At 67.9% G+C, this 57,671-nt stretch carries 49 protein-coding genes and 1 pseudogene (1 of these 50 only partly in view); 27 read left to right on the forward strand and 23 right to left on the reverse strand.

Annotated features, from left to right (window positions below; genetic code table 11):
• Window positions 1–5, reverse strand: partial view of a hypothetical protein gene (locus tag KIF24_RS24330; protein ID WP_221086011.1) — the 5' end (the start) only. It extends 184 nt beyond the left edge of the window; only the first 5 of its 189 coding nucleotides appear in the window; its start codon is at window positions 3–5; the stop codon falls past the left edge of the window.
• A gap of 119 nt (window positions 6–124) precedes the next feature.
• On the opposite strand from KIF24_RS24330, the gene KIF24_RS24335 reads away from it, so the two are divergent.
• Window positions 125–982 carry an ADP-ribosylglycohydrolase family protein gene (locus tag KIF24_RS24335; protein ID WP_221086012.1) on the forward strand — a complete coding sequence of 286 codons (858 nt, stop codon included), beginning with the start codon at window positions 125–127 and terminating at the stop codon, window positions 980–982.
• Between the two features lie 81 nt (window positions 983–1,063).
• Here KIF24_RS24335 and KIF24_RS34170 read toward each other — a convergent pair whose 3' ends face one another.
• Window positions 1,064–1,444 carry an MFS transporter gene (locus KIF24_RS34170; protein ID WP_221086013.1) on the reverse strand — a complete coding sequence of 127 codons (381 nt, stop codon included), beginning with the start codon at window positions 1,442–1,444 and terminating at the stop codon, window positions 1,064–1,066.
• 123 nt (window positions 1,445–1,567) lie between these two features.
• On the opposite strand from KIF24_RS34170, the gene KIF24_RS24345 reads away from it, so the two are divergent.
• A complete protein-coding gene (locus KIF24_RS24345; protein WP_221086014.1) occupies window positions 1,568–2,242 on the forward strand; it encodes a TetR/AcrR family transcriptional regulator in 675 nt (224 codons plus the stop codon).
• 92 nt (window positions 2,243–2,334) lie between these two features.
• On the opposite strand, the gene KIF24_RS24350 is transcribed toward KIF24_RS24345, so the two are convergent.
• The 4 genes from KIF24_RS24350 to KIF24_RS24365 form a co-directional block, all read right to left on the reverse strand.
• Window positions 2,335–3,045 carry a VOC family protein gene (locus KIF24_RS24350; RefSeq protein ID WP_221086015.1) on the reverse strand — a complete coding sequence of 237 codons (711 nt, stop codon included), beginning with the start codon at window positions 3,043–3,045 and terminating at the stop codon, window positions 2,335–2,337.
• A gap of 1,651 nt (window positions 3,046–4,696) precedes the next feature.
• Complete coding sequence (locus KIF24_RS24355) at window positions 4,697–5,734, reverse strand: hypothetical protein (RefSeq protein WP_221086016.1); 1,038 nt, start codon at window positions 5,732–5,734, stop codon at window positions 4,697–4,699.
• A gap of 41 nt (window positions 5,735–5,775) precedes the next feature.
• Window positions 5,776–6,588 carry an SAM-dependent methyltransferase gene (locus KIF24_RS24360; RefSeq protein ID WP_331461267.1) on the reverse strand — a complete coding sequence of 271 codons (813 nt, stop codon included), beginning with the start codon at window positions 6,586–6,588 and terminating at the stop codon, window positions 5,776–5,778.
• A 489-nt stretch (window positions 6,589–7,077) separates the two neighbouring features.
• Entirely contained in the window at window positions 7,078–7,230 is a 153-nt protein-coding gene (locus tag KIF24_RS24365; protein WP_221087681.1) for an endonuclease/exonuclease/phosphatase family protein, read from the reverse strand.
• A gap of 88 nt (window positions 7,231–7,318) precedes the next feature.
• Between KIF24_RS24365 and KIF24_RS24370 the strand changes: the two genes are divergently transcribed.
• Both KIF24_RS24370 and KIF24_RS24375 read left to right on the forward strand, forming a co-directional pair.
• Window positions 7,319–7,612 carry a transposase gene (locus KIF24_RS24370; protein WP_221086017.1) on the forward strand — a complete coding sequence of 98 codons (294 nt, stop codon included), beginning with the start codon at window positions 7,319–7,321 and terminating at the stop codon, window positions 7,610–7,612.
• Window positions 7,609–8,490, forward strand: a complete 882-nt coding sequence (locus KIF24_RS24375) for an IS3 family transposase (protein WP_331461268.1) — start codon at window positions 7,609–7,611, stop codon at window positions 8,488–8,490. Before KIF24_RS24370 ends, KIF24_RS24375 begins: the two co-directional genes overlap by 4 nt.
• 90 nt (window positions 8,491–8,580) lie before the next feature.
• Here KIF24_RS24375 and KIF24_RS35200 read toward each other — a convergent pair.
• From KIF24_RS35200 to KIF24_RS24450, 16 genes and pseudogenes are all read right to left on the reverse strand, one after another.
• Window positions 8,581–8,979: pseudogene (locus tag KIF24_RS35200) on the reverse strand (endonuclease/exonuclease/phosphatase family protein); the annotation flags it as partial.
• 143 nt (window positions 8,980–9,122) lie between these two features.
• On the reverse strand, window positions 9,123–9,311 hold the full coding sequence (locus KIF24_RS24380) for a hypothetical protein (RefSeq protein WP_221086018.1): 189 nt from the start codon (window positions 9,309–9,311) through the stop codon (window positions 9,123–9,125).
• A complete protein-coding gene (locus KIF24_RS24385) occupies window positions 9,304–10,197 on the reverse strand; it encodes a class I SAM-dependent methyltransferase (RefSeq protein WP_221086019.1) in 894 nt (297 codons plus the stop codon). The genes KIF24_RS24380 and KIF24_RS24385 overlap by 8 nt, the downstream gene beginning before the upstream one ends.
• A 12-nt stretch (window positions 10,198–10,209) precedes the next feature.
• Window positions 10,210–10,749, reverse strand: a complete 540-nt coding sequence (locus KIF24_RS24390; protein WP_221086020.1) for a hypothetical protein — start codon at window positions 10,747–10,749, stop codon at window positions 10,210–10,212.
• Between the two features lie 278 nt (window positions 10,750–11,027).
• Window positions 11,028–11,927 (reverse strand): hypothetical protein, encoded by a 900-nt coding sequence (locus tag KIF24_RS24395; protein WP_221086021.1) that lies wholly within the window; start codon window positions 11,925–11,927, stop codon window positions 11,028–11,030.
• Window positions 11,928–12,224: 297 nt separating this feature from the next.
• Window positions 12,225–13,172 (reverse strand): S1 family peptidase, encoded by a 948-nt coding sequence (locus tag KIF24_RS24400; RefSeq protein WP_331461269.1) that lies wholly within the window; start codon window positions 13,170–13,172, stop codon window positions 12,225–12,227.
• A 39-nt stretch (window positions 13,173–13,211) separates the two neighbouring features.
• The gene (locus KIF24_RS24405; protein ID WP_221086023.1) at window positions 13,212–13,664 is read right to left on the reverse strand and encodes a helix-turn-helix domain-containing protein; all 453 of its coding nucleotides are present in this window, start codon (window positions 13,662–13,664) and stop codon (window positions 13,212–13,214) included.
• Window positions 13,661–14,725 carry a tetratricopeptide repeat protein gene (locus tag KIF24_RS24410; RefSeq protein WP_221086024.1) on the reverse strand — a complete coding sequence of 355 codons (1,065 nt, stop codon included), beginning with the start codon at window positions 14,723–14,725 and terminating at the stop codon, window positions 13,661–13,663. The genes KIF24_RS24405 and KIF24_RS24410 overlap by 4 nt, the downstream gene beginning before the upstream one ends.
• A 74-nt stretch (window positions 14,726–14,799) precedes the next feature.
• A complete protein-coding gene (locus tag KIF24_RS24415) occupies window positions 14,800–15,231 on the reverse strand; it encodes a hypothetical protein (RefSeq protein WP_221086025.1) in 432 nt (143 codons plus the stop codon).
• Window positions 15,232–15,464: 233 nt separating this feature from the next.
• Complete coding sequence (locus tag KIF24_RS24420; RefSeq protein ID WP_221086026.1) at window positions 15,465–16,979, reverse strand: ATP-binding cassette domain-containing protein; 1,515 nt, start codon at window positions 16,977–16,979, stop codon at window positions 15,465–15,467.
• A complete protein-coding gene (locus KIF24_RS24425; RefSeq protein WP_221086027.1) occupies window positions 16,976–17,971 on the reverse strand; it encodes a branched-chain amino acid ABC transporter permease in 996 nt (331 codons plus the stop codon). The genes KIF24_RS24420 and KIF24_RS24425 overlap by 4 nt, the downstream gene beginning before the upstream one ends.
• A complete protein-coding gene (locus KIF24_RS24430) occupies window positions 17,968–18,840 on the reverse strand; it encodes a branched-chain amino acid ABC transporter permease (protein ID WP_221086028.1) in 873 nt (290 codons plus the stop codon). The genes KIF24_RS24425 and KIF24_RS24430 overlap by 4 nt, the downstream gene beginning before the upstream one ends.
• 25 nt (window positions 18,841–18,865) lie before the next feature.
• The gene (locus tag KIF24_RS24435; protein WP_221086029.1) at window positions 18,866–19,690 is read right to left on the reverse strand and encodes a class I SAM-dependent methyltransferase; all 825 of its coding nucleotides are present in this window, start codon (window positions 19,688–19,690) and stop codon (window positions 18,866–18,868) included.
• A gap of 9 nt (window positions 19,691–19,699) precedes the next feature.
• Window positions 19,700–21,037, reverse strand: a complete 1,338-nt coding sequence (locus KIF24_RS24440; protein WP_221086030.1) for an ABC transporter substrate-binding protein — start codon at window positions 21,035–21,037, stop codon at window positions 19,700–19,702.
• A 125-nt stretch (window positions 21,038–21,162) separates the two neighbouring features.
• Window positions 21,163–21,573, reverse strand: a complete 411-nt coding sequence (locus tag KIF24_RS24445; protein WP_221086031.1) for a roadblock/LC7 domain-containing protein — start codon at window positions 21,571–21,573, stop codon at window positions 21,163–21,165.
• On the reverse strand, window positions 21,570–24,116 hold the full coding sequence (locus KIF24_RS24450; protein WP_221087529.1) for a sensor histidine kinase: 2,547 nt from the start codon (window positions 24,114–24,116) through the stop codon (window positions 21,570–21,572). Before KIF24_RS24450 ends, KIF24_RS24445 begins: the two co-directional genes overlap by 4 nt.
• Window positions 24,117–24,451: 335 nt before the next feature.
• Between KIF24_RS24450 and KIF24_RS24455 the strand changes: the two genes are divergently transcribed.
• From KIF24_RS24455 to KIF24_RS24500, 10 genes are all read left to right on the forward strand, one after another.
• On the forward strand, window positions 24,452–25,336 hold the full coding sequence (locus tag KIF24_RS24455) for a helix-turn-helix domain-containing protein (RefSeq protein ID WP_221086032.1): 885 nt from the start codon (window positions 24,452–24,454) through the stop codon (window positions 25,334–25,336).
• Complete coding sequence (locus KIF24_RS24460) at window positions 25,333–25,539, forward strand: DUF397 domain-containing protein (protein ID WP_221086033.1); 207 nt, start codon at window positions 25,333–25,335, stop codon at window positions 25,537–25,539. Before KIF24_RS24455 ends, KIF24_RS24460 begins: the two co-directional genes overlap by 4 nt.
• A gap of 186 nt (window positions 25,540–25,725) precedes the next feature.
• On the forward strand, window positions 25,726–26,979 hold the full coding sequence (locus KIF24_RS24465; protein ID WP_221086034.1) for a helix-turn-helix domain-containing protein: 1,254 nt from the start codon (window positions 25,726–25,728) through the stop codon (window positions 26,977–26,979).
• 12 nt (window positions 26,980–26,991) lie between these two features.
• On the forward strand, window positions 26,992–27,705 hold the full coding sequence (locus tag KIF24_RS24470) for a creatininase family protein (protein WP_221086035.1): 714 nt from the start codon (window positions 26,992–26,994) through the stop codon (window positions 27,703–27,705).
• A gap of 30 nt (window positions 27,706–27,735) precedes the next feature.
• Entirely contained in the window at window positions 27,736–28,980 is a 1,245-nt protein-coding gene (locus tag KIF24_RS24475; RefSeq protein WP_221086036.1) for a hypothetical protein, read from the forward strand.
• Window positions 28,980–29,852 (forward strand): bifunctional diaminohydroxyphosphoribosylaminopyrimidine deaminase/5-amino-6-(5-phosphoribosylamino)uracil reductase RibD, encoded by an 873-nt coding sequence (gene ribD / locus KIF24_RS24480; RefSeq protein WP_221086037.1) that lies wholly within the window; start codon window positions 28,980–28,982, stop codon window positions 29,850–29,852. The genes KIF24_RS24475 and ribD overlap by 1 nt, the downstream gene beginning before the upstream one ends.
• Window positions 29,853–29,945: 93 nt before the next feature.
• Window positions 29,946–30,176 carry a hypothetical protein gene (locus KIF24_RS24485; RefSeq protein ID WP_221086038.1) on the forward strand — a complete coding sequence of 77 codons (231 nt, stop codon included), beginning with the start codon at window positions 29,946–29,948 and terminating at the stop codon, window positions 30,174–30,176.
• Between the two features lie 350 nt (window positions 30,177–30,526).
• Window positions 30,527–31,027: a hypothetical protein gene (locus KIF24_RS24490; protein WP_221086039.1), complete on the forward strand. Its 501-nt coding sequence runs from the start codon at window positions 30,527–30,529 to the stop codon at window positions 31,025–31,027.
• A gap of 12 nt (window positions 31,028–31,039) precedes the next feature.
• A complete protein-coding gene (locus tag KIF24_RS24495; RefSeq protein ID WP_221086040.1) occupies window positions 31,040–31,231 on the forward strand; it encodes a creatininase family protein in 192 nt (63 codons plus the stop codon).
• Between the two features lie 129 nt (window positions 31,232–31,360).
• On the forward strand, window positions 31,361–32,695 hold the full coding sequence (locus KIF24_RS24500) for a hypothetical protein (protein WP_221086041.1): 1,335 nt from the start codon (window positions 31,361–31,363) through the stop codon (window positions 32,693–32,695).
• Window positions 32,696–32,699: 4 nt separating this feature from the next.
• On the opposite strand, the gene KIF24_RS24505 is transcribed toward KIF24_RS24500, so the two are convergent.
• Entirely contained in the window at window positions 32,700–33,011 is a 312-nt protein-coding gene (locus KIF24_RS24505; RefSeq protein ID WP_221086042.1) for an MTH1187 family thiamine-binding protein, read from the reverse strand.
• 327 nt (window positions 33,012–33,338) lie between these two features.
• Here KIF24_RS24505 and KIF24_RS24510 point away from each other — a divergent pair, with 327 nt between their 5' ends.
• The 13 genes from KIF24_RS24510 to KIF24_RS24570 all read left to right on the forward strand — a co-directional run bounded on the left by KIF24_RS24510 (window position 33,339) and on the right by KIF24_RS24570 (window position 57,469).
• Window positions 33,339–34,253 carry a phosphotransferase family protein gene (locus KIF24_RS24510; RefSeq protein WP_221086043.1) on the forward strand — a complete coding sequence of 305 codons (915 nt, stop codon included), beginning with the start codon at window positions 33,339–33,341 and terminating at the stop codon, window positions 34,251–34,253.
• 283 nt (window positions 34,254–34,536) lie between these two features.
• On the forward strand, window positions 34,537–35,562 hold the full coding sequence (locus KIF24_RS24515; protein ID WP_331461270.1) for a TauD/TfdA dioxygenase family protein: 1,026 nt from the start codon (window positions 34,537–34,539) through the stop codon (window positions 35,560–35,562).
• A gap of 182 nt (window positions 35,563–35,744) precedes the next feature.
• A complete protein-coding gene (locus tag KIF24_RS24520; RefSeq protein ID WP_221086044.1) occupies window positions 35,745–36,479 on the forward strand; it encodes a DUF6875 domain-containing protein in 735 nt (244 codons plus the stop codon).
• Window positions 36,473–43,507 (forward strand): non-ribosomal peptide synthetase, encoded by a 7,035-nt coding sequence (locus tag KIF24_RS24525; RefSeq protein ID WP_221086045.1) that lies wholly within the window; start codon window positions 36,473–36,475, stop codon window positions 43,505–43,507. The genes KIF24_RS24520 and KIF24_RS24525 overlap by 7 nt, the downstream gene beginning before the upstream one ends.
• 2 nt (window positions 43,508–43,509) lie before the next feature.
• A complete protein-coding gene (gene asnB / locus KIF24_RS24530) occupies window positions 43,510–45,423 on the forward strand; it encodes an asparagine synthase (glutamine-hydrolyzing) (RefSeq protein WP_221086046.1) in 1,914 nt (637 codons plus the stop codon).
• Window positions 45,420–46,388 carry a TauD/TfdA dioxygenase family protein gene (locus KIF24_RS24535; RefSeq protein WP_331461271.1) on the forward strand — a complete coding sequence of 323 codons (969 nt, stop codon included), beginning with the start codon at window positions 45,420–45,422 and terminating at the stop codon, window positions 46,386–46,388. Before asnB ends, KIF24_RS24535 begins: the two co-directional genes overlap by 4 nt.
• A 255-nt stretch (window positions 46,389–46,643) precedes the next feature.
• Window positions 46,644–48,146 carry an IMP dehydrogenase gene (locus KIF24_RS24540; protein WP_221086047.1) on the forward strand — a complete coding sequence of 501 codons (1,503 nt, stop codon included), beginning with the start codon at window positions 46,644–46,646 and terminating at the stop codon, window positions 48,144–48,146.
• A 118-nt stretch (window positions 48,147–48,264) separates the two neighbouring features.
• On the forward strand, window positions 48,265–49,203 hold the full coding sequence (locus tag KIF24_RS24545; RefSeq protein WP_221086048.1) for an ATP-grasp domain-containing protein: 939 nt from the start codon (window positions 48,265–48,267) through the stop codon (window positions 49,201–49,203).
• 428 nt (window positions 49,204–49,631) lie between these two features.
• Window positions 49,632–49,766, forward strand: a complete 135-nt coding sequence (locus KIF24_RS24550; RefSeq protein WP_221086049.1) for an FxLD family lanthipeptide — start codon at window positions 49,632–49,634, stop codon at window positions 49,764–49,766.
• A 108-nt stretch (window positions 49,767–49,874) separates the two neighbouring features.
• Window positions 49,875–52,892: a lantibiotic dehydratase gene (locus KIF24_RS24555; RefSeq protein ID WP_221086050.1), complete on the forward strand. Its 3,018-nt coding sequence runs from the start codon at window positions 49,875–49,877 to the stop codon at window positions 52,890–52,892.
• A complete protein-coding gene (locus KIF24_RS24560) occupies window positions 52,889–54,151 on the forward strand; it encodes a lanthionine synthetase C family protein (protein ID WP_221086051.1) in 1,263 nt (420 codons plus the stop codon). The genes KIF24_RS24555 and KIF24_RS24560 overlap by 4 nt, the downstream gene beginning before the upstream one ends.
• A 14-nt stretch (window positions 54,152–54,165) precedes the next feature.
• Window positions 54,166–56,247 carry a methyltransferase, FxLD system gene (gene fxlM / locus KIF24_RS24565; protein WP_221086052.1) on the forward strand — a complete coding sequence of 694 codons (2,082 nt, stop codon included), beginning with the start codon at window positions 54,166–54,168 and terminating at the stop codon, window positions 56,245–56,247.
• A 130-nt stretch (window positions 56,248–56,377) separates the two neighbouring features.
• Window positions 56,378–57,469: a hypothetical protein gene (locus KIF24_RS24570; protein WP_230415869.1), complete on the forward strand. Its 1,092-nt coding sequence runs from the start codon at window positions 56,378–56,380 to the stop codon at window positions 57,467–57,469.
• The last annotated feature ends 202 nt before the right edge of the window (window positions 57,470–57,671 follow it).

The raw sequence follows: 57,671 nt of genomic DNA on the forward strand, positions 1-57,671 counted from the left end.
GTCATGACGCCTCCCCTGCTCTGCGGGCACCCACCCACCCGACAAATCTACCCTGACGTAAGGGTTCGCCGATAGTACGGCACCTCAGGCCAGCAACCCTCACGTCAAGGTAGAGTGTCGACCGATGACATCCACTGGCCTGCCGATGGCACAGCTGCGCGACCGCAGCCGCGGCTGCCTGATCGCGGCCGTCCACCGCCCGCCCACAACACCCACTGCCCGCCTGCCCGCCACCTGGCCCACGGGGCCGCTCGACCAGCCTGCCGCCCGCGTCGTCGCCCATGCACGGCACCTCGCCGCCTATCCCGACACCTGCGACGAGCCGCCGAGCTATGTCGAGGGGCTGATGGCCGCACTGACCGTGGCGTGGGGGTGGAACGACGCGGCGGCGCGGGGCATCATCAGGGACGGCGTCCACCTGCTGTGCGCCGTGCCGGCCGGGCTGCTGCCCGGACCACTCGGAGACCTCGGCCGACGCGCTCGGCTGGCCTGCGCCGTGCTAGGTGGGGATGCCACGGCCCAGCAAGCCAGCATGGTCGTCGCCTACGCCGTGGCGATGGCCTACCGCGCCGCGAGCACCCGCAAGGTGGACCGCTTCGACTTCTGCTACCGCCTGGCACACCTGGCCGCCGACGACCGCCTGGCCGAACGCCTCGCCCGCGTCGCCGCCCTCGGCGACCGCGACCCCGACCAGGCTGCCGCCCACCTACTGGCTGACGGCAGCGACCGCGACCGCGTCAGCATCGGCGTGGCCGCGTTCCTGAGACACCCGGCGGCGCCTGACGCAGCGGCCCCGTTCGCCGCCACCGTCGCCGACCCGCCCAGCGCTGGCATCGCCGCCGCACTGGCCGGCGCGTACGCCGGAACAGCCGCGCTCCCCCACACCTGGCTGCGCGACACCACCCGCACCGCAGCGATCAGCGACGCCTCGGACGCACTGGTCGCGCTCGCCTCTCGCCGGCAAACGCTGCGCTCCTGCTGACCGAGCCCGCCGCCGTGTGTCTCGCCTACGCCGCCAGCGAGGTGCTGAAGGTGCTGGTATCCGCCGAACGTCCCTGTCGGGTCACCAATGATAGACAGCCGACGCCACCCCCTGCACCGCACGGGCAACGAGGAGCACCCAGAACGCCGGCGCGAGCGCCGCCAGCACGCTGGCCAGCCCCAGCGCCACCAAGGTGAAGACGAAGACGCGGCGCAGGTCGGCGGCGTCGATCCACCGGCCGGCAGGCAACGCCAGCGCGGCCAGCGGCAGAGCGTACGCCAGCACGACCCAGGTCGTCGCCGACGCGGAGACGTCCATCTCGGCGGCCACCGACGGCAGCACGAACGCTGCCATGCTCGACTCGGACGCCACGACAAGGGTGGCCGTCCCGAACGTCACCACCGCCGCCCAACGGGTCCGGTCGGTCCGGACGGGTGCGGTGATGCCGCCGGTGCCGGTCACTGCCGCGACCGGCAGGTCGGGCCCAGCCAGCAGGCGACAGGAGCAGCAGGACTGAGGATGGTCACGACCCGCATGACCGCTAAAGTACAACGGTCGTGGCAGATTGGATAGGGAGGGCCTACCGTGCGGTCCGAAGCAACAGACACGACCAAGCCGCAGATGCGCCGAGGCCGGCCCGGCAAGCGCGCGGCGATCCTCGCCGCCGCAGGACGAGTCTTCGGCCGCGACGGATACGCCCGGGCCGGTATCGACGCGATCGCCGCCGAGGCCGGAGTGTCGACCCGGACCATCTACCACCACTTCGACGGCAAGGACGACCTGTTCTCCGTCGTGGTCACCGCCAGCACGACCCGGGTCGCCGACACCCTCACCGAACTCATCGCCGCTCACCTCAACGACCCGGCCGCACCACCACATCGGGGCCTCGTCGCGCTGGCCCACGACTGGGTCGCCGCGCAGGCCGAGTTCGCCGACCACTTCGCCATGGTCCGACAGATCAACATCGAAGCGAACCACGTACCCGCAGCGACCCTCCACACATGGCACGAAACAGGGCCGGCCCGAGTGGTGGCAGCGCTCACCGAGCGCCTCGCCGCCATGGCACGACAGGGCACGCTGAGGGTCTCCGACTCCGAGCGAGCGGCGAGCCACTATCTGCTGCTCACCGTCGCCGCCATCGACACCGCCTCCTACCACGGGGCTGTCCCGCTACCCCCAGCCGAGACCACGGTCATCATCACCACCGGCGTGACCGCCTTCCTCGACGGCTACCGGCCACGAGCCCAGGACACGGCATGACCTCACGGCAGCAGCCCATGTCACCTCCGCCGCAACTGCGGCGCAGACACACCACCAGCCACCTCGACACGACCTCCGGGTCGGGAAAATGGTCAGGCCCTTCTAGCGAGTGCCGCTGCGGCTCGACTCGCGGGCGGGGGGGCCACGTAGACACTGAGGCCCTCATCGGTCGACACCCGCAGTGCCCCCAGCTGCGGATCCATCGATAGTTCCCGAGCGTTGTCGCTGAACCGAGCGAACCGATCCGCGATGGCGGCGAGGTCGGGGACAGGTATGACGAGTTGCCACTGTCCAGGAGAGGTAGCGCCGTCAGGCATCGGGACGAAGTCGGCGTGTTGCAGGTCGGCGCCAAGCGACGCCCGATAGAAGCGACGGACCAACCCCGGACGCGGACAACTGAGCACCATCCGGTGCGGGGCCATCGGCAGGGCCACCGGATGCCGCCATCCAACGGCCGGAGTCGGACGCCAGATGGAAACGGCCGCACCGAAAGGGTCGATCAAGGTGGCGAGACGTCCCTGCCCCGGCACATCGAAGGGAGCGACAACAACGTCCGCGCCACCGGCCTCCGCTGCCGCCACTCGTTCATCGACATCATCAACGTGAAGGTAGAAGGCCAGGTGAGCCGGGGTCCCCGGTGGGTAGATCGGCGCCGCCAGGTCACTGACCGTACCGATCGGGAATTCGCCAACCGTGATGACCGTGGCACGACGCCAGTCGGACTCATCCACGGCGAAACGCCAACCGAGCAACGCCGAGAAGAACGTCGCCGTGCCGGGAGTGTCCCTGGTCTTCACATCCATCCAGCAGAACTCACCGCCAGCACCAATAGAGACCACCTTGGCCGCCGAGCGCCGAGTCCTCACAGGTCCACCCTGTCTCCGGTGGCGAACAGGTGCGACCTTATTCCCGTAAGCCCATGACCATCGGCTGCGGGCCAGAGCTCAGCCGACGAAGCTCGGGTACGCCAGCGCCCGGCCAGGCCGCATCTGACGGTACGGGCCGGCACCCGGGTACCACACAATTCTGCGTGCCACATTTCGCCCCAACAAGGGTCCGGGCAGCCAAACAGTAGTAGATCCCTGCTCAGAGGCGGTTTCTGACGAAGTCTCAACACGAGTCGTCGAAGTGCAGTGTGGGGCGCTATGTGACCAGGGCTGTGACCACGAGATCACAAACAATCGGCATTGGTCGATAACCAATGCCGATTGACCTGCGTAAACAAGGGTGGAGCCGAGGGGACTCGAACCCCTGACCCCCACACTGCCAGTAAGGTAACGATTCTGTCACGCCCTACCAGCCCGTACCGCCATGTACGCTGAGCAGCCAAAACTCTTCGCACCGAGTGCCGTCCCATGCCGCCACATACCGACTGGTCAGGGTCATTTGATCTTGGTGTGTGAGCGCACGCGTGAGCACAAAAAATGTGGGAACCTTCATGCCAGGCTGTCCACCGCTCCCAATGGCGCGAGTTAAGCACCGCTCGGGCAGGTCCTTCAGGCAGCAATTGTCGCGACGAGTCATCAACGAATGCTGGTCGTCGGCATCTTTGGGCACCGGACGGCGCCCGCTACCCTGCAAGCAGGCCGGTGGGCACCCCTGGTCGATCCGTTTACTCGATGTAGTCGTTGTAGTCGTATGGATCTTCGGCATCGTTCCTCCTGCTGACGTCGCACCCACACAAGCTTCCTAACCCGGAAGCGGAAGCAGATGCCGATGGGGTCGCAGCAGTCGGCAACGGGGGCGGAAACGGAAGCGGAACCTTGCCAAACTGTACGGCGGTCCGGCTTCCGCCGTTGAGTCGCCAACCATCCTAGAAAGGAGCGGCATCCTCGGAGAAGAAAGCGATTCCGCTTGCGCTCGGCGACGAACCGATAGTTGTTATTCGTAGACGGGTGCAGGACCTATCCCCGGACACGATCACACCGCACTGGGCGCGAGGTCCGGACTCAACCAGGAACTACGTCGTGACGCCGCGCTCGCACCCGCTCTCCGTCGGTTAGGACCACCTCGACCCGCCCACTCTCATCCACTAACGCGCCGACCGAGTGGACCCGCTTGCCGGCGTGCTCTGCGGCAGCGTCGTGGCGATCAGGGCGGAAGACCCAGGCAAGGTCCACAGGTTCAGGGTTGCGCATTGATGACCCCCAGATGGCACACGCGTTCGAAGCTGAAAGTCTACTCATTCCACCGGCTCCGGCCGGGCAGACACGGAACCCGAGCACAGATTTGCGGACAGCCCGGCGGAACTGTCGGCGTACGCACAAGTACAGGCAGCTACGCCTCGAAGGCAGGTCCCGAACAGAGTCGGCCCACCTCCAGCGATCGACCACCTGACGAGTGCGGAGTCAGGAGGCACGCCGCCTAGCGACGGTTCGCAGCGGAGGTCTTCGGTGCGGCGGGCGGTGAGCGCCGGGAAGGGGGCAGATCCGGTTCACGCGGCCGGGAGGCTGCTCAGGACTTCTCCTGCTCCGGGACGGTCCCGGCCACGATCGGTGGGAACTGCCGGTCCCGTTTCATCGCCTCCCAGTACGCCTTTCCGGCCATCTCACGGGCACGGTCGTGTGCGCGCGTGGTCCCGCCCTGCCGCAGTCGTTCGGCCAGCGGCGTTCCGGTGTCGCTTAGGTCCACCTGCGCGGGTAGTCCACCTGGCAGGGACATGCCGGTGATCAGCGTGGGCACCACGATGTCGGCGACGTGCCGCGAGAGGCAGTCCAGTTCGTAGCCGGGGCCGACCCATACGCCGCCGTCCGGACGCTGCACGTGTAGCGCGGGCGAGGTATCTACGGGCGTGACCACGCCCTTTTGGACGACCTCAAGCACGGTGCCGACCTCGATGTGCCGCATCCCGAGCTGGCGGGTCCGTGGCACGTCGTCCAGCCGCTGGACCAGCGACCGGCCGGCGGCGAGGCGGATGGTGCGGTGCTTGTCGTCGTTGGAGTAGTCGCGGAGCAGTACCAGCGGATGCTCATTGGCCACGTCGGGGCCGGCGCCCATCAGCATCGACAAGGCTGGCGAGATCGCCGGGACGGATGTTTTGTCGGCGAAGGGCTGGAGTGCTGCGGTGCGCTTACCCAAGGTGGCGGTGGTCGCGAACTCAGTGAGACCCTGCTTTACGAGGCCCTTCACCTTGTCCTCGAACTTCTTCGGGTCCTCGTAGATCAGCATGCTTACGGCCCGAGCCTGCGAGTCGGTCAGCGGCGCATCGCGATTCCTCTCCACCAGGTAAAACACCACGTTATCGATCGCCGACCGGAGATGGTGAACAACCTCGCTGAACAACATGGCGGCGATGGGTGGCACGGGCCTGATCGTGGATACCTCGACGTCCAGATAGCCGGGCGTCCGCTCCACCTGCCTCAGCGTCAGCGGTCCCCGGTCATCAGATCCTCGCGACCATGCCAGCGCGATCTCGGCCAGTTCGAAGGCGAGTTGGTCGGCGCGCGCCAAGCGCATCGCTACCGGGTGCAGTGCCTCGGGCAGCCAGTCCACCGCTCTCACAGATTGCCCACCCCCGCGAGTCCGAGCGCGCTCTACGGCTTGCGTCCGAGGGCGCAGTACTGGTCGATAATTCCTGACGGGGTGGACGGGTCCGGCTTCCACTCGTTGACCGACACCACGCCGGGCTTGACCAGTTCTAGGCCCTGGAACAGGCTGGCTATCCGTTCCGGGCTACGCAGGTGGTACTGCGGGTTCGCGGAGATGTTCCAGATTCGTGCGGCTTCGTTGACTGCCTCGCTGGTGTCGCTACCGTCGTACATCGCGAGGTAGCTGCCGGAGGGCAGGGCGTCCATGATTCTGTTGATGATGGACTTGGCTTCTTCGTCACTCTCGATGTGACCGAGGATCCCCATCAGGAACAGCGCCACCGGCTGACCCAGGTCGAGTGTCCTGGCCGCCTCGTGCAGGATGGTCTCGGTGTCCCGCAGGTCGGCGTCGATGTAGTCGGTGGCACCTTCCGGGCTGCTGGTGAGCAGAGCCCGCGCGTGCGCCAGCACAAGGGGATCGTTGTCGACGTAGACGATGCGGGCGTCTGGCGCTATCGACTGGGCGACCTGGTGTGTGTTGTCGGCGGTGGGCAGGCCGGTTCCGATGTCGAGGAACTGGCCTATGCCGGCCTCGCCGACGAGGTAACGTACCGCGCGCGTCAGGTAGGCCCGGGAGAGACGCGCGTTCTCAGCGAGTTGTGGGAGAGACTGGATGATCTGATTGCCAACCGCGCGGTCGGAGGCGAAGTTGTCCTTGCCACCTAACAGATAGTTCCAGATCCGGGCCGTCTGCGGCACAGTGGTGTCCACCTTGACGATCTCCTGCTCGTTGCCGGCGGTGGCCGAACTCTCTGTCACGTGCGCATCCTTCGATCAGGCGGGAAACGACGCTGTTGGATCGGCGCCAGCATAGCCGGGGACCGTCCGCGGCGGTCAGCCTGGCGAGCGCTACCGGCCTCACCGAGTGAGCGAGTCGACCGAACTGGCGTACCTCACCCAGGAGCGCCCGTGACAACGCCTGGCGATAACGCGGACCTGCCTCACGGCCTGCCAGCACCGACACGTCGCACTCTGGCCGCGGCCGGCCACGAGACGTTGGCTGGACTCGCCGCCGTCACCGACCAGGAACTCCTGCGACACGGCATGGGACCCAGCAGCGTGCGCTCATGTACCCGGAGCGGCTGCGGGGTCCGCAGCGCTGCTACGCGGGGTAAGGTTTGTCGACCGTCTGATGGCGGGTACGGTCACGACGTCGTTAGCTAGAGGGCACGGCGCCGACGCTGCTGACGACCTGCTCGGCGGGCAGCGGCGTCGCTGCGGACAGCTTGCGCACCACCCGCCCGCAGATCATGGAGCGACACCATCCGAACCGGTTCCGAGCGCCGTGGGGTCAAGGTTGATCCGGATGGGAAGGTGGTCGGACAGCAGGCGTGCCGCCGGCGTGTCGATGACCTGATAGCCGCGCAGCGCCTGTGGCCGGGTGGTCCAGAACGCATCCAACCGCCGGGACAGGTCGGCACCTGAGGTGCCCCGAGGACTCCGGACACGTCCCCAAGTAGGGTGACGGGGAGTCCGGAAGGAACGGTACGTGGCAAAGAAACCAGCAAGATACTCGCCGGAACTGCGGGCCGAAGCGGTCAAAGCAGTGATCGAGGGCAAGCGTAGTTACGCGGATGTCGCACGTGACTTCGGCTTGGTCGCCGAGACCGTTCGTAACTGGGTCATCGCGGAGAAGAAAAAGAGTCCCGGCACGAGCGGCGACGCTCGGGACGCGATTGACCGGGCCCGCACGGCCGAACTGGAACGACGAATTCGTGAACTCGAGCAAGAAAACCTGTTCTTAAAAAAAGCGGCAGCCTACTTCGCGAAAGAACAACGGTGAGCGAACGGTACGCGTTCATCGCTGCGAAGAAGGCCGACTTCGAAGTTGCCATGATGTGCCGATTGCTGGAGGTCTCCCGATCCGGTTTTTACGACTGGTTGGATCGGCCTGTCTCGAGGCAGGCGGCGCGTCGCGCGGAACTGACCGGGCAGATCCGGACTGTCTTCGTGGCATCCAGTCGCACCTATGGATACCGGCCGGTCCACGCCGAGCTCGTGCGCGCTGGCGTGGACATCGACGATGAGCTCGTGCGCCGGCTCATGGGAGCGACCGGGCTGGTGCCGGTGCAGGTCAAACGTCGCCGGGGGCTCACCGTGGCCGATCGGGCCGCGGGGCCGATCCCGGACCTGGTCGGCCGGGACTTCACGGCGGAGGAGCCGGGGGCGAAGATGGTCGGTGACATCACCCAGATTGATACCGGCGAAGGTCCGTTGTTCTTAGCTTCGGTGATCGACTGCTTTTCGAAAAGCGTGATCGGTTGGGCAGTCGATACTCGCTATCCGGCGTCGCTCGTCTGCGCCGCGTTGGAGATGGCGGCACAGCGTTTTCCGTTGCCCGACGGGGCGATATTTCATTCCGACCGCGGCAGCCAGTACACGTCCCATGATTTCGCGCTCGCGCTGGGCGGGCATGAGGTTCGGCAATCGGTCGGGCGGACCGGGATCTGTTTCGATAATGCGATGGCCGAATCGTTCTTCGGGAAGCTGAAGACGGAGTGGGTGCATCACCGAACATTCGATACCCGCGCCGAGGCGCGACGAGAGATCATCAGATTTATCGAAGGCTTCTACAATCGGCGTCGCCTGCATTCCGGGCTCGGCTATCGGCCGCCGTCGGAAGTCCTCGAAGAATGGTTTGCCAATCGCACGGCAGCTTGATAGGGTGCATTTAGTTCGAGTCCGGATTTTTCGGGGCACGTCACTCAGCAACCCGGTGATGGTGCGGACATCTGCGAGCCGTTGTTCGGGATCCCAGGGAGCCAGATGGGTGACCGCTACGCGCAGCGGGACGGCGGCGCCGATGTCGAGTTGGACCACGCCCAGGCCATGCCAGAGGGTCAGGCCGTGGCTGCGCTGGGACAGTGCCGCGAACTCAGGACGCCACAGGATCGCCATATGGCAGTGCGACCGCCGTGCGGGTACCGCCATCGCACGCATCCCGACGGCCTCGGCGATCGTGGCCATGTGCCGCCGGAGGGTGGACAGGTCGTCGTTGTCGTCCCAGACCTCCTGCAAGCACAGCACATCCGGGCGTTCGAAACGCAGCAACTCGTGCTGCTGCCGACGCGTGGCCACCGCGGACTTGCCATAGTCCTTCAGGTTGTAGCTGACGACGCTCACGACTTCCGCGGTCACTTCGCCTCCCACATCGCGCGAGTCCGGCAATCCGGCGCCGCCGAAGGCAGGCGCCGTACCTCGAAGTTGAATATGGGCACGGATAAACGCCTCATTCCAGCAATCTCCTCTGCGAGGGGTTCAGCGGTTGGCTGTGGGTTCTGGAAGACGGTTGGCTATGGTTGGTCGATTTCGTCTGCCAGGTGGATCAAGAGTGCGGAAACGAAAAGCAGGACTAGGCAGGCCGTGAGCACACGCGTGAGGCGAAGCCGGAACAGCAACCACGTGATGGTCGAGGTTCCGCCCTTGACTAATGCTGCGATCAGCAGTAGCGAGCCAACGGCTACGGCGATCAGCTCACCCATGGCCGTACCTTCTCGTTCCGAGATATGCGGTGAGGTAGACGACGGGATTGGTGAAGGTGATGCCACCACGGTCGACGGCTTTGTCGAGCGCGCGGTACCACGCGGTGACGTATCGAGCGGTGGTATCGGCGCCCAGATGTCGGGTGATGAGGTCGACCGGGCTGGCGGCGCCCGGGTGGGGCCGCCGGCTCAGGTGGGCGTCGACGTGGGCGCGGGTGCTGAGCCGCTCGGTCACGGTGGTCTCGCCCACGGTGGGGGTGCTGAAGCCGGCATGTAGGGCGGCATCGACGAACGGCGCCACGTCGAACGCCATCATCGGTCCGGCGCTGGGACTACTGAGGCGGCGGAGCCGGTCAATCGCCTCAATCTCGTCGGGGGTGACGCCGTCCAGGTTGGCGTCATGACGACGGCCGGCGTTGACCGGCTCGAACGCCGACAGCAGTCCTTCCGGTCGGAGAACGCGGGCGACCTCGCGCAGCGCGGCGCGTAGGTCGGGCAGGTAGATCAGGACGCTACGAGCGACGACGCGGTCGAAGGTGGCGTCAGCGATCGGGAGGTGACAGGCATCGCCGACCACGGGGCGGATCCGCGCCTCGTTCGTCCGGATCTCCGCTAGAGCGGCAGCGGACCGGTCGACCGCGATAACCGATCCAGCCGGCGCGACCACCCGCGCGGCGGCGTGGGTGAGCAGGCCCGTGCCGGCACCGAGATCGAGAACATCGTGGCCGGGCCGCAGCCGAGCCGCGTTCAGCACCCGATCGCGGATGTCCGCGAGCAGCCCGGTGAGGACCGCGCGGTCAGCGCTGTCTCGACCGGCGTCGCGGTCTCGGGCTAGCCATCGCCCCGCCGAGTCGGCGGATGTCACGTTTTCGGCCTGCTCACCCACGATGGGCCTCCGTTACGCCGTCGCGGTCGTGAACTGGAACTGTGGCGCGACCGCGCTGTTCAGTGATGGAAGAAGCTCGGCGAGCCGGGCGTCCTTCTCCGCGTGGTAGATCTGGTCGATGCGCGCGATCTGCGCGTCGGTGAGGATTTCGTGGCCGTGGGCCCCGTAGCTGAAGAACAGATCTTCCTCGGCGCGGAACAGTTCGGCGTGGCGGTCGAGTAGTTCCTTGCGGGCGACCAGGGCGTCGTTGTCCAGACGTCCCCGCTTGTGTTCCAGTTGCTCCGTGACCTGGGCGAACTGCACCCGAATAGCGATCAGCGACGCCTGGTACTCGGCGTTGAGGTCGATGAGTCGGGTGATCTGCTCGGGCGTGAGGCCGATCTCGGCATGGTGAGACAGCATTCTGGTGAACAAGACTTTCGCCGCGATGCTCTCGCAGGTGATGTCGATGAGGTATCCGGGTCGGGGAAAGAGGTTGTGGTTCACGCCGCACATGTCAGGTAGATCCTCCAAAGTCGTCTGCTGGAATCCGGTCCGGGGGGCTTCGGTCATGCGCCCGGGTGGCGCTCGTGCACCACCGGCCCTCACCGTCGGTGTCGTCGAAGGCGGCGCCGATGGGAAACGTGGCCCGCTCGCACCGATGGCGCGGGGCGTGAGTACCGGGACATGCCCGTGGGCGGTTACTAGACAGGCTGGTTGGTCCTTAGCCGGGACCTGTGCCAGACACGGCCCCAACGCGGTGACACGTCCTGGCAATTGGAGAGAGCCGCCGGCGGTCGTGTCATTCGAGGCACGCCTTGGCGACTGGCGGGCGGGAATAGGCTGATGGGTCATGGTTTGGCGGCCGGGTGCTTGCAGCCAGCCGCCGGTGTGTGGGTGTCCGGGGTGCGTCGGCTGTCGACGTAGAGCCGGTAGCTGTCTGCCTCGGCGAGGATCGCCTCCCTGGCATCGAGCCCCAGACTCGGATCCTGGGGTGGGATGGGGCCGGCGATGGTGCTGAACGCGGCGAGGAGGACGCCCGTGGTGGCGTCGATCGTGAGGATGTCGCGGCGAGGCACACCGCTCCGGTCGGTGTACGCGACGATGACGTCCATACCTGGCCGTTGAACGCGGTCGGCGACGCCGGTCCGCACGAGCAGGCCAGGCTGCCCCGCAAGCAGGCGCAGGACCGCGGCACGGACCGGGCGGGCGAGCGCCTGGCGCTCGTAGAGCATCGCGACGCCGCCGACTATGTGCTGCTCGGGCCTGTGCTCTCCGGGTCCGGCCGCGCTGAGCAGATGTGCGCGTAGCTCGGCCGGCTTGTTCGGTGGTGGCTGGTCGAACGGGTCACTGGCCCGCCCGGTCCAACTGGCCTCCCCGCCGTCCGGGGTACAGCCGTCGGCGGCGACGTGCACGCTGACCTGTCGGCCCCTGGCGGCATCGTCGGTACGCCATAGCTGGTCGATGCGGACCCGTTCGGGCCATCCGCTGGGTCCGGGCGGACCGATGATGTCGCGGTACCAAGTGCGACGCTCAAGGTACTGGTATGCGCCGCTGGTGGTGTCGGCGGGCGCGTCGGCAAGGGTGTCGACAAGGTGGGTCAGGACCGGGCCGGCCGCGATCGGCGGTGCGCTGTTCGGAGTCGTCTTCGGAACCGACGGATCAGCGTTCACACCGGAGGTGGGTTCGGCGCAGGCGGCCAAAAGGAGCAGCGCGCTGAGCAGCAGCGCACCGGTTCGGGTTCGGGTCACCGCGTGGCCTCCTGCGGGCCGATCGTGGATCCGTGGGAGCGGTGGACGGGGTTGTGCGAACGCAGGTGTGGTGCGGCCTTGCCCATGACGGGCGGGGAGCTGAGGTCGGTGGTTTCGTGGGCGAGGACCGAGCCGTCGATTACGTGTTCTTCATGCTTCATGGAGCGGGGCCTTTGGGTGAGTTGTCGGTCGCAGTGGCTCGATGCACCGCTGGCGAGGGGAAGCCGGCCCGGCCTGTGCGCTGGCGGCACGCCACTGGCATGTGCGTGACCGGGCCGGGTTCCCGCTACTCCGGTGTTACTGGGTGAAGTCGAGCTTGAGGCGGTCCATCAGCTCCCTGGTCGTGGCCGTGAGCGTCCTCGGTGCCCAGACGGGCGGCTGCACCTTCCGCGTGCGGATCGTGTTGTAGGTCCAGATGCGGTGCTGGGGGTACGTCGCGTCGGTGTAGACCGTCGGCCCGCCGCACGGGTCCTCCGCACTGGTCTCCCGGCTGGCGGCACCGACCGATACCCATGCCGGGCGTGCGCCGATCCTGTGCCCGGGGGCCTTGCGCAGGAGCGGGTTGCCGGAGTCACCGAAGCACGGGGCAGCGCTGACGCAGATGTCGCCGACCCCGATGAATCCGCCTTCGCAGGCCGCGTCGGGCAGCCGGGTGAGGTCCCGCTCCTGGAGCAGCGCGGGCGGCGTCACGCCCGGCGGGGGCGGGAACTCGGTGAGACCCCACCCGACCGCCCGAACAGGACCGCCGACGGGTGCCTGCCGCAGCGCGGTCGGCAGCAGGTCCGCCCGTACCGGACGGGTCAGCTCGACGAGGGCGTAGTCGGAGACCGGCTCGACCGGGTAGTTGACACCCCACATCCACTGGTGGTGCAGGTACACCTGCTTGCCGGTGACGACCTGGCCGCCGGTGGTGCGGTCGAGGCTGCCGATACGCGCGGTGACGTTCTCGCCGGGCACGGCGACCGGGGTGGGCGCGACGTCCTGGCGGCTGACGCAGTGCGCCGCCGTACGGATCCACCGTCGGTGGACCAGCTCGCCGCCGCACAGCGCGGTGCCGAGCCCCGGGTGCAGGATCTGGACGGAGACCACGCCGTCGTGCTGCGTGGCGTTCCGTCCGCCGACTATCGCGGCGGCGGGGTGGCTGTGCCGGCGAGGACGCCGGCGAGCGCGACCGCCGCCACGATGGTCGACCGCTTGAGGAGTTTCATCGATACCTTTCGTTGATCGGTGTGCGGGGCCCGGCACGGTGTGCCGGGTTGTCTTGGGATGCGGCGATGGCTTCGCCTACTGGTCAGCAGGACGTTGCGCCCCGGCTTGGGGGCGAAGCCTGCTCAAGGAGCTGCTTCTGCCACCGCGCAATATGGCGGTGAGCGTCTGCCGGCCCTGCTCGGTCAGCTCGACGGTGAGTGCGCGCTGGTGCGGGACTTGCTTCACGATCCGCTCCGCGAGTAGCAGGTTCAGGTGGTCTCGCAGGGTGTGCGCCGTGATGTCGGGAAGGGTCTCGGCGAGTGCTCGTACGGTCCAGTGGCGCTCTGTGGTGGTGAGTAGGGCCTCGTAGATGCGCCGTCGGGTGCGGGTGAGGTGTCGGACGAGTGGCCCGACGGTCTGCCCGCTCGGGGAGCCGGGCTCGCTGGTGAGGGCTGGGCCGCTCGTGCCAGGGGGTGTGCCGGTCCGGGGTTCGCCAGTACCGCTGGCCGGAGGAGCGTTGTGCGGTCGGCGGTTGGGCCTCTCGCTCATCGGCGTGACCGGCATGTGTGGCCGGTGATCGTGGGTACGAGCGCCTGGCGACCGGCGCCGTTGAGGACGTCGTTGGTCTTCTGGTCTTGCGCGGTCCCGGCTTGTCCGCAGGCGTGTTGCATGGCGGTGAGGTGGGCAAGCATCCGTCCGGCTGCGCTGGTCTCGTCCGGGTGCGCCCGCTGGAGGGTCGTGACGGCGTCGACGAGCATGGTGTGGGCACGGGTGCATTGACCTTTGGCGTGGAGGACGAGAGCGAGATTCGCTTGTGCGCGTAGGGTCCGCAGCGCATCGCGGCCGTCGAGAGCCGTCAACTCGGCGGTGAGCCGGCGGTAGAGGCGGTAGGCGTCCTCGACGTTGCCGGCGTGCCGGTGAGCGGTGGCGAGCAGATGAGTGGCGGACAGCGTGACGTCCGCGTCGTCGCCGTGGAGGAACCGGTGGGCACGGCGGGCGTAGTCGGCGAACCGAAGCGCGAGGTTCGGTTGGCCCGTCTGGACGAGGATCTGCGCGAGTAGGCGGGCCGCCTGCGCTCGATCGCTGTCCGGTGCAGTCGTCGAGGTGATGACCGGGGATAGCGCGCCATACAGCACATCCGCAGCGGCTGCCAGCTGGCCGCGATCGATCAGCTGGCGGACTCGTTCGGTCAGGTCGGCCAACGGCAGACCGGCGACGACGTCAGGTACCCGGCCGAGTGACCAGATGAGTCGAATGTCCTCCTCGGTCTCGCCGACATTGACACGTTGGAGGACCTGTTCTACCCGGGCGATCACAGCATCCGGCGATGGCGGGGCGCTGGCGTGTCGGGACAGCCCGTTGGAGGTGTGGCGCAGTACCGCCCGCCCAACGGCGTCGGTGAGGAGGTAGGCGTCGAGCGGTCGACGGCGGCGCCCGGGCCGGCACAGGTACAGGATGCGATCCTGGGAGCCGATTTTGACCGGTTGCCGCGCGCAGCGGCGACAGCTGAGCAAAACGACCGGCAGCAACGCGTGCGAACACGCCTGCGGGACGACGGCGAGAGCGCAGCCGACGGAGGTGGGGTTGTGCGGCACCAAGGCGGGGCGCACGCCGGGCCGTGCTGCCACAGCTGACGCTCGGGTAGCGGCTGCTTGCGCGCGGACGGGTGCCGCGTGTTTCGTCGTCATCGGGGCCTCGGGGGCCGCAGGTTCGTGCGGCAGACCGGGCGACGGTGAGGCGGTGCTGTCTCGTCGCTTGGCTCGGTCGGGACGGGTGACGGTCGTGGGTTGCGCCAGCGCGGGTCAAGGGTCGGGGTTGGGGTTGGCGCGACGGCGATGTGGTGGATAAGGCGGAGGAGGTGGTGGCGCAGGTCGGCCCGGCTGGATTGTTGCCAGGTGCGGTATGTCACCAGGGGCCGGGCGGTGGCGGTGCGGCGGTCGTGGCTGGCGGCGGTGCCGACAGCAAGCGCTTCGAGGAGATCCGCGTCGTAGAGACCGCAGGGACAGTGGTAGAAGCGGCGTGTCCGGCCGGCGGAGTACGGCAGCAGTGGGTGTCCGTGGTGGGCGCAGTGGGCGAGGTCGGCGAGGAGCCACACGCTGGTGTCGAGTCCGATCACGGTGTTGTCCTCCCGGTCTTGTCTCGTTCCTGGAGGGTCTGGGTGGCGGCAGGCTCCGGGGGGTGGAGACTGCCGCCACCCAGGTGCCGCCCGTCTCCCGGTGCTGGTGGGCCTTTCGGGGTGGGCGGCGTTCGTCCCGGGGTGGTTCGGACACCCCGGGACGACTGGCGAGGAGGAGGTTCCTCGCCGGGAGGGAACGTCGTTGGTGCCCGTCGGGCCCTGTCGGATGTCGGTCATGGTGTGTGTCCGGTGGGGATGACGAGCAGGTCGTGCAGGCGGGTGGAGTCGGTGCGGGCTTCGTCGGCGGGCAGGTACACAGCGAAGGCACCGCGGTCGAGTACGGCGATGTCGTCGGCGACCCGCAGTGCCAGGTGGAGGTTCTGCTCGGCCAGCAGCACTCCCGTCCCGGCGGTGGCGAGGGTGCGGATGGTCAGGGCGAGGGTGTCGATGACGGCGGGGGCGAGTCCTTCGGACGGCTCGTCGAGAAGGAGAACGGTGGGCGCGGCGAGCAGCGCGCGGGCGAGTGCGAGCATCTGTTGTTCCCCGCCGGAGAGCTGGTGGGGCCGGTGGCGGCGGCGGTCGGCGAGTCCGGGGAACAGGTCGAGGGCGTCCGCTGGTGTCGGGCCCTGCCGACGGGTGCGATGCGGTCGGGGTAGAGCGAGATGCTCGTCGACGGTGAGGCCGGCGAAGAGGCGTCGGCCCTGGGGTACCAGGCCGATCCCGGCGTGGGCGCGGTGGCGGGCCGACAAGCCGGTGATCTGCTGGTCGTGCAGGAGGATGTCGGTGGGGGCCATGGCCGGGTGTAGGCCGGCAAGTGTGTTGATCAGGGTGGTCTTACCGGCGCCGTTGCGCCCGACGACGGCGGTCACCCGGCCCGGGTGCAAGTCGAGGGTGATGTCGGCGAGCGTGATCGCGCCGTGGTGGCCGGCGTGCAGATGCCGTACGCGCAGCACCGGCTTTGTTGGCGCCGCCGGCCCGGGGTTGAGAGAGGCGGTCGGGTTCGCAGGCTCGCCATCGCCGCCGGGTTCGGACAGGTAGATGCGGCGGACCTCGGGGTCGGCCTGGACGTGGGCGGGGGTTCCGGTGGCAATTTGCGCGCCGTGGTGCAGCACGGTGACGGTGTCGCAGGCGGCGGTAACGAGGTCCAAGTTGTGGTCGACGAGGAGCACCGCCATCGCGGACGGTAGGTCGCGGATCAGCTCGACCAGGTGGTCGACCGCGGGCCGGGTCAGCCCGGCGGACGGTTCGTCGAGCAGGAGCAACGTCGGTCCGGCGGCGATGGCGACGGCGATTTCCAGGTGGCGTTGGTCGCCGTAGGCGAGTTGGCCGGCAGGCGTGTCGGCGTGCGCGGTGAGTCCGACCTGCGCCAACGCCGTGTGCGCGGCTACCACCGCCCGGGGGCGGGGACGGACAGTGGCCGGGTGCTGTCCGGGAACGGCGAGCAGCACGTTCTGTAGGGCGGTAAGCGGATACGCGAGGGCGGGGTGTTGCCAGGTGCGGGCGATGCCGGCGCGGGCCCGCCGGTGCGGAGGCCAGCGGTGAATGTCGTGTCCGGCGTAGTGGATGCGGCCGGAGGTGGGGCGCAGGGTGCCGGCGACGAGGTTGATCAGGGTGGACTTGCCGGCGCCGTTGGGGCCGATCAGCGCATGCCGGGCACCGGGGTGGATGTCGATGCTGACCTGGTCGACCGCGCGGCGGGTGCCGAAGGCGCGGCTGACGGTGTCCAGCCGCAGCAGAGGTTCGGTCATCGTCGCCTCCCGGTCAGCAGGCTGGCCAGGCCGGTCATCCGGTGTCGGGGTAGGTAGGCGACGAGGAGGAAACACAGTCCGAGCAGGGTGGGTCCGTGGCCGCCGAGGAAGCCGCCGGCCCAGTCTCGGGCGGCGACGAGCAGGACGGCGCCGGTGCAGGCGCCGGTCATGCTGCCGGCCCCGATCAGCGCGGCGGCGAGGGCGAGAGCGGAGATGCCCATCGCCGCGTCGGCCGGTGAGATGTAGCGGGTGACGGTGATGGTGAGGGCTCCGGCCGCCCCGGCGATGCCGCCGGCGATGGTGTAGGCGGCCAGCAGCAGCCGGTCGGTGTGGTGCCCGGAGGCTCGCATGCGGGGTTCATGGGAGGCGATTCCCCGCAGCAGCAGGGCGAACCGGGTCCGGACGAGGACCGCGACGGCGGCGGCGATGAGCAGGGTGCAGACCAGCACGTACAGATATGCCCAGCCGTCGAGGACCATCGGTGGCAGGCCGGGCAGCGGCACGACCGCCGGGGTGTGGGTTCCGTCGCTGCCGCCGGGCGCCCACGCGTTCGCCGCCGCGTGCAGCAGCTCCCCGACGGCGAAGGTGATCATCAGGAAGGTCGTGCCGCGGGCCCGGACCGCGAGCAGGCCGGTGATCGCAGCGGCTATCGCCCCGGCGGCGGCTGCGGCGGCGAGCTGGATCGGGCCGAGGCTGGTCAGCGTGGCGAGGCTGGCGGCGGTGTAGGCGCCGACGGTGAGGTAAGCGGCTTGGCCCAGTGGCGGCTGCCCGGTCAGCCCGGCCGGTAGCTGCGCGCTCATCGCCAGCACTGCCATTACCAGTGCGGTGGATGCCAAGGAGACGAGGTAGGCGTTGACCAGCCACGGCAGCGCCACTGCCACGCTGGCAACACCAGCAACGGCGATCACGGTGAAGACGACCGGGACGCGTCGATGGCCGGTGCGGGGCCGGGTGAGGTCGTCGGTGTCGACGGGGGCGAGGGTGGCGGTCATGCCGGCCCCCGCAGGTGCGCGAACTCGTCGCGCTGCCGGACGGCGAGAGCGGCCAGCATCATGGCGGCGAGGACGAAACTCGCGGCGGCGGGGGCGAGCGCGACGCCGAGGGTGAGGGTCTGCCCGACGCCGAGCGCGGTGAGCAGCGCGCCGCGGATGCTGCCCAGCCCGCCGACGACGCAGATGATCAGCGAGTAGACCAGGATCGTGGTGTCCACCCCGGGCGCGGGGCCGATGACCGGGGCGCCGAGCACCCCGCCGACGACCGCGAGTCCACCTCCGCCGGCCAGCACGGCGGTACGGACGGTGCCGGTGCGGATGCCGGTCGCGGCGGCCATCTGCGGGTCCGCGACCACCGCTCGGACTACCGCGCCCGCGCGGGACCGCTCGACCAGCCAGAACAGCACACCGGCGACGACGGCGGCGAGAGCGATGAAGGACAGCCGGTAGATCGGGTAGGCGTGACCGGCCACGGTTATGGAGCCGGCCAACGCGCCGGGCGGGTCCACCGACCGTGGCTCGGCACCGAACACCGCACTGAACTGATCCCCGGCGATGTAGGCGATTCCCAGCGTCGCGAGCACCTGGTCCAGGGGCCGGCCGGCCAAAGGCTGTACGACAGCGGCCAGCGCGGTTCCCCCGACGGTCCCGACCACAGCGCCGACAGCCAGAGCCAGTCCGAACCCGATCCAGCCGCCGTCGACCAGCAGCCAGGCGGTGTAGGCACCGGCGAGATAGAGCGTGCCGTGAGCCATCGAGAACACTCCGGCCACGCCGAAGATCAACGTAAGGCCGGCCGCCACGGTGAACAGCAGCAGCCCGTAGGCGACGCCGTTCAACGCGATGATCGCGTAGCCGGTCAGTCCCACGACACGCCCTTCCCCTTCGAGTTGGTCAGGCCGCTGGGCGGCGGCCGACGGTGGTGTGCATCAGGTAGGCCGACACCATCAGCTCCGGATCCATCAACGCCTCACGGAGCTCGACCAGGTCGTCGAGGCTCATCCCCGCCGCCACCAGCTCGGCCTCCTTCTGGATCGAGTTGGAGTGGTGCAGCAGGCAGATCCCAGTGCCGCCGCGCCACGAGCGGGAGTCGATGTGGCTGGTCACGTCGACCAGGCCGAGCCCGTCCATCACCTCCGGCGCCCGCTTGGCCCAGCCCATGTCGGCCCCACGGCTCTCGCCGAACGCCAGCAGCGTGTCCTGGAAGCGTTCGAACAGCTGGCTGGCCCGCTGGCTGGGGCTGCGGCGGAGCAGGTCCCGCCAGGTGCAGTCCCAGTCCGCTACCACGATCACCCCGCCGGGGACTAGCGCCCGCACGAGACTGGCGAGGACCTGCTCACGATCCGGCAGGTGCATCAGCACCAGTCGGACCACGATCGCGTCCTGGCTGGCTTCCGGCGGGATCAGATTTCTGATGTCACCGGCGCAGACGGTCAGGTTCGGCCCGGACGGGATGTGGCGGGGGTCGAGGTCCACGGCGGTGACCCGACCGGAGGGCGCCACCTGGTCGCAGATCCAGGTGGTGAGGGTGCCCGCGCCCGCGCCGACATCGGTGACGTTCCAGCCGGTGGCCAGGCCCGCTTGGGACAGGACACGCCGGGTGCCGAAGTCCAAGATGGCACCGAGGTACTGCAACTGGTTACGGGCCTCTGTGGTGGCGTTGTCGAACATGTAGCGCCCGGTCGTGCCGCCGGCCGGCTCGACTGTGGTTGTGGTCATCGTGCTCTCCTACGAGCCGAGGGTGGTCAGCGTCTGGAGGGTGCGGTTGACCCACACCTGCCCGTCCTGGGCGACTTCGCGCAGGTAGTACGCCTGCACCGGGGTGTGGTTCACGGGCCCGAACTGCCACTGCCCACGCGGGCTGTCGATCGCACCGACCCGGGCGAGCGCCGCGGTCAGCGTCTGCGACGACAGTCCGTTCCCTGCCGTCGTCACGGCGGCGGTGGGTGTGGGCGTGGTGGTCGGGGACGCGGCGGGCGTCGCGGTGGCAGAGGATGCGGTAGCGGATGGGGTCGGCGGCGGGGCGTCGGGGTGGTTCAGCGCCTCGGCGATCGCCTTGTCCAGCACCAACGCGGCGTCCCAGGCGCAAACGTGGTACAGGTTCGGCAGTTTCCCGTCGTTCGCGGCGCTGAAGCGCCGGACGAAGTCGCGGTTGGCGGCGTTGTCGAGCGTGGAGGAGTAGTTCAGGCTGGTAAGGATGCCCTTGGCCTGCTCTTTCAGCGCGTCGAGCGTGGCGCCCTCGGTGACGAAGCCAGAGGCGTACAACGGCAGGTCGACACCGTACTGCCGGTACTGCTTGACGAACTCCACCGCGCTGGTGCCACCGTAGAAGGCGTAGACCGCGGCGGCATCCGACGCCTTGATCTTCGCCAGGAACGGCGCGAACTCGGTCGTCGGGGTCGGCACCCACGGGGTCCACTGCGGTTCCCCGTCCGGGTTGGCCAACACACCACCAGCGGCCTTGAACGCGGTGACGAACCCGCCGATCTGGTCGTGCCCGCCGATGTAGTCCGGACCGATCACCCACACCGGCCCCTTGACCGCCGTACGCATGTAGCCCGCGATCGCGGCACCGGTCTCCTCGCTCAGCCACGAGGTCGACCACAGATAGGTCGGATCCTCAACCGTGGACGGCCGACCACCGATGCCGATCAACGGCACCCGGGACTCGGTCAACAACGGATACAAGGTCTGTACCGTGTCGGCCGTAGCCCCACCGACCAACGCCAGGACCTTGTCCTGCTCGATAAGTTTGCGTGCCGACGCGAGGGCGGTGGCCTTGCCGTCACCCTCGTCCGCCTCGATCACCTTGACCGGCCGGCCCCCGAGCTTGCCGCCCAGCTTCTCCAGCGCGAGGCGCCAACCGGCGGCCTGATCGTCACCGATCGCCTTGTACGGTCCGGTCTTCGGAACGATCAAACCAATACGGATTTCACCACCGTCAGCGTCGTCGGCCCGGCCGCCGAGGCTCGATCCAGAACAACCGGCCGTGGCGAGTAACGCGGCCAGGGCGAGCGCAGTCAGGACGCGCCGCCGACGCTGGCGGACATGGCGTTGAGGGGTCACAGGATTCCTTCCGTATTCACGCCCATCGGCAAGGAGATGGGATGGACGTACGAGGGATGGGTCGTATCGGTTTCGGGAGTTGGGCAGGCTTCCAGGAACGCCTTCAGCAGCGGCGGTGTACTGGATCAGTCGGCCTGCGGCCGGGGTCCGGGCCCGACCGCGTCGCCAATTCGGACCGCCAGGTTCGCCAGTTCAAAGGCGACGAGCGACGGGTCGCAGTCGGCACGTGCCAGCGCGGCCAGCGACGACCCGTCCGGTACCTGCTGCACGACGAGGACACCGTCCTGCGTCATCAGCAGTTGGAACTGCACGGTGCCGGTCTGGAGTAGTTCGCTGGCGCCGCGGCCCAGGCTGACCAGCCCCGAGACGATCGCGGCGAGTTGATCTCCTCGGTCGACATTCAGGGCCGCCGTGCGGGCCAGTAGCAGCCCATCGGCGGACACGGCGACCACGTGGGCCACGGCGGGCATCCGCTCGGCCAAGCCGTCCAGAACTGCATTGAGTTGAGGGCGGCGGACAGAGGTGGGGGCGGTCATGAGGGTGCTCCTGTCGATGTAGCAGCGTGAGGGGGGTGATGAGCCACGGCGGCTCGCAGGCCACGCATGGTCCCGGCGACCTGCGCCCGGATTGCCGCCGGATCGATACGAGTAACCGCCTCGCCCGATCGGCGCTGCCCGAGAAGTCCGGCGCCGCCGGGAACGACGTGCGCCTGTGGCCGTCGCCGAGGCAGACCCGAGACCGTGTGCCCATCCGTTGCCGGCTCGGCGGCGGTAGCCGCCGCCTGCCATCCCGCGTCCGCCGCGGTGGAGAACGTTCCCGGCTCGCTCGCCTGCGCCGTGGGCGGCCACAGCCACGGTGATGCCTCGGCCATCTGTCGGAACAGCGGCGGTTCCGGCGCTGGGCCACCGGCCGGTACCGCGCGGGACGCGTGGTTGTCCGTGAGGCGGGGTAATTCCAACGTCACGTCCGCGCTGGGCATCCGGGGCAACACCTGCGTGCGGTCCGACGTGCCGGATTCCTGTGCTGATGGCCCAGTCCAGCCGGTGCCGGTGGCAGGAGCTTCACCCACGTAGGGGTGTGCGGGCGGAGCCGGAATATCAGCGGCGAGCCGGCGGGCAGGGCCGGGCACCATGATTTCTCTGACGTGAACGCGGGTGACGTAGTCCGCGGGCACCAGCACTTCGGCGACCACGCCGACCTGCTCGCCCGGCTGAAGGTGGACCCGTACTCCAAACTCGGCCGCGAGACGGGAGATCACCACCAGGCCCATCTGGTCGGTGACGCCCACCTCCGCCGCCGAACTGGCCAGCAGTACATTCGCCCGCTGTAGGTGTTCCGCCCGCATTCCAATGCCTGCGTCGACCACACTGATCCGCAGGTCGCGGCCCTGCCATACCGCCGTGACCAACACCTGCTCGTCGGCCGAGAACCGGGTGGCGTTGTCGAGCAGTTCGGCGGTGATCTGCTTGACCGCGTCGATGGCGCGGGCGTCGACCTCCGCGTCGACCAGCTTGCCGACGTTGATTCGCGCGAAGCCTTCCACCTCCGACAGCGCCGCGTTGACCAGATCCGCGAGTACCACCGGCTCCCGCTGTGACTGACCGGGACCCCCGCCGGCAGCGATAAGCAGGCTGTTCGCGTACCGGCGCAGTCGGGTCGCCTGCTGGTCCACCGCGAACACCCTCGCCAGCCGGTCCGGGTCCTCCTCATCGCGTTCCAGCCGGTCGATACTGCCCAGCAACAGCTCAGTGAGGCCCTGCACACGCCGACCCACCGACATGATCATCGCGCTGACCTGGGTACGTGCTCGCGCTTGACCGACCGTTGCGTCAACCGCTGCCCCCAGCACGGCGTTGAAGGCGTGTGCGACCCGGCCGACTTCGTCGCGGCCCACCACCGGCACCGCGACCCCGCCGGCCCCCTTGGCCATGCTCTGCGCCTTCGCCGGATCCGTGACTGCCCGCAGCCGGGAGACCAGGCTCGGCAGCTCCACGTCCGCTACCCGCCGTGCACCCGACTCCAGCAGGGACAATTGGGTGATCAGTGACCGCGCCACCTGCAACGCGGTCAACATCGCGACCAACAGCATCGCCAGCAGGACAGCGCCCTGTGCAAGCGCCGCGCGCAGCTGATCCGCCCGCACCTCAGCGGCAGCAGCCGCGATATCCGCGTCGACATCGGCCTGCACTTGCGCCAGCAGGTTCGCCCGTGCGGTCATCACGCGGCTCCACTGCTCGGCACCCCCCGGCAGTCGGACCGGCTGGTACACGGGGGTGCTCGCGACGGCCCCATCGAGCCGAGCCACAGCCAACACGTCCGGGCCCGTCAATGTCCGACCGAGCAGTGCCTGCCACTGCGTCCGTGCCAACGCCTGAAACTCCCGCAGCGCCTCTTCCTGCGTGGCCCGCGCGGCGACGACCTCCGCGTGCAGCGCTGGCGTCAACCGCCGCGCCGCCAACGCTTGGACCACCGCCACCTGTTGCAGACCCACTGCCTCGCGGGCCCTCGACAGTGCTGCGGATGCCCGCATCTCATCTGCAAGCTGCGGGTCAACACCGCTCTGTGCCACTGCCACCAGCAGTTCGTCCAGGTCCGCAATCACGATCCGGTACCCGAACGCCACCGCCGACAGGGCCACCTGCCCCTCGCCGCGTACCCGCTGCCGCTGCGACTCGACGTCGGCCAGACCGGCGTCCACGCGATCAAGCACCGCCCGCACGCCAGCGGGCGGGTCAACCAAACCAGGCCGCTGCGCCTCAAAATCCGCGATCGCCGCGTCCGTCGCCTGCGCCGCACGCTCGAAGTCGGCCGCCGTCGCCGTCGAGCTCGGCAGCAACAAGCTGACGGCGGCGCTCCGCTCGACCTGCAACCGCTGCGTCGCCTGCCCAGCCGCCGACGCCACGTCGAACAGAACTCGGCTACGTCCGGCCTCCTGGGCCTCCATGACCGTGGACCACAGTCCGACGCCGGCCGAGACCACAGCGACCAGAAGCGTCGGCACCACGATCAACGCTGCCTTCGCCCGGACCGACACGTCCGCCAAGCGTCGTCGCAGCCCGGGACGAGCACCGTGTGTCATCGAACTCCTCGCCGCCACCGACGTTTGCGCACTCATCGCGCTCGGCCTCCTTGCACGCGCCGGCTCCCTTGTGCTCGGACGTGAGCGATGTTGCGTGACCTACCGGGGCATAGCTCGTTACGAATAAACGATCACTGAATCGCGCACTGCTGGGAATACCCACCTTCGGTCCGACCTTGTCTACCGACCTACGGTCCGACCGCCGCCTGAGCTGCGCGTCCGCGCCGATCCAACAACGACATCAAGATCATTTGTTCGGCTTCCCGGGTTACATTTGAATGCGCCTGGTCGGCCGTGATCGCCGACCGGGCTCGAATTGAGCCTGGAGGCCGCCGTTGACCCGCCCCAGTCCCTATGTCCGTAGACGGTGGCTCGGATGCGAGATTCGGCGCCTACGGGAGGAGCACGGCATGCAGGGCGATCGGCTCGCAAGCGCCGTCGGATTCTCCAGGCAGCAGCTCAGCGCCCTTGAAAATGGCCACCTCGGCCCCGACATCGATTTGGTCAGTGGCATCTGCGACTACCTGGCCGTCGGCGCGAAGCGGCGGACAGCGATCATGGACGCAGCGGCGGACGGCTGGGCACGTGGGTGGTGGATGGAGCATGCCGACCAGATGGGAGTCCGGCAGGCGACATACGCCGACCTGGAGAGCGGCGCCAAGGTCATCACCGAATACACCCTGCTCGTTCCGGGGCTCTTGCAGACGGCGGAGTTCAGCAACGCGCGGTTGCGCAGCGATCCTGGCCGCCACAACGACAAGTTCGACCCTGACGCCGCAGTCGCCGCTCGCGCCTACCGCCAGAAACTGCTACTCGCTGTCGGCGGTCCCGAGTATGAGGCCATCATCGATGAAGTCGCGATCCGACGCTGTGCCGCCGATCCCACGATCGTCGCCGACCAGTTTCGACACATCGTCACCGTATGCGAGAAGCATCGATCCGTAACCGTGCGGGTACTTTCCATGCACGCGGCTATCAGGGATCACAGCTCCCCCAAATCGGCGTACTCGATCTACCGCTATGGCGATCCGCAACGCTCCCGAGCCGTCGCGGTCGACACCCTCACCCGAGATCTGATTTTTACCGACCCTGACGAGGTGGACCAGTACGTGAGCCTCCAGGGCCGACTCAAATCCAAAGCCTTGTCACGCGAGTCGAGCATGCGTCTTCTGCGTGAAACCGCAGAGCACCTGTCACCAGTTAAGGGAGCCCCGTCATGACCGCACCGCAGTACGTGTGGCGTAAGTCCACTCGTAGCGACGATGGCAATTGCGTTGAAGTTGCCCGCGCTGCCGAATCCGTTCTCGTGCGCGACTCCAAGAGCAACGGCGGCCCGGTTCTGCGATTCGACTCAACACAATGGCATGCCTTCATCAGCGAAATTCATGCCGACGGGTTCACGCCCCCGGATCCTTCAGCATGAGCTGACGCGACAATAGCCCGTCGCGCCCCGACAGAGGATCGCGCGAGTCTCGCTGCCCAAACCGGCGGAACGCACAGCGGGGTGGCGCGATGCCAGTCCGGCCTGCGATGCTACGCCTCGACCCGCATACTCCATGTCTTCACCTGGTCACACTGCGGCAGAGGTTCGCGTTTGTGGAGGTGGCCTGTGCCACGTCACCCCGAGGCGGTCATCGCGCCGAACAAGCTGCTCCGTGATGCCCGCAGGGCGCTCGCCTCGCCAAACCGACACGGCCAGTGCATGTCCCGGCCCGAGCTGGCCGACGCCGTCAACGCGGCGCTCGATCTCCTCTACCCCAAGCGCGACCTCACCACCCAGTACGTCGACCACCGTTGGGTGGGCAAGCTAGAGCGCGGAGAGCACCGTTGGCCCAGCGAGGAACGGCGTGCAGCATTACGACGCGTCCTGGGCGCCAGCACCGACATCGGACTCGGCCTCTATAGTCCGCGACGCACACCTGACGCTCCGCCCCAGCACCCCATCTCCCCGTCCGGGCTGCCGACATCGCACTTGGTTCTCAGCCACGTCGACGACGAACTCCTTTCCGGCCAGCCGCAGCCGTGGCTGCGCGCGCTCAACCGCGTCACCGCGCAGCCTTCCCGCACGTGGCCTGAGCTCGGCCCGCGGGTACGCGAGCACCTCGACGTCCTCGATCGCTTGCAACGCCATCTCGGTCGGTCGCACCTAGCGGGTGTTGACGCTCGCTGGTCCGAGTTCATGAGCTGGATAGCCGACAACACCTCCTCCGATGGCGGTGTGTGGTTAGAGCGTTCCCACCTGCGCGCGAACGAGGCCGGTGACCGCCCGCTCGTCGCGTACACCCTCATGCGGCAAAGCCAGCGTGCCCTCGACAGCGGCGATGTCCGGGCCGCGATCGCACTCTCCCGCCGGTCGCTGGTTCACGGCCCGGTGCCAGCGCGCACGCGCGCCCTGTGCCTGACCCGGCTGGCCGAGGCGCTCGCGGCCGGTGGCGATGACGACATGAGCACCGCCATCACCGCAGCCCGCCGGGAACTGCGGAATACCGGCGGGGACGAAGATGAGTTCGCGCGACACTGCGACCCGCGGTATGTCGCCGGGGTCGAGGCCCGCTGTCGACAGTTACTCGGTGATCCGGCCTCCGCCAAGGCGATCTTCGAGGAACTCCTCGACGACCAACCCGCCAGTGCGTCGATCGACAGTGGGATGTGGCACGCTCACCTCGCCGACTGCTTCCTCCACCATGATCCCGAACGCGCCGCCGGCCACGGATTGAGGGCGCTGCGACTAGCCCAGGAGACCAGCTCGTACCGCATCGTCCGGGCAACTCAGCCGCTCGCGATCGTGCTACGCCCACACGGCACCCTCGACGCGGTACGCGCGTTCGTTGAGGCGCACCGCGTCGCCGTGACTCGCCAGTGACAGAATGGCCGGGTGGACGTGTTCCTGACCACCAGCACCGACGTCGCCGCCCGCAGGCCGAGCATCGCGGTGCTGCCCGTTGGCAGCTTCGAGCAGCACGGCTCGTTCCTGCCGCTGGCCACGGACTCCATCGTCGCCGCGGCGATCGCCGAGTCCATCGCGCAGCGGCACAACGTCCTGGTCCTGCCGCCGATCACGCTGTCCTGCTCACACGAGCACGCCGGCTGGCCGGGCACCGTCAGTATCAGCCATCAGACCCTCTCGGCCATGGTCGAGGACATCCGGGCGTCGCTCGTCGCAAGTGGGATCACCCGGCTGGCCATCGTCTCCGGTCACGGCGGCAACTACGTTCTCTCCAATGTCGTGCAGACGGCCAACGCCGCAGCGCCGAGGTCGATGACGTTGTTTCCCACCAGGACAGACTGGACGAGGGCCAGAGACGCCGCACGGCTGGACAGCGACGTACACCAGGACATGCATGCTGGCGAACTGGAAGTGTCCATCCTGCTGCACGTGTGCCCCCAAGCGGTTGGCGCCGACTTTGTCAATGGAGACCACATCGCGGATGAACGACCGATGCTGTTGGTCCATGGAATGGCTGGGTACACGAAGACCGGCATCATCGGCCGCCCCTCGGCCGGCACCGCCGACAAGGGCCGAGCCCTACTGGCAAGCCTGGCAGAATCGTTCGACGATCATCTGTCCAGCCTGCTAGACGAGCGGTAACCGCCGCAGAGTCAGTGGAAGGAGGTGCAAGTGCCCCGCCATCCGGAGACAATGGTCACGCCCAACCATGTGCTCGCCGAGACACGTCAGCGAATGCCATCACCCCGACGCCTTGGGCAGTGCATGTCCCGGTCCGAACTGGCCGACGCCGTCAACACGGCGCTCAATCTGCTCTATCCGAAGCGGGACCTCACCACCCAGTACGTCGACCACCGTTGGGTAGGCAAGCTAGAGCGCGGAGAACACCGTTGGCCCAGCGAGGAACGGCGCGCAGCCTTACGACACGTCCTCGGCACCAGCACCGATGCCGAACTCGACCTCTACAGTCCACGACGCACAGAAACCAGCAACAATTTCCCGGGCAACGAGATACAGCCACCAGCTGGCAGTTGGGACGAAACGTTCTACCAACTGCGAGCACAGTGGCATCTACTGGTCCAGAACGACAAACTGTTCGGACCAGAATACGCCCTCATCGGCGTCACCAATCAGCTCACGCTAATCGACCAACTCCTCAGCGACGTGCCCACCCAACTTCGACGCAACCTCATCCGACTCGCCGCTCAGTACGCTGAATCCGCAGCATGGCTGAACCAATCACTCAATAAGCACTCGGCCGGTCACGTTTGGACGGAGAAGGCTCTTAGCTGGGCAACCCAGATCGCGGATCCAACAATGACGGCTTGGGCCATGTACCGAAGTAGCCAGCATTGGCTGATGGCCGGCCAACCGAAGCGGTCTGTTGAGCGCGTCGAAGCGGCAATGGCCTACGACCGCCAGGTATCTGCACCCATGCGCGCGGCCATCCGTGTGCAACACGCACACGCGCTCGCCGCGAGCGGCAGAGACCGCGAGGCCATGAACCTACTCGACGACGCTCACCGCTGGGCGGCGGATCGCCGACCTGGCAAACCTGAAGGCGAGCACGGCTCCTACTGCACAAGCGGATACATCGAGGTCCACCGCGGAACCTGTCTTCGGCTCAGTCGACGCCCGAACGAGGCCATCGCGGTGCTCACCGAGGCCCTTCCTTCGATACCACCACTGCACCGCCAGGACTTCGCCCTAGCGCTGGCAAGCAAGGCCGCAGCTCACGTGGCCGCCGGGCAGCCTGAACTGGCCGCCACCACTGCTCACACCGCACTTCCGATCGCTCGGCGCGCAGGATCCCGCCGCGTCCTCCACCAACTCGCACAGGTCGGCACCTCAGTCGGCGCCCACGGAGACCTCGCCGGCGTACGTGCGTTCCTCGACGACCTGGCGGAGGTTGCCTGATGGCATCCGACGTCGAACTTGCCGCGATGCGACACGCCATCGCACTATCAGCTATGGGCATCGGCACCACGAGCCCGAATCCGCCCGTCGGATGCGTCATCTTGAACCGACAGAACGCCATCGTGGGTAGAGGCTTCCACCGCCGCAAAGGAGAAGCGCACGCCGAGGTAAATGCTCTCGCGGAAGCTGGACCGGCGGCACGCGGTGGTACCGCTGTGGTCACCCTCGAACCCTGCAACCACGTAGGGGTTACGCCGGCCTGCCGACAGGAATTGATCGACGCCGGCATCGCCAGAGTCGTCATCAGCGTCAGCGACCCGACATCGAGAGGTGAGGGAGGCGCATCGATGCTCGCCGCAGCGGGCATCGAGGTCGAAACCGACGTGCTCCGCAATGAGACCCTCGCGGTCCTCGGACCCTGGCTCACCGCAACCCTACGACGCAGGCCATACCTGATCTGGGCCTACGCACTGGATGACGATCACGACAACTCCATGACCCAACAGCTCGTACGCGACCTACGCGCCAGAGCGGACGTGGTAGGAGCGCAAAGGTCACCCGACGAGGGCATTCCCGGTGGGCACGCAGTAGCCCACTTCACGCTTCCAGAGCACGCCGATCTCGACACCGGTCTGATGCCGTGGCTAACAGCGGCCTACGCGGCAGGTGCCCGAAGCATCCTGCTCGCAGGATGCGAATATGCCGGCATGCTTCGACACGAGATGAACGCCGTCGATGAACTCATCATCACAGTGCGGCGGACTTCCCCGTCACCAATGCCGGACGTGGCTGGTTTCGAGATTGTCGATGTCTGGCCCGGACGCGACTCGGTGACGGTTCGTTTCCGGCAACGCGAACCAAAGGAGACGTAAATGCCCAGTCGCCCGGAAGTGGTAAGCACGTCCAACTCGGCGCTCGTAGGCGCACGCCGACGTCAGGCTTCGCCGCAGCGACCGGGACAGCACATGTCCCGGTCCGAACTTGCCGATGCGGTCAACGCCGCCCTCGACCGCCTGTACCCGAACCGCAGCTGCGGCAACCTCGACGTTGACCACCGATGGGTCGACAAGCTGGAGCGCGGTGAACATCGCTGGCCCAACTCCGAGCGCCGTGCCGCTCTGCGATTCGTTCTGAGCGCTGCCGAGGATGCCGAACTCGGTTTCCGTAGCCCAAGACGAACGACGGATACGAACTAAATCGCCCAGGCAACGACTCGACATGGCCGTGCGCTCGGGACGCCGTTCCTCCCCGGCAGTTCTTCGGCAGCGTCACAGGCGCCTCGCGGCCGGACCGTTGTCAGGGTTACTGCCGTATTACCGATAGGCTGAGATGCCCCACGCTCTGGAACTCCGTCCGGTCCAAGGAAAGCGTCGGTGCCTCGTCACCCGGAAACCATGGTCACCCCGAATACGCTGCTCGCGGGAGCACGTACGCAGCTTCGTCGCGCAGCGGGCCGGGCAGTATGCGGCAAAGCCAGCGTGCCCTGGACAACGGCGACGTCCGGGCCGCGATCGCACTCTCACGCCGATCGCTGGTGCACGGCCCGGTGCCAGCGCGCACGCGCGCCCTGTGCCTGACCCGGCTAGCCGAGGCGCTGGCGGCCGGCGGCGATGACGACACGAGCACCGCCATCACCGCCGCCCGCCGGGAGCTGCGGAATGCCGGCGCTGATGGCGGGGACGAAGACAAGTTCGCGCGACACTGCGAACCGCGGTACGTGGCCGCCGTTGAGGCCCGCCGTCGGCAACTCCTCGGTGATCCGGCTTCCGCCAAGTCGATTTTCGAGGAACTCCTCGACGACCGACCCGCCAGTGCGTCGATCGACAGCGGGATGTGGCACGCTCACCTTGCCGACTGCTTCCTCCACCATGATCCCGAACGTGCCGCCGGCCACGGAATGAGCGCGCTGCGGCTGGCCCAGGAGACCGGCTCGTACCGCATCATCCGGGCGACTCAGCCGCTCGCGATCGCGTTACGCCCGCACGGCACCCTCGCCTCGGTACGCGCGTTCGTTGAGGCGCACCGCGTCGCCGTGACCCGCCAGTGACAGAATGACCGAGTGGACTTGATCCTCACCACCACCAGCACCGACGTCGCCGCCCGCACACCGAGCATCGCGGTGCTGCCCATCGGCAGCTTCGAGCAGCACAGCTCGTTCCTACCACTGGCCACGGACAAGGGCCGAGCCCTACTGGCAAGCCTGGCAGAATCGTTCGACAATCATCTGTCCAGCCTGCTGGACGAGCAGTAACCGAGCGCAGTCCTAGCCCATGCAGAGGAGGTCTAGATGCCTCGTCACCCAGAGACGGTAATCACACCCAACACACTGCTCGCGGGGAGGCGCGCCCATATGCCATCGCCCTGTCGCACTGGACAGGGTATGTCCCGGTCCGAGCTGGCCGACGCCGTCAACGCCGCCCTCAACCAGCTCTACCCCAAACGGGACCTCACCAGCCAGTATGTCGACCACCGCTGGGTAGGCAAGCTCGAACGCGGAGAGCACCGCTGGCCCAGCGAGGAACGTCGCGCAGCCTTGCGACATGTCTTTGGCGTCCCCACCGACATCGAACTGGACCTCTACAGCCCACGACGCACCGACAGCGTCAGCGCTCGCCGCGCCGAATCCGAGATCGTCACCCACGACATCGGACTGCCGTCCGAGGCTCTACGGCGGCTGCTCCACAGCGGAGCGACGGGCACAGTCCGCGATGTCACCACGGTTGTCGCCGCAACCGACAACATCCGACACATCATTGATGAGGCGCTCGACGATGGGTTCCCGCTTAGCGCCAAAATGCAGCAGCTCGAATCGGCAGTGACCAGTCATGCCCGAGATGCGCTGACCGTAGCCCCGTTCGAGATGATCTCACGAATGGCCCTCGACTTCCTTGCCACGATACACCTGATCCGTCACGGCCCAACGATATCCTCTCTCCAACGACTGCGGATGATCCTGGCCAAGCTGGCCGTGCTGACCGCTGATGAGATGAACGTAGTCGGACAGACCGATGCTGCCCGTGCCTGGTACGCCACCGCCACCGTTGCCGCAGACAAGTCCGAAGTTCCGGAGCTTCGCGCAGACATCCGCGCACTCGCTGCGATGTTGCCTCTCTATCACGGACATCCAGCGGCTGCCATCCATCTCGCTCAACAGGCGCGCAGGCTCGCAGGAAAAGACCGCAATTGCATGGCCAGAGCATTGGCACCGATGCTGGAGGCACTCGGATGGGCGCACCTGGGCAGCCAGCACCGGGACCGCGCTCAAGCGGCGCTGTCCCATGCCAAACGAGCCTACGACGCAACCACTGAGGAAGTTCGCGCCGAGACGGTGTTTGGATTCTCTCCACGACGACGGCTGTTCTACGAGGGACGACTCTTGACCAAACTCGCCGAATATCCCGCCGCCTGGATCGCTCATCGGCAGGCGCTGGAACTCTACCCGCACGACGTCGTCGGCGATAGGGCCATCATCAGCCTGGATAGGGCCGCCGGGCTCATCGCCAGCGACCAGCCGGGCTCAGGGTCAGATCTAATCCTGACGACGTTGGGTACGCTTCCCCGCGAACACTGCGCACCGATATTTACCGCCACCGCATCGAAGATAATCATCTCTGCGCCGCAGAAGATGCGGATGCTACCCACGATGCGGGCCTGCTCGGACCTGCTCGCCGACCTACACCAGGGCGACGCTATCGGTCCGAACCGCGTAAGGTGATCACCTAGCCGTTGTCGGCAGCGATGTACCGTTCTACCGCCTCCACCTTGCCCGTTAGCGCGCCGGACGCTGATGGTCGGTAGTCCACCTTGATGACCGTGCTGACCCTCGGCGCCCGGCCTGCTACCGCTTCGACCGCTTGCTTAATGACGTCAAGTACCTCGTCCCAGGAATCGCCCTCAATCAGCGTGAACATCGCATCGGTCTGGTTGGGTAGGCCGGACGCGCGGACCACCCGTATCGCCTCCGCCACAACCTCCCCCACATCCTCGCCGACTCCGAGTGGGGTAACCGAGAACGCGGCCAAAACCGACATGACGGACTCCTCCGACTTGGATACAGTAGCGGACCCGAGCCTACCCGCCTTGATCGAACAACTCAGTGCCGCTCGGCATCCCTGCACCAAATCCTAAGCAGCGGGAGATTCCACAGCGGAACGTGGACGGGCCCGGTCGACCATCGCGTGAACCAACGCCACCGGCAGCCCGCCGTCGCGATCGGGGCCAGGCACTGGACGACGCAGACACACTCACCTCGCCTCGGGCACTGGACCGCCTTCGCACGCTGAGAACGCTCACCGGGCCGCATGCGGCCATACCCGCAGTGGCGCAGTTCCAACGTCGTATCGAGAGCGTCCTCACCGATGCCTGATCTCCTCCCACAGCCCATCACGAGCGCTACGCACGCGGTGGCGCGACGGCTCGGACTCGACGCCGGCCAGGCCCGCCCCCTTCGGGTGCACGATGCGGCGACGGTCGCACTACCGCAGGACCATGTGGTGATCCGGCTAGTCCCGCAGTCGCAAGACGCCGAGGCGCGAGCCCGCCGCGCGGTCCGGCTCACCGGATGGCTGGCAACGCAGAGCTTTCCGACGATCCGCCCCGCCGTACCGGAACCCATCGAGGCCGAAGGATACGTGGCCACCGTCTGGCAAGAGGTCGCCCCACATCCGCTGGACACGCCGGTCACGGTCAACAGGGCGCTCGGACGGGTCCTGCGCACGCTGCACACAATGCCTCCTCCGCCGGTGGACCTGCCGACCGCAGACCCCCTCGGGCGGCTACGCGCCGCGCTGCGCTTGGACGCGGCCCGACCCGAGCCAGCCCTGCGTCCTGACGAGGCCACCTTCCTGCAAACCCGTATCGATGATCTGGCTACGCAGTACGCGGCTATGGGATTCCCGCTCGGGTCGGGACTCATTCACAACGACGTCCACCCCGGCAACCTCTTACCCGACCCAACCAATTCGTACGGTTACCTCCTGACCGACTGGGAAGGCGCTTGTATCGGTCCACGCGAATTGGATGTAGTGCTCGTCGGCGCTCCCGGCAGTCGATTCGGCGATCCCGACGACGAACGCATCGCCTTCACCAATGCCTACGGATACGACGTTGCCGCCTGGCCCTCTTACCAGACGCTTCGCGATATCCGCGATCTCCACTCGCTCGCGGCATACGTCCGAACTGGGCCTCGCAAACCCGCCGCGCTGGCCGAACTCCGACGCCGACTCAGCTCGCTACGCGACAACGACCGCACCGTTCGCTGGACAGCAGTCTGATGCAATGTTGGTCGGCAGATCGGACCGGCACCTCGCCGACTGCACCCTGATCAAGGCGGGCATCTCAATCTAGAGGCTCGGCCGTCTTCCGCGTTGATCCTGGGCGTGCGCGCATGTGTAGGCAGCTCAAGGCCATGTCGGACCGAAGGTCGGACGCGAGGTCGGACCACAGGTAGGTATTCCCAGTGCACAATGCGCTCTGTGATGGTTGGTGGTGCAGTCGGTTACATCAAGCGTCGTAATCGCATGGTCCCGAGGAAGCCGCCAGGGCTGCGACGTAATTGTGGCGGCTTTTGTCGAGGCGAATTCGGAAGGCAGGACAAGAATGTCGACGCAAGCTTCCGTCAACACCCCAACCGCAGGGCAGCTTGATGTCCGCCCGGTCGCCGGCCACATCGGTGCCGAGGTCGTGGGATTGGATTTGGCAGAGTCGTTGACCGATGGCGCCGTGGCGGAGATCCGCAGGGCGTTGTTGGCCCACAAGGTGCTGTTCTTCCGCGGGCAAACGCTCACCCACGCCCAGCACGTCGCGCTCGGGCAGCGGTTCGGCGAACTCACGCGTCGTTCTCGTACGCAGAGTAACGCGGCTTTGGACGAGTACCCCCAGATCCTGACGATCTCGCCTCAGATCGATGAGGAGCGTTACGGCCGGGACTACGAGGCTCACTACCGGACGCGGTGGGCAACGACGATCACGGGTTGGCATTCGGACATGACCCATGCCGTCAACCCTCCAGCCGCCTCGATCCTGCGCGCGGAGGTGGCCCCGTCGGTGGGTGGGGACACTCAGTGGACGAACCTGGTCGCGGCCTACGAAGGGCTTTCAGCGCCGCTGCGCGCCTTCGTCGACTCCCTGCGGGCCGAGCACAGTTTCTTCGCCGGATACCGAATGGTCGACCACGACCCGATCGATCGGGAAATCATCGACATGATCGACGGCGACCCGCTGGTCGCCGTCCACCCGGTTGTTCGGGTCCATCCGGAAACCCGCGAGCGGGCACTGTTCGTCAATCCCTCGCGTACGGGCAGGATCCTCGGGCTGTCGCCCGCCGAAAGCGGGCACATCCTCGACCTGCTGTTCGCTCAGATCACGAGGCCGGAGTACACGGTCCGCTTCCGCTGGGAGGAGGGTTCGGTGGCGATGTGGGACAACCGGTCGACGGCTCATATCGCGGCAACGGACCTGAAGCCGGGGACGAGACGAACGCTGCACCGCGTGACGATCGTCGGGGACAAGCCGATCGGCCCCGACGGTTTCGTCTCCGAGTTGGTCAGCGGGAGGCCGTTCGGTACCGAGCCCGGCGCCTAGACCTCGTCGAAGCGCCGAAGCAGCAGCAGCCCTGCACACCGGTGATTCTCGCCCCCACGCTCGGCACCCCATCGAGCGATCCCCTGAGTGATCCGCCTCAGTACCCCCGCGGCCACACAAGCCCCGTCCGTGCTCCTCGTCCGTGCCCAGCAGTGCCGCCCAAGCGATCATGGAGGAAGACGATGGTAAGCCCGCCAACCGGCATGGCGCAGGTGGCCCATGCCGTGGTTGAGCGCTATCCCTTCGAGAACGGGTCACTCACCGACATCAACAACGCTTCGGCGCTGTTCCCGCAGTACCCCACGTACCGGTCCTGTCTGCGTTGGCTCGACGAGTTCGTGGCGGCTCCGCATCCCGACATCAAGCGGCCGGGCGACGTGTGCACGAGGCTCAGATACGCCATGGACCGCGATCTCGTCTGGCTCGTGACGATCCGTACCCAGCGTTCGGACAGGGGCGAGGCCGTGGAAAAGGGCCTGTACCTGCCGGCGCTGTTCCGCGAGATCTTCAATGAGCAGACGGACTTCCGTTCGGGAGCACTGCTGGCCTTCTTCCCCGACGTTCAGCCGGCCGCGACGGCCGCCTTCATCGACGGCGGGCACCAGGTGTTGCGGATGGAGTTCGTGAGGCGAGGTCTCATGCTCGGCGAGTTCCATCCGTCCAGCACCGTCGCCAGCGTCCGTAACCCCAACTTCCAGGTCATGCGAGCGCCTGCACCGATGTACGCCGTCAGGGCGATGACCCCACATGACCTGATGTTCCTCGATCGGCCGGAGACGCCACCGGCCGAGCGGGTCCAGTACCTGCGGCACTTCCTGGAGCACCTCGGAGGACAGGTCAACCCCACGCTCCACGCTCGGGTCACCCGCAGCATCGCCGATGCCGAGACCAGCGCGACCGGGAGGATCCCATGCTGATCGACCTGGGTGGGCACCTCGGCAGCGCGTGGCGGGCGATAGCGGTGTCTCACGCGGATCGTCCGGCGCTGCGGTACAAGGGGCGGACGACCACATACTCCGAGGTTGACGAGGCATCACGAGCGGTGGCCGCAGCACTGGTGACGCCGCTCGGCGAGACGACCGGGCCGATGCCGCTGGTCGCCGTGGTGCTGGAGGCGTCGGTCGAGTTCGTCTGCACGGTGCTCGGCGTGGTGCGGTCCGGCGCCGTCTACCTGCCGCTCGACGTCGACATGCCCGACGACTACCTGCTCGATGTGCTGCGGCAGGCTCAGCCGGCGGTGGTGGTAACCACGCCGGACCGCGCCGCGCCTCTCGGCACCTGCGGTGCATTGGTCGTCACCTACGACGCCCTGGCTTCCACGGACAGGTCCGAACCCGCCGACGCCTCGCCGAGTGCGGATGATCCCGCGTATGTGATCTACACCTCCGGCTCGACCGGACGGTCGAAGGGCGTCGTGGTCAGCCACCGTGCGCTGCTGAACTCGACCGGGGCACGGACGCTGGCCTACGGGATCCCGGAGCGGGTGCCGCTGGTGCACTCCGTAGCGTTCGACCTGGCGTCCGGGGTGCTGTGGTGGACGCTGCTGTCGGGGGGCACGCTGGTGGTCGCCGACTCGCGGCTGCGCGACGTCGGCGCCACGCTGGCCTTGGTACACGGCGACCACATCACGCATCTGGTCTACGCGGCGTCGCTGTATGCCCCGTTCTTGCAGCGCGCCGCCACTGCTCCGCCGACCGGGCTGGTGGCGGTGATGATCGGCAGCGAGCGGTGGAGTGAGGTTCTGATCGACCGGCATGCCGAGTTGCTGCCTTCCACGTCCTTGTACAACGAGTACGGGCCGACCGAGGCGTGCGTGTGGTCGAGCTACGCGCATGTGTACGACGGGCAGACCGGCCGGCGTGCGCCGTTGACGCTCGGTCGGCCGATCATCAACACCGGCTACCTCGTGCTGGACGACGCCGGCAATCCGGTCCGCTCGGGCGGTCGGGGCGAGTTGTGCATCACCGGCTCGAACCTCGCCCTGGGCTACCTGCATCAGCCCGAGTTGACCGCGCAGCGGTTCGTTCAGATCGACGGGCAGCGGGCCTACCGAACCGGTGACCTGGTCGAGGTGACCGACAGCGGTGAGTGCGTGTTCCTGGGCCGCATCGACCGGCAGGTCAAGGTGGGTGGTAACCGCGTCGAGGCCGGGCACGTGGAAACGGTCTTGATGTCCCATCCCGGGGTTGTCCAGGCGTACGTGCGCGCCGCCACGGTTGGACGCGGAGTCGTCCTCGTGGCGTACCTGGTCGCCGAGCCGGGCGGCGGCGACCGCGAGGGGTGGGACACCGCCGGCCTGGACGCCTACCTGAGTGAGCGGCTGCCTGCCTACATGAAGCCGTCGGCGTACGTGGTCGTGGACGAGTTGCCGCGCACACCGTCCGGGAAGGTCGATGAGTCGCGCCTGCCGGAGCCGGCCGCGCCGGCCGGTGACTCGGTGGCTGAGGTGGCGAGCCCGTTGGAGGAGTCACTGGCCGTCGAGGTGGCCGACATCCTGGGCCGCTCCGCGGTCGGCGTGGTGACGCCGTTGACGCAGGTAGGTGCGAACTCGCTGGCGTTCGTCCAGATCGCGGCGGGGATCTCCAGTCGGTATGGCGTCGAGGTGCCGATCAGCGCGCTGTTCGAGGACCCCACAGTTCGGGCGATCGCGGCCCATATCCAGGTCGCGGTCCCCGGGAGTCGGCCACCGCTGGTCGCCGCGCCGCAATGCCACGGTCCGGCGCCCTTGAGCGCCCAGCAACAGCAGATCTGGGTGTTACACCAGTTCGCCCCGCGCAGCTTGGCCTACAACGCGCAGTGCTCGCTGAGGTTGACCGGCCCGTTGGACGTGCCGGCGCTGGAGGCGGCTCTGTCGTACATCGTGGCGCGGCACGAAATCCTGCGCACGACCTTCCACGACGGCCCGGACGGGCCGGTCCAGGTGATCCACGAGCCGTGGCCGGTCCGCGTCGATGTCGTCGACCTGGCCCACGTCGGTGAGGCGCTGGGCGCCGCGGCTATGGCTGCTGAGGTGGATCGGCAGATCCAGCGCCGGTTCGATGTCGGGACACTGCCGCTGGTGCGGTGGCACCTGTACCGGTTGTCGCCGACGTCGTTCAGCCTGTTGCAGGTCGAGCATCACTTCGTGCACGACGGCTGGTCGGCGGTGCTGTGGCTGCGGGAGATCCGGGACGTCTACCGCGCCGCTGTCGAGGGCAGGCAGCCCGACCTTGCGTCGCTGCCGGTGCAGTACCGGGACTACGCCCGCTGGTACCAGGAGTGGACCACGACGGAGGACTTCGCGGAGCAGGGCCGGTTCTGGCAGCGCACGCTCGACGGCTGCTCGCCTCAAGGCATGACGTTCCAACCGGCCCATCCCCGACCACAGCGGCGAACCTTCCGCGGCGGCTGCCTGCGTGCCGAGATACCCGTAGCGACTGTCGCCGGCGTGGATGCCCTCTGCGCGCGGAATCGGGTTAGCCGGTTCGCGGTGTTCTTGACCGCATTCGCGTCCCTCGTGTGGCGGCACACCGGCGAGGACGACATGGTGATCGGCTCGGCGCTGTCCAACCGGCGCCTGCCGAACACGGCACCGATGATGGGCATGTTCGTCAACGCGCTGCCACTGCGCCTGTCCATCGCCGGGGACCGGACCGTGTCGCAGGTGGTCGCGGACACGATGCAGACGATCTTGCAGGCGCAAGACCACCAGGAGTTCCCGCTGGTCGAGATCGTCCGGCGGCTGGGGCTGCCGCGGGATGCATCCCGCAATCCGCTGTTCTCGCTGATGTTCGCCTTCCACGACAGCCCCCGACCCCGGTTCGAGGTCGGCGACCTGCGCGGTGAACTCGTCATCGAGCACAACGGGTCGGCAAAGAATGATCTCAACGTCGTGTGTGTGCCGCATCCGCCCGAGGCCGGGTCCGGCCTGTCGCACGACGGGGTGCAGGTGCTGTGGGAGTACGACGAGGAGCTGTTCGATCGGGCCACCGCGCAGGCCCTGCTGACGAACTTCAGCCACGTTCTCGACGTGTTGATCGAGGGCTGGGACGAACGCGTTGACGCGCTGGACCTGCTCGGCCGCGATCAGGCCGCCACCATTCTGCGGGCCGGGACAGGCCCGCAGGTCGCGGTCGCGCACCCCACGCTGCACGGCGGCGCCGACGCGAGCATCGCCCAGCGACCCGACGCGACGGCCGTGGTGCAGGGCGACCGGCAGGTCACATACCAGGACCTCGACCAGCTCTCCGCGCACCTGGAGCAACAGCTCGCCCAGCATGGGGTGGGCGCGGGGGCGATCGTGGCGATCGCCGTACCGAGGTCGCCGGAGCTGGTCGCCTCGTGCCTGGCCGTCCTGCGCCGAGGCGGGGTGTACCTGTGCCTTGACGATCAACAGCCGCCCGCCCGCGTGGACCTGCTCGTCGCCGACGCCCAACCCGTCGCGCTGGTCTGCACGGCGGCCACGGCCGCCGATCTGCGGCGGCTCGACGTGCCTCTCATCGTGGCTGACCGGCCGGACGCCGAACACGTAGCGGCACCCGTCCGGCCGCAGGTCGAGCCCGTCTCGGCGGCGTACCTCGTCTACACCTCCGGCTCGACCGGCACCCCGAAAGCGGTCCTGGCCACCCACAGCAACGCCGCCGCCGCGATCCAGGCCCGCACGGCGCTCGTCGGCGCCCAGGCGCCGCGCACCCTGGTCACCCTGCCACCGATCTTCGACGTGGCCACCTCGGTAATCTTCTGGACCCTCACGCTCGGCGGCACGGTGGTGTTCCCGCCGGCCGAGGACGAAACCCGCGACCCCGACGCGCTACGGCACCTGGTCGAGCAGCACGCGGTCACCCACCTCAACGTGGTGCCCTCGTTCTACCAGCACCTCGTCGGCGGCCCCGACGGGTGGGGGAGGTCGCTGCGTCTCGTCGCGGTCGGCGGCGAGCCCTGCCCGCTGGACCTGGTAATCGGGCACGCCACCCACCTGCCACACGCGGTCCTGCTCAACGAGTACGGACCCACCGAAACCACCGTCTTCAGCTCTGCGGCGCGTCTGTATGACCCGCAGACGCAGTCGACCGTCAGCCGGGTCAGCGTCGGGCGCCCGGTCGCGAACGCGAGCCTGTTCGTGCTCGACCCGCAGCGCAGGCTCGCACCCATCGGCGCCGCTGGCGAGCTGCACATCGGCGGCGCTGGGGTGGCCGCCGGTTACCACCAGCGTCCCGGCCTGACGCTGGATCGGTTCGTGATCGCCGAGGGCTGGCCGCTCGCCGGGACGCGGCTGTACCGCACCGGGGACCGGGCCCGGCTGAACCAGCGCGGCGAGTTCGAGATCCTTGGTCGCCTGGACGAGCAGGTCAAGCTCCGCGGCTATCGCATCGAACTCGGGGAGGTACGCCGCTGCCTCACCCGACACCCTCAGGTCGACGACGTGTTCGTCCTCCTCCAGCAGCCCGGCGACGGGCCCGGCCGGCTGCTGGCCTACGTCGCCTCCGACCAGCCGGCCGACCACCTGGTGACACAGCTGCGTGGCTGGGTCACCGACCGGCTGCCGAGCTACATGGTGCCCGCCTCCTACACCGTGCTGCCCGCGCTTCCGCGTACCTCGACCGGCAAGATCGATCCGAGCCGGCTTCCCGCACCCCGCGAGCACGCCGAGTCGGCACCTCCCGGGCGGACAGCCACCGAACGGGAATCCCGGCTGATCACCCTCGTGCGCGACGTGCTCGGCACCTCGGCGAGCCCCGGCGACGACTTCTTCGCCCTCGGCGGCGACTCACTTCAGGCCATCCGTCTGGCCAACCGGGCCCGCACGCACGGCATGCACCTCACCGCGGCTCAGGTGCTCCAGGCCCGCACCGTCGAAGCCATGGCAGCGCTGATGGTCGACACGACGACGGGCGCGACGGCGGTACGCCGACCGCCGGGAACGGTGATCGGCCTCACCCCGATCCAAGGCTGGTTCTTCGCCCAGCGGTTCGCCAACCCGCACCACTTCAACCAGGCCAGGCTGTTTCAGATCGCTCCGGACACCCCACAGCCGACGCTGCTGGAGGCTCTGGTCTGGACCATCGCACGCCACGACGCCTTCCGCACCCGGTTCCGCCGCGACGGACACACCTGGCTGGCGTTCCTCGAAGACAACCCGGTACGGATCGAACAGCGGGTGCTGTCCGGTCCCGCCGAACAAGTCCTCCCGCAGGAACTCAACGAGCTGCAACGGTCCCTCAACATCGAGGACGGTCCGCTGTTCCGGATCGTGGTGTTCAGCAGGCCGGGCAGCCCGCAGCGATGGTTGTACCTGGTCGCACACCACCTGATCATCGACGCGGTGTCCTGGAACATCCTCGGCGAGGACATCGAATCGGCGTGCCGGCGGCTGGCCCTCGGCGAACCGCTGCCCGACCAGCCCGCACCGGGTCTCCCCGAGTTGTCCCCGCCGAGTGCGCCCAGCGATACGGAACTCGGCTACTGGCGGGGCCTGCTCGACCAGCCCAAGCCCACCTTCGGGATCGGTCGGCTCGCCAAGCCCGCACCGGTAGGACATCTGCGGCACACCGCCCGGAAGCTGACCCCGCACGCGACCCGTCACCTCCTCCACGACGTGCCGCGCCTGTACTCCTCTACCACCGAGTCGATCCTGCTCGCCGCGCTCGCCCAAGCGCTCGCGCCGCTATCAGATCGGCCAGGTCTGTACACCTTCGTCGAAGGGCACGGTCGAGACGGCGATCCCCCGGCCGATGGCGTCGTCGGCTGGCTCACCAACCTGTACCCGATCCTGCTGTCGCCGCCGCAGGGCGACCGCCTGCTCGACTGGGCCGCCGCGTTCGGCCAACAGTTGGCGCAGGTGCCCGTGGGCGGGGCCACGTTCGGGCGGGCCCGCTACCTCGAACCCGACAGCTCCTTGGGCACGCTGGTCAGCAAGCTCGACCTGCCGAAAGTCACCGTCAACTACCTCGGGCAGACGGCAACCGTCGACGGGCGCGCCGTGCTGCGTTCCTCCCCCCTCGATACGAGCCAGGCCATCAGTCCGAGCAACGTCCTGCCCACGCCGCTGCACGTCACCTTCACGGTCGATCGAGGAACGCTTCAGGCACGGTTCAGCTACGACGAGGGCGTGTGGGCCGACGCCATCGAATCCGTCGCCGACCGCTTCGTCGCCTCCCTCGAACACACCGCCCGAGCCGTACCGCTGACCGACCGGTGGCACGAGGCCACCGCCGACCCGCACTGGCTGGTACACCCCGTCGGCGGCGCCGTCGACTGGTACGCCCCGCTTGCCCGCGCGCTGGCGCCGAAGCAGAGCTGCTACGGCCTGCCGTATGACCGCGACGACAACGCCCCCGACATCCCCATGCTGGCGGCGGCATACCTCGACCGGATCCGCTCGGTGCAACCAGCCGGCCCATACCGGCTGACCGGATGGTCGTTCGGAGCCGTGATCGCCTACGAGATCGCCCGCCGACTGGAGCAGGATGGCCAGAGCACACGGCTGACGCTGTTGGACCCCGTCGTGCCGTTCGACCGCGCCGGCGACCCCGCCGCGCTGGTGGCGCAGGTGAGCACACTCGCCCCTCACCTCGACCACGCGACCCTGGTGACCGCCGTCGACACGACCAGGAATCTGCCGCCGCTGGCACGGGCTCAGGTGCTGGCCGAACAGCTCGGCCTGACCGGTCCGGAGCCGGAGCACGCGCTCGCCCAACAGCGGCTGGACATCATCGTGCGCAACCACGCCGCGCTGACCGCCTGGCAGCCGGAGGGATCAGTGCAGAACCTCCTGTTGATCCTGTCCGCCGAGACAGCTGCCCGCCAGATGGAGGACCTCGCCGGCTGGCAGAACCTGGCCAGGACGTGCGTCGGCGTCGAAGTCGTGCCCGGTGACCACCAGACGATGCTCACCGGCCCCGGACTCAAGGAAATCGAGGAGCACCTGCGCGCTCCGTTGCAGGATCCGCACGGCGAGGGGCGGTAGGCGTGTGCGGCATCGCGGGAGTCCTTCGGTTCGCCTCAGGCGGCAGCAGCGTGCCCGGCGTGGACGAGATTCGGGCGGTCACCGCCGCGCTGGCCCACCGCGGCCCGGACGGCGGAAATATCTGGCACCGACGCGAGATCACGCTCGGACACCGGCGGCTGAGCATCCTCGACCTCACCGAGGACGGCACGCAGCCGATGACCCGCGACCACCTGACGCTCGTCTACAACGGGGAGCTGTACAACTTCACCGACCTGCGCAGCCACCTACAACGCCGCCACCGCTTCCAGTCCGGCACCGACACCGAAGTCGTCCTACGCGCGTGGCAGCAGTGGGGACCTGCCGCCCTCGACCGGTTCGACGGCATGTTCGCCTTCGCCCTCTGGGACGACCGCGCCCGGCAGCTGCACCTCGTGCGGGACCGGCTCGGTGTTAAGCCGCTGTACTACCACCGCGGCAACGGGTTCCTCGTCTTCGCCTCCGAAGTCGAAGCCCTCCTACGTTGCCCCCAGGTACCACGCCGACCGGACCTGGACGCCTTCCACTCGCAGCTACTGTGCTCGTCCACGCTCCAGGTCGACCGGCAACTCACCCTCATCGACCAGGTACACGCCCTACCGCCCGCCACCCACCTCACCCTCGACCACGAGGAATCCGAAACCACCCACACGTACTGGCAGCTCCCCACCCAGACCACCGAACAACGTCCGGCCGACGCCCCGGCGGCATCCACTGAACTGGGCACCCTGTTCCAGCGCAGTGTGACCAGCATGCTCGTGGCGGACGTCCCGGTCGCCGCCTTCCTCAGCGGCGGCCTGGACTCCAGCGCCATCACCGCCACAGCCGCGGCCACCGGCCCGCTCACCGCCATCACCCTCACCCACACCACCGCGGGGTGCCGGCGGGCCCGTGACGCCGCCGACGCCGACCTGCGCTTCAGCAAGCTGCTCGCCGCGCACACCGGCCAGATCACCCACCGCATCGCCGCCCGCCCGAGCACGGTCACACTCGACGACGTCGATACGGTCTGCGACCTCGCGGCGATCGGCGACGATGTCCGGCACGTCAGCATCGCGCACAACTACCGGACCGTCCGAAACCTCGGACTCAAGGTCGTACTCAACGGACAAGGCGCCGACGAAACCATGGCCGGCTACGTCAGCCTGCCCACCTTCGTCAACCACATCCTCGACCTACGCCAGCCGTCCACCGCCACCATCAACTCACTGCCCGGCTCCCGGCAGACCATCGGACTCACCCCCGAAGTCCTCGCCCACCGCGCACGGATGCACGAGCGCGTCCTCGACTTCCACGCCGGACTACCCGGCACCCCGCTGGAACGCGCTCATCGGCTGCTCATGCACACCCAACTCAACCGGGTCGTGCAGTTCGAGGACCACCTCAGCATGCGCTCCGGGGTGGAAACCCGGGTGCCGTTCCTCGACCACCACCTCGTCGAGTGGTGCTTCACGCTGCCCTTCGAACACCACGTCGACCGCCACACCCGGCAAGGCAAAGCGATCCTGCGCGCCGCGCTCGCCGGGATGCTCCCGGCCGCGCTGCTGGCACGGCCGAAGCAGGTCTTCCCCCACCCTGAACCGACCACGCTGCATCGGAGTCTCGCCGCGCTCGTTCGCCTCCACGCCGCCGAGCTGCACGCCGACCCGCTCGTCAACCACCTCTTCACCCTGCCGCCCGGCAACAGACTGTCCGCCCTCCCGACCAAGACGCTCTGGCTGCTACTGACCACCTGGAGATGGCACCACAAACTCCAACGCCCCCACCCCCACCCCGACCCCGCCAGCCAGCAGCCGACGACGACGAGCGAAGCTACCGACCCCGACCTCACCTCCCACGGCACATCAGCCCGCCGCGTACCCGCACCCAGGGGCGCCGATGAAAGGACCCAACGGTGACGACGCAGACCCTCCCCGACCAGATCACCGTCCAACGGATCACCGGCCACATCGGCGCCGAGATCCACGGCATCGACCTCTCCCAGCCGCTGAACGACGACGTCATCTCGACCATCCGCGCGGCACTGCTCGCCCACAAGGTGATCTTCTTCCGCGACCAGCAACTGACCCACGCAGAGCACATCGCCCTCGCCCGCCGGTTCGGCGAACTCACCCGCCGCCCCGGGACCAAACACGGCGTCCACCCCAAGGGCTTCCCGCAGATCCTCACCATCGACCCAGACGCCGAAGACGCGCGGTACGGGCGCGACTTCGAGGAGCGGTACCGCCAGAAGTGGACCTCCTACACCGCGGGCTGGCACACCGACCTCACCCCCGCGGTGAACCCGCCGGCCGCCTCGATCCTGCGCGCCGAAACGGTCCCACCCTTCGGGGGAGATACCCAGTGGACCAACCTCGTCGCGGCGTACAACAACCTCTCCGAGCCGCTGCGCAACCTCGTCGACGGACTCCGGGCCGAGCACACCTTCTTCGCCGGCTGCCAGATGCACCCCGCCGACCCCGAGGACATCGCGATCCGCAAGATGAACCGCGACGACCCGCAGGTCTCACTCCACCCCGTGGTCCGGGTCCACCCCGAGACCGGCGAGCGGGCACTGTTCGTCCACCCGGCCTCCGTCAGCCGGATCCCCGACCTCAGCCCTGCCGAGAGCGCCAAGCTCCTCGACCTGCTCTTCGCCCAGATCATCCGCCCCGAGTACACCGTGCGGTTCACCTGGCGGCCCGGCAGCGTCGCCATGTGGGACAACCGCGCGACCGCCCACCTCGCCGCCACCGACCTGTCCCACCTCGACGTACGCCGCACGATGTACCGAGTGACCATCCTCGGCGACCGCCCCACCGGTCCCGACGGATTCACCTCCGAGATCATCGCCGGCGAACCACTCACCGCGTTCGAGGATTGACTACAGCAGCGCCGGCCCGCCCGACCACGATCGACTGACGGGCCGCCGTCAGCGAGCGCAGGCCGCTGCCCCAGCGCCTTTTCGGACGGGCCGGCGTTGCCGGCCGAATCACCGACGGACACAAGCCCTGGCGAGATCCGCACTGGTACGGCGGGCGGCTGCGGCAACACTCACGGGAATCAGCGGTCCAACAGGCCCCGACTGATAACCTGCCGCAACCGCCAATGCACATAGCTCGCGGAGCAAGGAGATCGCGTGAAAATCCTCGACGAAACTTCCCGGACGCTCAACGAATACCTGCTCGTCCCCAACCTCACCACCGAGGACTGCACACCCGGGAATGTCGACCTCAGCGCACCGCTGGTACGGCACCGCCTCGGCGAACAGTCGCCGATCCGGATCGCCGTCCCCCTGGTCAGCGCCATCATGGGAGCGGTCTCCTCACCCCGCATGACGATCTCGCTCGCGCAGTGCGGAGGGCTCGGCTTCATCCATCACAACCAACCAATCACCGCCCAGGCGGAAATGGTCAGCAACGTCAAGCAACACAAGGCCGGATTTCGACACAGCGACATCAACATCAAACCAACCGCGACGCTCGGCGAGGTCGCCAGACTCCTACGGGCGGCCGAGCGCGACATCGCCGCGGTCACCGACGACGGCACACCTCACGGAACCTTCCTCGGACTGATCTCCACCCGCGACTTTCACCCCAAGCGCCACGACCTGAACGACTCCGTCGAATCGCGCATGCAGCCCGCCAAGTCGCTCGTCGTCGCCGATCCCTCGATCTCGCTCTCCCAGGCCAACGCGATGATCTGGGACAACCGCCTCGACGTACTTCCCGTGGTCGCCGACAACGGAAGACTGGAGTCCATCGTCCTGCGTCGCGACTACGAACTCCACAAGACCTTCCAGAACGAGACGATCGACAGCGACAAGCGGTTCCGGGTCGGAGCAGGCGTCAACACCCACGACTACAAAGAACGCATCCCCGCCCTCGTCCGGGCCGGAGCCGACGTCCTGTGCATCGATTCCTCCGACGGATACTCCGTCTGGCAACGCAACACGCTCCAATACGTCAAGGGCGAATTCGGAGACCAAACCCCTATCGGAGCCGGCAACGTCGTCGACGGACGCGCCTTCCGCTACCTCGCCGACGCCGGAGCCGACTTCATCAAGGTCGGGATCGGCGGCGGCTCCATCTGCATCACCCGGGACCAAAAAGGCATCGGCCGCGGCCAGGCGTCAGCACTGATAGACGTCGTGACCGAGCGCGACGCCTACGCCAAGGAAACCGGCGTCTACATCCCAATCTGTTGCGATGGCGGCCTGCTGAGCGACTACCACATGGCGATCGCGTTCGCACTGGGCACAGACTTCATCATGCTCGGCCGCTACTTCGCTCGCTTCGCGGAAAGCCCTTCCAAGCTGGTTCGTGTCAACGGCCAACTCTTCAAGGAATACTGGGGCGAAGGCTCTCAGCGAGCCCGGAACTGGTCTCGCTACGACCAGGGGGGCGAGCAGCACCTCGTCTTCGAGGAAGGCGTCGACGGCTACGTCCCGTACGCCGGCAGCATGTACGACACCGTCACGATGACCATCGCCAAGCTCAAAGCGACAATGATCAGTTGCGGCTCAACCTCGCTACGCGCCTTCCACGAGAACGCGGTCCTGGTGCCCGTATCACATCAGAGTTACCTGCAAAACACCGCCGAAATTCAACTTCGCGACCGGCCGAGCGACCCAGGGCAGTAAACGCGAACCACAGAACCTCCAGGAAGCTGCGCCCTTCCGTCTATGTCACCGAACATCGCGGTTACTGAAGTGTTGGCCGACGTTGAAGTGAACGTATTGGGCAGTCAGGAGAGGATCGATGACCACGAGACCAACGCTCACCGTCATCTATCGCACCGACGATTTCGATCCGGACTATCTCACGAAAGCCACTAATCACTTCTTCGCCGCATCCTCGGAAGCGGCAACGCGAGCCGGATTTCGCTTCCGCGCCATCCCTATCAACGAGCTGTCGCCAAGCTGCGTGGGCCAGCCGCAGCTTTGGCGCCACGGAGAGAACCTGCTCCGGACAAGGCAGCTCTTCCAAGTCGACGATTTTAGTTGGGATCCCCAGACCGCCCATCACCTAAAAGCGGTCTGCCGCACAGTACGGGAAAGTGATTCGGTTCTCCTGAACCGCTCATTCACCGACGCGGAGTACCTGTCAACGGATAAGCTCGCCATCACCCAGCGAGCCTCACGACTCGGGCTGCCAACCCCGCCTACTGTGGCAATACCGTTTGGCCGCTACGCCCGCACCGCAACCCCTTTAATCGAGCAGCAACTCGGTCCGGGACCGTATATTGTGAAGCCCCGAGAGATGGGCATGGGATTCGGCGTCATGAAAGTCGACGGCATCGAGCAACTTTCCGCCATCCTTGACGTGACGGCTCAAGCCGGAATGGGATATGTCGTGCAGCCATTCATCCCCAACTCGGGCGACTTGAGGGTTTACGTAATCAACCGAGAGATCACCGCGACGCAACACCGCTCACCCTCCCCCGGACACTATTTGGCCAACATCAGCCAGGGTGGGGCCAATGCGATCAGAGCAACAGATATGGACATCCAGTCGGCAACTCTGCGCATCGCCGACAGCCTCGACGCAGCCTGTCTGCAAGTTGATTGGCTCCTGGGCGAAAAAGGTCCAGTAGTCAACGAGTGGAGCAGCGGATTTGGTGGGTACTCAGCCCTGCCTGATCCCGAACGCACCCGCCTGAGCGATGCCTTCTTCGATTGGGCCAGAACGCTCCTGTGACGCGAAAGCGTTCCCAAGCGAGGGCCGTTGATCTACCCAGCGCTTTCCGAGGTGCGCGGCGTTTAGCGTTCTTGAACGCTCCAGCCTCTACGTCTTGCGGCAGTAATGATCTCGGCCGCGCCCATGGTGGATGCTCCTGATCGCATCGTGGCCATCGCAGAACGCGCGCTGGCGTTAGAGCACGCTCTTGAGCAGTTCAGAACCAGGTCGGCCCCAAGGTCGGGACGCAAGGTCGGACCGAAGGTCGGTATTCCCAGGATCAATGCGTTCTGTAATGGTTGGCAGTGCAGTCGGTTACATCAACCATCACAATGCGCGGCCCGGATCAGCTGCCGGGACTGGTTCCGCCGTCCGCAACGTGGTCAACGCGCAGATAGCCGCGGGGGCTACCTGCCCACCCATCGCAAGTCTCGTTGAAGGGACCAGTCATGGACAACCTGCTCACTGTCAGCGAAGACCCGTTCCAGCTCGACGTGGAGATCGTCACGGAGGGGCCGGTCGCCGCCGCGTTGCCGGCGGACACGGATGACGGCTGCGACACCGTGAAGGGCAGCGACTGCTAGGCGTCACTCCTGCCGGTTCCGGCGGACGGCCCCCCGTACGCCCGCCGGAACCGGCGCCCACGTCAGGCAGGTTTCGCAAGGGAGCGATGTTGACGGCAGGAGGCTGTCGTGTTTCATGCGGTTGATGCCGGCACCGTCCGGGTCGCAGCTCATTCCTGGCCGGGTCACGGGGTGCCCTGGCCGGACCGGCATGATCCGGTCGGTATTGATGCCTGGCTTCGAGCGACCTGGAAGGTCGGCTTGGTGGATACGGTCTGGGTGGCGAGCCCTGGGTTCGTTGACCGTGTGGAGGCGGCTCTCGCTGGCGGGACCTTGGACGCTGCCCGGGGGTGGCGGTTGGTGTTGGCGTTGGCGCGGTACCTGGTGCGCGCTCAGCGACGGGCGACGCCGTTCGGGTTGTTCTCGGGTGTGGCGACGCTGCGCTTCGGCACGGTGGCTGCGGTGACGCCCTCGGAGCGGTCGGCGGTCCGCGTACGGCCGGACGCGGAGTGGTTCGCGTCGCTGGTCGCGCGGCTTGAGGCCGATCCGGACGTACGCTGCGGCTTGTACGTCCAGGCGAACAACCTGGTGCGGGTGTCTGGGCTTCGGATCCTCGTGGAGCGCCGGCCCCACGCCTCCGCACCCAGCGGGGGGACGTCCTCGGTACGGCGTACCGAGGCGGTGCGGCTGGCGATGACCCTTGCTTCCGGGCCGATGCTCTGGGCTGAACTGGTCGACAAGATTGCCGCCAGCTATCCGGAGTTTCCGCGTGCGTCGGCTGAGGTGCTGGTTGCCTCCCTGGTCGATCAGGGTGTGTTGATCTCTGCTCTCCGGCCGCCATCTACCTGCACAGACCCGCTCAAGCACGTCCTGGACCAGCTTGACACCGTCCCGCAAACCAGAGGTGGGCAGACGGTTCAGGAGCTTCGTTCGCTGCACGGCCGTCTCGGTGCCACCACAGGCCGGGCGACGGACTTTCGTGGGCTGGCCGCTCGGATGCGGGAGTTGGCGGTGGGTCGGCAGCCGTTGGCGGTGGATCTTCGGCTCGGGGATCAGGTCGTCGTGCCGCATCAGGTGGCCACGGAAATCATCGCGGCGGTGGAGGTGCTGCGGCGGCTGACGTCGCATCCGGCGGGTCGGTCGGAGTGGCGTGGATACCATGCTCGGTTTGTCAATCGGTACGGGATGGCGTCGGTGGTGCCGCTTGCCGAGGTGGTCGATCCGGTGGCTGGCCTGGGTTACCCGGAGCACTTCGGGGACGTCGATTCCCCGGCGGTGGCGCCGTTGTCCCGTCGGGATGAGCGCTTGTTGGCGTTGGCGCAGCAGGCGGTGATCGACGGTGTCCGTGAGATGGTCCTCGATGATGCGGCGGTGTGGGCGCTCGCCGGCCCAGATCATGATGAGGGCCTTGTCAGTCCGCATGTCGACGTGTCGGCGGAGGTGCGCGCGGTGTCGTTGCGCGCGCTGGAGGAAGGTCGGTTCGTGGTCGCGGTGACGGGTATGGGCCGGTCGGCGATGGCGACGGGTGGACGCTTCCTCGACATGCTGCCGTATGCCGAGCGGGAACGGATGCGTGGGGAGTTCGCGCGCCTTCCGGTCGCGGTGGAAGGGGCCATGCCCGCGCAGGTGAGCTTCCCGCCGCGCAGGCTGCATGCCCAGAACGTGCTCAGTTCCCCGCAGGTACTTCCGTGGCTGGTCAGCATGGCCGAGCACCGCCCTGTTGCCGGCGACGTGATTGGCCTCGACGACCTCGGCGTGGCTGCTGACGTCGATCGGTTGGTCCTGGTGTCGATTTCGCGGCGTCGAGTGGTCGAGCCCACCGTGGCGCACGCCGCCGCCGTGCACACCATGCCACTGCTCGGCCGGTTCCTCGTCGAGCTACCGCGAGCATTGGACGCCCGGCTCAAGCCGTTCGACTGGGGCGCGGCGTCCTGTCTGCCGTTTCGGCCCACCCTGCGGTACGGCCGGGTTCTCCTGTCCGCGGCGCGTTGGCGGGTCGACCCGGCTCGGCTGCCCGGCGCCGACGCCAGCGACGGGGAATGGTCGGCGGCGTGGGAGACGCTGCGGGAGAGGCTGCGGCTGCCGAGGTGGGTGCAGGTAGGCAACGGCGACCAGCGACTCCGGCTCGACCTCGATCAGGTTATGGACCGGTCGCTGCTGCGCGCCCACCTCGACACCAGCAACGCGGCGGTCACCGTCGCTGAGGCGGCGGGGCCGGAGGACTACGGGTGGCTGTCCAGCCGAGCGCACGAGATCGTCGTACCAGTCGCCTCCACCGCCGCTCCGGCTGCGGCGCCGGCCGCAGTCGCTACCCGTGGCTCGTGGCCGCCTCCTGCTGCCGCCGACTCGGTTCTGCCCGGGGCGAGCGGGTTGCTGTCCGGATCGCTCGCCGTCGAGCCGTCGATGGTGGAGTTGGTGTTGCGGCGCGGGCTGCCAGCGCTGTTCGCCGACTGGCCTCAGCCGCCGATGTGGTGGTTCATCCGCATGCGCCGTCCGTTCGCGCACCTACGGCTTCGGCTGCACACCGACAACTACGGTGACGCGGCGGTCAGAGTCGGCCGGTGGGCTGTCGCGCTTCGGCGGCAGAGACTCGCGGGTGATCTGCGCTTGGACACCTACCGACCCGAGACCGGCCGGTACGGCGACGGCCAGGCGATGTCCGCAGCCGAGGAGTTGTTCGCCGCGGACTCCCGCGCCGCGGTGGTCCAGATGGCGGCCAAGGACGACTCTCAGCTCAACCAGCAGGCGCTGACCGCCGCGAGCATGATCGACCTGGCCGCTGCGATGCTCGGCAGCCGCACCGACGGCTGCGAGTGGCTCGTCGCCCGGCCGGAACACCCCGGGCAGGCGCCGATCGACCAGGGCGTCCTACGCCAGGCGGTCATCCTGGATCCGACGTCGGTGCCTGGCCCGGTCCAGCGCGCATGGCAGGAGCGATCCCGGGCTGCGGCGCGGTACGCCGATGCGTTGTCCGCCTCCGGCAGCCCGCTGACTCCGACAGCGGTACTTACGTCGCTGATGCACCTGCACTTCGTTCGCGCGCACGGTCCGGACGAAGCCGCCGAGCAGGTCACGTATCGGCTCGCCCGCCACATCGCGCTGGCGGCGGTCCGTCGCCGCGTTCGCACCACAGGAGCTTCCCGATGACCGTCACCCTGCTTGCCACGCCGCTGCTACGAGCGGCGGAGACGATGGCCTCCTGCATCACCGACACCCTGACCGAGCCCCCGCCCGCACATCCCGCCGGTGTCGACTACGGGCCGTGCAGCACGCGCTGGTACGGCCAATCGCTGTCCAAAGGGGCCGCCGGGATGGCGATCCTGCACGGGGTGCGCGCGCAGACGGGTCACGGTGGATGGGAACCGGTCCGTGCGTGGCTGCGCCGCGCAAGCGAGGAGACGCTGAACAACGGCACCGGAGCCGGGCTGTGGTTCGGTGCACCCGCTGTCACCCACGCACTGACCACGGCCATGCCACACGCCCGGCCGGCCGCCCTGGACGCCCTGGATCACGCCGTCGCGGAACTGACCGAGCGTCGGCTCGCCGCTGCCGAGGCACGCCTCGCGGTAGCCGCCCGGCCCTCACTGTCGGAGTTCGACCTCGTACGCGGGCTGACCGGCCTGGGAGCCCACCTGCTGCGCCGCTTCCCTGACAGCGACGTGCTGCGCCGGGTGCTGGCGTACCTGGTGCGGCTCACCGAGCCGGTCGACGCCGACGACGAAGCAGGCCGGCTCGCACCGGGTTGGTGGAGCGCGGACCCACCCGATGACGAGAATCCTGAGCGGGGCGGACATGCCAACGTCGGCATGGCGCACGGCATCACCGGTCCCCTGGCCCTGCTGGCTCTGGCTATGCGGCAGGACATCCGGGTGCCGGGACAGACCGAGGCGATCGGCCGGATCTGCTCGTGGCTGGACAGGTGGCAGCAGGCGAGCCCGGCGGGCCCCTGGTGGCCCGAGAAGATCACTGTCGCGGAGATGCACGCCGGGCAGCCCGCCGTGAACGGCCCGGCGCGGCCATCCTGGTGCTACGGCACCCCGGGTATCGCCCGCGCCCAGCAGCTCGCCGGGCTCGCCCTCGGCGAGCCCGGCCGGTGGCAGGCGGCAGAAGACGCGCTGGCCCGCTGTCTGGCCGACCCCGTCCAGCTCAGCCGGATCATCGACCCGGCGCTGTGCCACGGCTGGGCAGGACTCGCCGCCACCCTCTGGTACGCCGCCGCCGACGCCCGCGACACCAGCCTGCCCGCCGCCGTGCCCCACCTGATGCGCCTGCTGGTCCAACACGCCACCAACCCCACCTCCGCATCATCTGGCCTGATCTCTGGCCCCGCCGGCATCGCCCTCACTCTGCACACCTTCACTACCGGCACCGATATCCACTGGTCCACGAGCCTGCTGATCAACTAGACGAGGAGAGCGTCATGGACCTCGATCCCGAGTCCGACACCAAGCCGCCACCGGATGCAGGGCCGGTCAGCCGGTGGCGCCAGGTGAACCTGACCTTCGCCGACTGGCGAACGGCTGAGGAGTACGCCACGGCTCGGCTTGCCCCCGCGCTCGCCGCCGCCGAGGACGACGGTGTGATCAGTGCGTTCTGGTTCGTCCGCAAGTCCGAGACGTGGCGACTGCGGCTGCTGCCCGGCGGTCGGCTCCCCCGGGTCTACGCATTGCTTGCCGGCATCACTGCGGACGACCGGATCCGCGATGTCGCCGAGCCCTTCTACCTGCCCGAGGCGTACGCTTTCGGCGGCGACCACGCGATGACGATCGCCCACACCCTCTTCCACGCCGACAGCCGCCACATCCTCGGCCACCTCGCCGCCGGTGGCGACCACCGACGAGAGCTTGGCGTGCTGCTCGCCACCCGCCTCACGCGCGCCGCCGGCCTGGAATTCTCCGAACAAGGCGATGTCTGGCGGCATATCGCCACCCGCCGGCACCAACCTCACGCGCCCGCGCCGAGACCCGGGCTGATCGCCGCCGTGCAGCGTTTGGTCACCGCCAGCGACGACACGCCGCGCAGCCCGTTGAGCGCCGCTCCTTCATGGCCGAGGGCGCACGAGCAGGCTGGCCGAGACCTCGGGTTCCTCGACCGGCACGGCACACTGACCCGCGACCTGCGCGGCGTGCTGACCCACCACGTCCTGTTCCTGTTCAACCGGCTCGGTATCTCGGCTACCGATACCTGGCTCCTGGCCACAGCTGCCGTACACGTCACCTTCCACACGTCCGACATCCCACCCGGCTACCACTCCGCCGGGACGACCGACAGTAGGGTCAAAGCGGTGAATACGTCCCAAACTGAAGCTGAAGGCCCCAATGCAGCCGCGCTGCGCGAACAGCTCGTCGCCACCCTCAAGCAGCGCGGCCATATCGGCTCCGACTCCGTCGAGCAGGCATTCCGGACGGTGCCCCGCGAGCGGTTCCTCCCCGGCGTCGACCTGGAAACCGTCTACACTCGCCGCCAGATCGTCACCAAACGCGACCCCAACGGCGCCGCGCTGTCGTCGGCATCAAGCCCAAGCCTCGTCGCGGACATGCTCGAACAACTCGACCCGCAACCCGGAGACCACGTCCTGGAGATCGGCGCGGCCACCGGCATCAACGCCGCCCTCCTCGCCGAGCTGACCAGCCCTGGCGGCACGGTCACTACGATCGAGCTCGATCAGGACCTCGCCGATGGCGCCCGCGCCGGCCTCGACCGCGCCGGCTACGACACAGTCGAGGTGATCTGCGGCGACGGTGCCTTCGGCTACCCCGAGTCCGCCCCGTACGACCGTGCCATCATCACCGCTGGAGCGTGGGACATCTCCGCAGCCTGGTGGGACCAACTCGCTGACCAGGGCCGAATCGTCGTCCCGCTGCGCGTGCACGAGAGCGGCCTGACCCGATGCTTCGCCTTCGACCGCACCGGCCCCACCACACTGGTCAGCACCACGACACCGCTGGTCTGCGGGTTCGTGCCTATGCGCGGCACGGCCGAGCACGCCGACCAGCACGTCCGCTTGGACTCCGACGTGGTCCTCAAACTCGACGCCGCCGACCAACCCGACCGCGCCGCCCTCGCCCGCGCCCTCAACCACCCTCGGTACGAACGCTGGACCGGTATCCAGGTAACCGACGACGCCCCCATCGGCCACCTCGACCTGTGGCTCTTCGTAAACGCCAGCAAGCCGTTCGGCCGTCTCCGCGTGGGCGACACCGCCCGTACCAACGGACTGGGCGCCCCCGCCTACCGATGGGCCGGAGCCGCCATCTACCACGGCGGCACCATCGCCTACCTCGCCCTTCAAGAGACCGGCGACGGCCAGCACGAACTGGGCGCCATCGCCAACGGACCCGAGGCCGACAAGCTCGCCGCGGAACTGACTGACCTGCTCGACCAGTGGGACGAGGCGGGCCGTCCCAATCAGCCCACCGTCACCGCCCACCGCGCGGGAACCCGACCGGTCCAGACCGGCGACATCAGCCGACCCGACACGGTCCTCACGATCTCCTTCTGACCGCGCGTCGCCGGGGCGGGGTCCCCGCCCCGGCGACGCGATGCGAGCGGCCGGCGTGCATAGCCACCACCGCAGCCAATCGCACCCCCTCGCGCCAAGGCACGGCCTTCCGCAGCAGATGAGGACACCCATGCCCGTCGCCCCGACCATCGCCACCCGATTCCCCCTCATCGCCCGCAAACGCCCGCCAGCCAAACCGCTCGACGCACGGGTAATGCGACTCGCCGGGCTCGCCGAGACCGCCCACCGCGAACACGACCCGGAGAAGGCGTCCATGGTGTTCAACGGAGCCGCTCTCGTCGCCTCCGATTGCGCAGACGCAGAACTTGCCGACATCTGGTGCCACCGGCACGCGAACCTGTACCTCAGCCACACCCTTCTCAACGGGTACACCGCCCGGTTTGCTCTCGAACCAGTCGTCAATATCGCCCGCCTTCGCATTCGCGCCGGCGACGGAGAAAGTGCGCACCGCCTGCTCACCGACCTCTACCAGGCGGTTGTCAACAGCGACCCCATTGTCATTGACCGACTGGAGATACATCCTCGACAGCTCCCTGCGGAGGCCAAGGAACGCGAACAGATCGCCAACTGGCTCCGTAACGTCCTGCTCTCCGATGGAACCCGCGCCCTCGCCATCGCCGGCCGGTGGGCCGACGCCATGACGCATGTCCAACGGTACGACGGAATCGGGGCCACTCTGCGCGACGGGCGACAGGTCGCCGTCGTGGCCCACCTCATCGACGGCAACACCCCCTCAGCTACCGCCGTCCTCAACCGGACCACGATCGAGCACCCGTGGGAGGAACTAGTACGCGATCTCCTATATACCTGGAGATCAGCCACCCTCGGCGATCGAAGCCGAACCGACCACTTAGAATTGATCGGCCGAGCATCAAATATGGCGCTAGGTTCCGGACTCTCCGTATTTCGCACCCGACTAGTCCTCACCATCCTCGACCTCTCCCCCGCCCTTTCCGCAACCGTTGCAGCCAGCCTGATCGATCGTCTGGCCACAGAGGTGATCCAGGAACAGGACGCCAACGCGGCGCGTGATCTCCTCAACCACCCAGCCGTTGGTCCCGAACACCACGGCTTGCTACGGCAGATGATCAGCGCAAGCGGCCTCGGCCTTGGACAACTTCCGGAATCGGTCCGCCGCGCTCTCTCGTCGGCACTCGACCTGGCCGCAACCGTGATACGCAACACCCAAACCAACCGTTGAATCCCGTTTCCGAGAAGACTGCGGACGTGACGCATATATCGCTAGGGCGCTATTGAAGTTCGAGGCCAATCACGAAATGCCGAGGTTCCTTGTCGACTTCACGCCCTGCACGACGGTAAGGCTCGTGGCGGCAGCCAGGCGCTCACGGCCTTCCGCTGGTAGGGCGACGGGCGGGAGGCCGGGGACCTCCCCACGAGGCGAC

The sequence above is a fragment of the Micromonospora tarapacensis genome (assembly GCF_019697375.1).
In the GTDB taxonomy this organism is placed as follows: domain Bacteria; phylum Actinomycetota; class Actinomycetes; order Mycobacteriales; family Micromonosporaceae; genus Micromonospora; species Micromonospora tarapacensis.

What these genes read in the sequence shown, in the direction of transcription:
- KIF24_RS24335 (WP_221086012.1), top strand. Translation starts at nt 125, where the DNA reads ATGACATCCACTGGCCTGCCGATGGCACAGCTGCGCGACCGCAGCCGC.
- KIF24_RS24350 (WP_221086015.1), bottom strand. Translation starts at nt 3,045, where the DNA reads ATGGATGTGAAGACCAGGGACACTCCCGGCACGGCGACGTTCTTCTCG.
- KIF24_RS24380 (WP_221086018.1), bottom strand. Translation starts at nt 9,311, where the DNA reads ATGGGTGAGCTGATCGCCGTAGCCGTTGGCTCGCTACTGCTGATCGCA.
- KIF24_RS24390 (WP_221086020.1), bottom strand. Translation starts at nt 10,749, where the DNA reads ATGACCGAAGCCCCCCGGACCGGATTCCAGCAGACGACTTTGGAGGAT.
- KIF24_RS24405 (WP_221086023.1), bottom strand. Translation starts at nt 13,664, where the DNA reads ATGAGCGAGAGGCCCAACCGCCGACCGCACAACGCTCCTCCGGCCAGC.
- KIF24_RS24420 (WP_221086026.1), bottom strand. Translation starts at nt 16,979, where the DNA reads ATGACCGAACCTCTGCTGCGGCTGGACACCGTCAGCCGCGCCTTCGGC.
- KIF24_RS24425 (WP_221086027.1), bottom strand. Translation starts at nt 17,971, where the DNA reads ATGACCGCCACCCTCGCCCCCGTCGACACCGACGACCTCACCCGGCCC.
- KIF24_RS24435 (WP_221086029.1), bottom strand. Translation starts at nt 19,690, where the DNA reads ATGACCACAACCACAGTCGAGCCGGCCGGCGGCACGACCGGGCGCTAC.
- KIF24_RS24445 (WP_221086031.1), bottom strand. Translation starts at nt 21,573, where the DNA reads ATGACCGCCCCCACCTCTGTCCGCCGCCCTCAACTCAATGCAGTTCTG.
- KIF24_RS24450 (WP_221087529.1), bottom strand. Translation starts at nt 24,116, where the DNA reads ATGACACACGGTGCTCGTCCCGGGCTGCGACGACGCTTGGCGGACGTG.
- KIF24_RS24460 (WP_221086033.1), top strand. Translation starts at nt 25,333, where the DNA reads ATGACCGCACCGCAGTACGTGTGGCGTAAGTCCACTCGTAGCGACGAT.
- ribD (WP_221086037.1), top strand. Translation starts at nt 28,980, where the DNA reads ATGGCATCCGACGTCGAACTTGCCGCGATGCGACACGCCATCGCACTA.
- KIF24_RS24485 (WP_221086038.1), top strand. Translation starts at nt 29,946, where the DNA reads ATGTCCCGGTCCGAACTTGCCGATGCGGTCAACGCCGCCCTCGACCGC.
- KIF24_RS24500 (WP_221086041.1), top strand. Translation starts at nt 31,361, where the DNA reads ATGTCCCGGTCCGAGCTGGCCGACGCCGTCAACGCCGCCCTCAACCAG.
- KIF24_RS24505 (WP_221086042.1), bottom strand. Translation starts at nt 33,011, where the DNA reads ATGTCGGTTTTGGCCGCGTTCTCGGTTACCCCACTCGGAGTCGGCGAG.
- KIF24_RS24510 (WP_221086043.1), top strand. Translation starts at nt 33,339, where the DNA reads ATGCCTGATCTCCTCCCACAGCCCATCACGAGCGCTACGCACGCGGTG.
- KIF24_RS24520 (WP_221086044.1), top strand. Translation starts at nt 35,745, where the DNA reads ATGGTAAGCCCGCCAACCGGCATGGCGCAGGTGGCCCATGCCGTGGTT.
- KIF24_RS24525 (WP_221086045.1), top strand. Translation starts at nt 36,473, where the DNA reads ATGCTGATCGACCTGGGTGGGCACCTCGGCAGCGCGTGGCGGGCGATA.
- KIF24_RS24545 (WP_221086048.1), top strand. Translation starts at nt 48,265, where the DNA reads ATGACCACGAGACCAACGCTCACCGTCATCTATCGCACCGACGATTTC.
- KIF24_RS24550 (WP_221086049.1), top strand. Translation starts at nt 49,632, where the DNA reads ATGGACAACCTGCTCACTGTCAGCGAAGACCCGTTCCAGCTCGACGTG.
- KIF24_RS24560 (WP_221086051.1), top strand. Translation starts at nt 52,889, where the DNA reads ATGACCGTCACCCTGCTTGCCACGCCGCTGCTACGAGCGGCGGAGACG.
- fxlM (WP_221086052.1), top strand. Translation starts at nt 54,166, where the DNA reads ATGGACCTCGATCCCGAGTCCGACACCAAGCCGCCACCGGATGCAGGG.
- KIF24_RS24570 (WP_230415869.1), top strand. Translation starts at nt 56,378, where the DNA reads ATGCCCGTCGCCCCGACCATCGCCACCCGATTCCCCCTCATCGCCCGC.